Below are 56,786 nucleotides of genomic sequence, written 5' to 3'. Positions count from 1 at the left end.
GACAAGCCAAAGTTGTACGGCCACAGGGAGTTCTTGCGTCCCCAGTTGACCGCGCCACTCAGCACGTCTTCCAGCTTGCCCATGAAAATGTTTTTGTGAACTTGATCTTCTAACGGATCGGAAACGGTTTCCCGTTCGCCAATCGGATACTGCTCGTTAGGAGCATCGGGGTCGATCCTGGTGAGATTGTATTGCATTGCCAAAGCCTCATTGTTTCAGCTTCGCTTGCCTCTTGCGACGAGCTTCCGGAGCCCAGTCAAGGGCGCCCACTCGGAACAGGTAGACAAGACCTGCCAACAGAATTGCTATGAAAACGAGAGCTTCGACGAATCCGGTCCAGCCGCTTTCGCGGACGGACACAGACCATGCAAAGAGAAAGAGGGCTTCGATATCAAAGATCACGAACAGCATCGCGACCAGATAGAATTTGGCTGAGAGCCGCAAGCGGGCGCCACCGGTAGGTAGCATGCCGGACTCGAACGGTTCGTTTTTGCTGCGGCCCCAGGCTTTTGACCCCAGGAGGCTTGAGACACCGAGCATGAAGGCACACAGGCCGACTACACCCAGAAGGAAAATGGCAAAGCCCCAGTTGTGGGCCATGAGTCCTGTCGCTTCGGGCATGCTGGTAATCCTTAACAGAGAGCAAAGGTCTCTGAGCTTGATAAAGAAATAAAGCAGTGACGATATGTCGCAGCAATCAATCGCGCTGATTTTATGGCTAAACACCCTGCAAGTAAAATTCCTATAGCGAAATTATTTATTGGAATAAGGACATAGCGCACCTCGAATGCCCCGTAGCCCAAGCATAGCGGGCATTAGCCGGATTTCTGCGAATTATGTTTTGTGGGAAATGTAACGAACATAGTTGCTGCTAAATGATAATTGATATCGTTTGGAGTGGTTTTGAAACTGTTTAGCGGGCCAGTAATCAGGAAGTTGTCTTATATGCCCGTTACTGCAAGTAGCGGCATCGCCCGTTTTAAACGATTTTTCTGACGTCCATAGCGCTCCGGATCAATGTTTTTTCAGAAAGGTCCTACGCAAAACCTGTAGGAGCCTTTGAGATGTTTGCGGGCAAAAAAAACGCCCCGAACCAGTCGGGGCGTCAGATGTGCGGCGTTGCGGTTGGCTTTCTATTCGGCCCGCAACGGCCGTTTGCTCAGGTGAAGCAGATCAGTGGAACTGTTCTTCTTCAGTCGAACCGGTCAGCGCGGTTACCGAAGACGAGCCACCTTGAATCACGGTGGTCATGTCATCGAAGTAGCCGGTGCCCACTTCCTGCTGGTGAGCCACGAAGGTGTAACCCTTGGCAGCATCAGCGAATTCCTGCTCTTGCAGCTTCACGTAGGCAGTCATGTCGTTACGGGCGTAGTCGTGCGCCAGGTTGAACATGCTGTGCCACATGTTGTGAATGCCGGCCAGGGTGATGAACTGGTGCTTGTAGCCCATGGCGGACAGTTCGCGCTGGAACTTGGCGATGGTCGCGTCGTCCAGGTTTTTCTTCCAGTTGAAGGAAGGCGAGCAGTTGTACGACAGCAGTTGGTCCGGGTATTCCTTTTTGATCGCTTCAGCGAAGCGACGAGCCTCGTCCAGATCCGGCTTGGCGGTTTCGCACCAGATCAGGTCGGCGTACGGAGCGTAAGCCAGGCCGCGAGCGATGGCCTGGTCGAGACCGGCGCGCACTTTGTAGAAGCCTTCCTGGGTACGTTCGCCAGTCACGAATGGCTGGTCGTACGGGTCGCAGTCGGACGTCAGCAGGTCAGCTGCGTTAGCGTCGGTACGCGCCAGAATGATGGTCGGAGTACCGGCAACGTCAGCCGCCAGACGGGCAGCGGTCAGCTTCTGTACAGCTTCCTGGGTAGGAACCAGTACCTTGCCGCCCATGTGGCCGCATTTTTTCACGGAAGCCAGTTGGTCTTCGAAGTGAACGCCAGCAGCGCCTGCTTCGATCATGCTCTTCATCAGTTCGTAGGCGTTCAGTACGCCACCGAAACCGGCTTCAGCGTCAGCCACGATTGGCGCGAAGTAGTCGATGTAGCCATCGTCGCCAGGGTTCTTGCCGGCTTTCCACTGGATCTGGTCAGCACGACGGAACGAGTTGTTGATACGCTTGACCACGGTTGGCACCGAGTCCACCGGGTACAGCGACTGGTCCGGGTACATCGATTCGGCGGAGTTGTTGTCCGCAGCCACCTGCCAGCCCGACAGGTAGATCGCCTGGATACCGGCTTTAACCTGCTGAACAGCCTGGCCGCCGGTCAGGGCGCCCATGCAGTTGACGAAATCTTTCTCTGGGCGGAAGGACGGCTTGGCACCCTGGGTCACCAGGTTCCACAACTTCTCGGCGCCCATTTTCGCAAAAGTGTGCTCTGGTTGAACCGAGCCACGCAGACGGACGACGTCAGCAGCGGAGTAAGTGCGTGTCACGCCTTTCCAGCGCGGGTTTTCAGCCCAGTCTTTTTCAAGGGCTGCAATTTGCTGTTCGCGTGTCAGTGCCATGGAGATAAACCTCGTCGCGTCTTTATGAAAAGTTGTTCTGCGGTGGAAAATTCATGCGCTCGCTGACCAGAAGCTTAGGTGATCAAGTCGGATTCGGCGGGGTAGGCGACGGGATGAACGATGGGCTCGAGGGGAAGTGAGCAGGTAAAGGCGCAACTGGTGGGCGCATTCGGGCGTCGTGGGCCTTTATACGAACTGCAGTGTGATGCCGGGTTACCTAATTACGCTTCCGTCCCTCGGGACAACTTCGTTCCAGTCGGCAACCTCGTCAAACACACCTTGTGGGCGGTACAGACACGAAGCGGTTCGCGGGGTGGCTGCGAACATCGTTTCGAAGGCCCTTGCCAGGGCCTCTGATTAGCGGGAGCGAGGCCATCATGCCTTCGCTTTTTTGCCTCGTCAAACGTTTTGTAGTGCTTTTTTCAAGGCACTACATCTTTCGTCTAATACGACTAATCAGTCAGTTTTTGGTGCTTTAGTCCAAGCTGTCGACTTTCACCCGTAGCGTCATGTCATCTCGGCCTTGAGTCGAGTAGCTGCGGGTCAGGCCTTGTTTGTCGGCCTGAGTCTGGCGATTCACACCGGCCAGAGTGATCCACTCGCCCAGGCGCCCGCTGACCGTTGTGTCGGTACTTTGTACGTTCACTACATCGGGACGTTCCTGGCTCATGCGGTCACGATTGGTGCTGATTGACAGATGAACGATGTCTCCGGTGACGCTGGCGGTGACGTAAAAACCTTGGGTGACGTTACGGTATTGGGTTTGGCTGCTGTAGTCGCCGTAGGAATTGCTTTGGCTGCTGGTGATTGGCACGCTCTGGCCGACCTGAATCAACGCCGGTGCGCCTTCGCTGGCCTGCACTTGCTGAATGCCGCCGTCTCGGCTAGCGGTGCTGCGGCTGATGATGCGGGTCTGTGTGCCGTTCACTGAATAGCCCTCGTCGCCACGACCGTTGTTTTCATTGGTATCGACAGTGATCAGCAGGCGTTTGGGGGCGGTGTCGAGTTGGGTGATCAGTGCCTTGAGTTCCTGAATCTTGTCCGGCTCGGCCTTGACGATCAGTTGGTTGCCGTAGGCGCTGACCTGGCCATCTTTGCCCATGAAGTCTTGCGCCATCGGCAGCATGTCGGCGCTGGTGCGGTACTTGAGTGGCACGATTTCGGTGGCCGCCATGACCGATAGACTGCAGCCGAGCAGCAGGGTGGTGAGCAGGGTGCGTAGGGACATGTCCGTTATCTCCGCTTTCGGAAGGCTTGATATTGCCAGTTTGTCGGCCTGGGGTGGGGCAAGTTGAATCGTAGACAGCAAAACGCCCCGGCATCCGAGAATGGCAGGGCGTTTTGTGGTGTTCTTGCTGGCCTCTTCGCGAGCAGGCTCGCTCCCACAGTAGATCTCCAGCGGACACAAATTGTGCGTCAGGCACAGATCCAGTGTGGGGGCGAGCCTGCTAGCGAAAGCCGCGCCGCGGTCTTAAGCCGAATGGCGAACCATATCGACATGCGGAATCCCTGCTTCCAGGAATTCTTCACTGACCAGGCTGAAACCCAGGCGCTCATAGAACGCCGTGGCCTGCACTTGTGCGCTGAGCATCTGCTGCTTCAGGCCGCGCTCTTCAGCTTCAGCGATGACCGCTTGCATCAGGGCGTCACCGACCTTCATGCCACGCCAGTCTTTCAGCACCGAAACCCGGCCAATGTGCCCATCGGGCAGCAGGCGTGCAGTGCCGATCGGAAAGTCGCCTTCGAATGCCAGAAAATGCACGGCGGTCGCGTCATCGGCGTCCCATTCAAGCTCGGGTGGAACCGATTGTTCGGCGATAAACACCGTTTCACGAATGCGCCGGATCTCGGCGATGTCCTTCTGCCAGTCTGCGACACGTACGCGAATTTTATTCATCGGCAAACCCCAGGCTGCCTTGCTTGACCAGTTCGCACAGCAGGCCACGACCGTCTTCGTCGTTCAGCCACTCGCCGAGGTTGTCGGTGTGTAAGGCGTCGGCGGCGCAGATCAGTTTCAGCAGTTCGCGCAATTTGCCCGGCAGATAACGGCTCTGGCCGCTGGCGAACAGCAGCAAATCGTCATCGACTTCCGACCAGGCCAGGCGTGCGCTCGGGTTACGGATCAATACGGCACCATCCTGCAGGGCGCTGAGGAAGTCTTCTTCTTCGACGTCTTCCGGGCCGGCCACGAGTTCCGGGTAGCGTGGCTCGGTCATGTATTGGCCGAACCAGGTCAGCAGCAGGCGCTCGTCGCTCATGTGCTCGGCGAGCAGGCTCTTCAGGCGATCCAGTGCATCGTGTTGAATCTGGTGCGGATCGGTCGCCGGTTGCGCGTCGGCATCGGTGTAGCGCTCTTCATCGGTCAGGAACTGGCTGAGGAAGTCGGTGAAGTGGGTCAGTACTTCAGAGGCGCTTGGGGCGCGGAAGCCGACCGAATAGGTCATGCAGTTATCCACGGCCACGCCGCAGTGGGCCAGGCGCGGCGGCAGGTAGAGCATGTCGCCCGGTTCCAGAACCCACTCTTCGGTTTCGTGGAATTCGGCGAGGATGCGCAGATCCGCGTGTTGCAGCAGCGGGCTCTCGGAGTCGCACATCTGGCCGATTTTCCAGTTGCGCTTGCCGTGACCTTGCAGCAGGAACACGTCGTAGTTGTCGAAGTGCGGCCCCACGCTGCCACCGGGAGCGGCGAAGCTGATCATCACGTCGTCAACGCGCCAACTCGGCAGGAAGCGGAAGTTTTCCAGCAGTTCGCTGACTTCCGGCACGAATTGATCGACTGCCTGAACGAGCAGAGTCCACTCTTTTTCCGGCAGCTTGCTGAATTCGTCTTCAGCGAACGGGCCGCGGCGCAGTTCCCATGGGCGCTCGCCGTGCTCGATCACCAGGCGCGACTCGACTTCTTCTTCCAGGGCCAGGCCGGCCAGTTCGTCGGCGTCGATCGGGCTTTCGAAATCAGGAATCGCCTGACGGATCAGCAGTGGCTTTTTCTGCCAGTAGTCACGCAGGAATTCGCGCGCCGTGAGGCCGCCCAGAAGTTGAAGAGGAATATCGGAATTCATATGTAACCTATTGAAAAAAAGCACTTTTCAGACGGGAATAAAAACGCCCGGCGCGGCCGGGCGTCTCAAACGGGTCAAGCGGTCGATCAGATGCGTTTGGCTTGCGCTACAGCGTTACCGATGTAGTTGGCCGGGGTCAGTTGCTTCAGCTCGGCTTTCGCTTGGGCTGGCATGTCCAGGCCGTCGATGAAAGTCTGCAACGCTTCAGGGCTGATGCCCTTGCCGCGGGTCAGTTCTTTCAGCTTTTCGTACGGGTTTTCGATGTTGTAGCGGCGCATCACGGTTTGGATCGGCTCAGCCAGCACTTCCCAGCATGCATCGAGGTCAGCGGCAATCTTCTGCTCGTTGAGCTCAAGCTTGCTGATGCCTTTGAGGCTGGCTTCATACGCGATCACGCTGTGGGCGAAGCCGACACCGAGGTTACGCAGAACGGTGGAGTCGGTCAGGTCGCGCTGCCAGCGGGAGATTGGCAGTTTGCTCGCCAGGTGCTGGAACAGTGCGTTGGCGATGCCCAGGTTGCCTTCGGAGTTTTCGAAGTCGATCGGGTTGACCTTGTGCGGCATGGTCGACGAACCGATTTCGCCGGCGATGGTGCGCTGCTTGAAGTAACCCAGGGAGATGTAACCCCAAATGTCACGGTCGAAGTCGATCAGGATGGTATTGAAGCGCGCAATGGCGTCGAACAGTTCGGCGATGTAGTCGTGCGGTTCGATCTGCGTGGTGTACGGGTTGAAGCCCAGGCCCAGTTCGTCTTCGATGAAGGCGCGGGCGTTGGCTTCCCAGTCGATCTGCGGGTAGGCCGACAGGTGGGCGTTGTAGTTGCCGACAGCGCCGTTGATCTTGCCCAGCAGTGGCACGGCAGCGACTTGAGCGATCTGACGCTCGAGACGGTAAACCACGTTCGCCAGCTCTTTACCCAGCGTGGTCGGCGAAGCCGGTTGGCCGTGAGTGCGCGACAGCATCGGCACATCGGCGAAACGGATCGCCAGTTCACGGATAGCGTTGGCAGTCTGGCGCATCAGCGGCAGCATCACGTCGTCACGGCCTTCGCGCAGCATCAGGGCGTGGGACAGGTTGTTAATGTCTTCGCTGGTGCAGGCAAAGTGGATGAACTCGCTGACCTTGGCCAGCTCCGGCAGCTTGGCCGCCTGCTCTTTGAGCAGGTATTCGATCGCTTTGACGTCGTGGTTGGTGGTGCGCTCGATCTCTTTGACGCGCTCGGCGTGCTCCAGCGAGAAGTTCTCAGCCAGTTCATTGAGAACGGCGTTGGCCTCGGCAGAGAAGGCTGGCACTTCCGGGATACCAGCGTGGGCGGCGAGACGCTGGAGCCAGCGTACTTCAACCAGAGCGCGGGCACGGATCAGGCCGTACTCGCTGAAAATCGGGCGCAGGGCCTGGGTTTTGCCGGCGTAGCGGCCGTCAACAGGGGAAACCGCAGTGAGCGAAGAGAGCTGCATGGGGTGTTCTCGGACAGTCGGGCAACGAAATGGGGCGCGTATCATACATGAAAAAATCCGCCGGTCCGTTGCCAACTGACCGGCGTATTACGCGTTACAGACTACAAAGCTTTCTATTGCGCGGCGATTTACTCGCTGCGCATCAACGGATACAGCTCTTTGAGCAGCTTGCGCCGGCTGATCACCAACTGCCAGCGATGCCCACCGAGCTGACGCCACAGGCGAGCTGAACGGATGCCGGCCAAGAGCAGGGCACGGATTTTCGAGGCATTGCTCGGCTGTTGCAGGTTGCGCATGTCGCCATGCACCTGAATCCGCTGGCGCAGGGTGCTCAGGGTGTCTTGGTACAGCGCGCCGCACGCGGCAACCACATTTTCGTGGGCCGGACCGAAGTGCTCGACCTGCGACTGGATCTGCGGCAGGCGCTTGCCGATGGTGTCGAGCATGTCGTCACGCTTGGCCAGTTGCCGTTCAAGGCCGAGCATCGACAGGGCATAGCGCAGCGGCTCGCGCTGCAAGGTGCTCGGGTCGCGTTCAAGCGCGCCGATCAGTGCGCGGTAGCCTTCGCGCAGATTGATATCGTCGCCGCCGTACACGTCCAGCGTGTCTTTCGGGTCGCGCACCAGCAGGCTGCCGAGCATGCAGCTCAGGCCGGCCTCGTTGGTCTGGCCGGTCTTGGCGATCCGGTCGACCAGCACGGCAGCGAGAAACACGCCGCCCAGCGCCGTCAGTTGCTCCTGAGTCGGGTTCATGCCTGGCCGCTCCACGGCTCGGCGACTTCGATCACGCCGCCACCGAGGCAGATTTCACCGTCATAGAACACCACGGACTGGCCCGGCGTGACCGCGCGTTGCGGTTCGTCGAACACGGCGCGGTAACCGCTGGCGGTTTTCTCCAGGGTGCAGGCCTGGTCGCTTTGGCGGTAACGCACTTTGGCGGTCAGGCGCAGCGGCTGGCTCAGATCGATCGGGTTGACCCAATAGATTTCGGATGCGAGCAGGGCGCTGGAAAACAGCCATGGGTGGTTGTTGCCCTGGCCGACGATCAGTTCGTTGTTGTCCAGATCCTTGCGCAGCACGTACCACGGCTCATCGCCGGCATCTTTCAAGCCGCCAATGCCGAGGCCCTGGCGCTGGCCGATGGTGTGGTACATCAAGCCGTGGTGACGGCCGATGACTTCGCCTTCGGTGGTTTTGATCTCGCCCGGTTGTGCCGGCAGGTATTGCTTGAGGAAGTCGCTGAAACGACGCTCGCCGATAAAGCAGATCCCGGTGGAATCCTTCTTTTTGGCGGTCGCCAGCTCGTATTTTTCGGCAATTGCGCGCACTTCAGGCTTTTCCAGTTCACCGACCGGGAACAGGGTCTTGGCGATCTGTTCGCCGCCGACGGCGTGAAGGAAGTAGCTTTGATCCTTGTTCGGATCGAGGCCCTTGAGCAGTTCGGTGCGGCCATCGATGTCACGGCGGCGCACGTAGTGGCCGGTGGCGATCAGCTCGGCGCCGAGCATCATGGCGTAGTCGAGGAACGCCTTGAACTTGATCTCGCGGTTGCACAGGATGTCCGGGTTCGGCGTGCGCCCGGCCTTGTATTCGGCCAGGAAGTGCTCGAACACGTTGTCCCAGTACTCGGCGGCGAAGTTGGCAGTGTGCAGCTTGATGCCGATCTTGTCGCACACGGCCTGAGCGTCCGCCAGGTCGTCCATGGCGGTGCAATATTCCGTTCCGTCGTCTTCTTCCCAGTTCTTCATGAACAGGCCTTCCACTTCAAAGCCCTGCTCGATCAGCAGAAGAGCGGAAACGGAAGAGTCCACGCCGCCGGACATGCCGACAATGACGCGCTTCTTGGATGTGTCAGAAGGGGCTGGATCACGCATAGGGATTCAATGAGTGTCTTGAAAAAGGACGCGATTCTATCAGGCTCACGGCCTCAAGGCTAAAGAGAAGGGCGGATCAGTTCGAGGCCGAAGTGATGGCCGGCCAGATAGTCATCGATGCAGCGGATGATCAGCTCGCTGCGCCAGTTATCGCGCTGGGCGATTAATTCGTCGCGGGTCAGCCACTTGGCGCCGACGATGCCGTCGTCGAGCTGGTAATCCGGGTGGTGCTCCACGGCTTTGGCGCTGAAGCACACGCGTTGGTAGGTCACACCGTTGCTCGGTGCGGTGTACAGGTAAATGCCGATCACACCGGTCGGTTCGACGTCCCAGCCGGTTTCCTCAAGGGTTTCGCGGATGGCGGCTTCGATCAGGGTTTCGTTCGGGTCGAGATGGCCGGCGGGCTGATTCAGTACGTTGCGCCCGGCTTTGTGCTCTTCGACCATCAGGAAGCGGCCGTTGTCCTCGACGATGGTGGCGACGGTGATGTGGGGGAGCCAGTCCATAAACCTTCCTCAATTTATTGGTTGAAGCCCAATCCCTTGTGGGAGCGGGCTTGCTCGCGAAAGCGGTTTGTCATTCAAAATCTTTATTGGCTGAACCGACGCATTCGCGAGCAAGCCCGCTCCCACATTGGTTTGTATTTCAAAGATAAATGGGTGCAAACGCCACAAAAACAAACCCCGGCACTGGGCCGGGGTTTGTGATGTTCCCTTTACAACCTTAAACCAGCGCAGCAACCGCCGCGTTGAAGGTTGCGCTCGGGCGCATGGCCTTGCTGATCAGCTCGGCATTGGCGTGGTAGTAACCGCCGATGTCCACTGGCTTGCCCTGCACGGCGTTGAGCTCGGCAACGATGGTCGCCTCGTTCTCGGTCAGGGTTTTGGCCAGCGTCGCGAACTGCGCTTGCAGCGCAGCGTCTTCGGTCTGGGCGGCCAGAGCCTGAGCCCAGTACATCGCCAGGTAGAAGTGGCTGCCGCGGTTGTCGATGTTGCCGACTTTGCGCGACGGCGACTTGTTGTTGTCGAGGAACTGGCCAGTGGCCTGATCCAGAGTCTTGGACAGAACCAGCGCTTTCGGGTTGTTGTAGTTCACACCCAAATGCTCGAGGGACGCCGCCAGAGCCAGGAATTCGCCCAGCGAATCCCAGCGCAGGAAGTTCTCTTCAACCAGTTGCTGCACGTGCTTCGGTGCTGAACCGCCGGCACCGGTTTCGAACAGGCCACCGCCGTTCATCAGTGGCACGATCGACAGCATCTTGGCGCTGGTGCCCAGTTCCATGATCGGGAACAGGTCGGTCAGGTAGTCGCGCAGTACGTTGCCGGTCACCGAAATGGTGTCCTTGCCTTCGCGGGTGCGCTGCAGGGTGAACTTCATCGCGTCGACCGGCGCCATGATCTGGATGTCCAGGCCGGCAGTGTCGTGATCCTTCAGGTAAGCCTGAACTTTCTCGATCACTACGCCGTCGTGGGCGCGCATCGGGTCCAGCCAGAAAATCGCCGGAGTGCTGCTGGCGCGAGCGCGGTTGACGGCCAGTTTGACCCAGTCCTGGATTGGCGCGTCTTTGGTCTGGCACATGCGGAAGATGTCGCCAGCTTCAACAGCCTGTTCCATCAGCAGGGTGCCTTTGCTGTCGGTCACGCGAACCACGCCGTCAGCCTTGATCTGGAAGGTCTTGTCATGCGAGCCGTACTCTTCGGCTTTCTTCGCCATCAGGCCAACGTTTGGCACGCTGCCCATGGTGGTCGGGTCGAAGGCGCCATTGGCTTTGCAATCTTCGATCACGGCCTGGTAGATGGTCGCGTAGCAGCGATCTGGAATCACAGCCTTGGTGTCGTGCAACTGACCGTCGGTGCCCCACATTTTGCCGGAGTCACGGATCATCGCAGGCATCGAGGCATCGACGATAACGTCGCTCGGCACGTGCAGGTTGGTGATGCCTTTGTCGGAGTTGACCATCGCCAGCGATGGACGAGCGGCGTAGACCGCTGCCATGTCGGCTTCGATCTGCGCTTGCTGATCGCTAGGCAGGGCCTTGATACGAGCGTACAGATCGCCGATGCCATTGTTCAGGTTGAAGCCGATCTGGGCCAGCACGTCAGCGTGCTTGGTCAGCGCGTCTTTGTAGAACTCGGCAACGATCTGGCCGAACATGATCGGGTCGGAGACCTTCATCATGGTTGCTTTGAGGTGAACCGACAGCAGCACGCCTTGCGCCTTGGCACTTTCGATTTCTGCGGCGATGAACGCGCGCAGGGCGTTTTTGCTCAACACGGCGCAGTCGAGGATCTCGCCAGCCTGAACGGTGGTTTTTTCTTTCAGGACGGTCGTGGTGCCGTCTTTGGCGATCAGTTCGATTTTCACAGCGTCAGCGGCGTCGATCAGGGCGGCTTTTTCGCTGCCGTAGAAATCGCCGGTGCTCATGTGAGCAACGTGGGACTTGGAGTCTTTGGCCCATGCGCCCATTTTGTGCGGGTGCTTGCGAGCGTAGTTCTTGACCGACAGCGGAGCGCGGCGGTCGGAGTTGCCTTCACGCAGAACCGGGTTCACGGCGCTGCCTTTGACCTTGTCGTAACGCGCCTTGGCGTCTTTGTCGGCATCGCTGATTACGGTTTCCGGGTAGTCCGGCAGGTTGTAACCCTGAGCTTGCAGCTCTTTGATCGCGGCTTGCAACTGTGGAACCGAAGCGCTGATGTTCGGCAGCTTGATGATGTTGGCTTCAGGCGTAACGGCCAGGTCGCCCAGTTCGGCGAGGTGGTCGGCTACGGCTTTGTCGCCCAGTTGCTCGGGGAAGCTGGCCAGAATGCGCGCTGCAAGAGAGATATCGCGGGTTTCCACGGCGATATCGGCCGAGGCGGTGTAAGCCTCGATGATCGGCAGCAGGGAATAAGTGGCGAGGGCTGGAGCTTCGTCGGTGAAGGTATAGATGATCTTCGAGCGGGTGGGCATATTCGGATTAACTCTCTCTTCTTTGCTAAAGCGTGCGCAGAAACTCGAGGGGCGCCGGGTAAGCGCGTTCGTTCAAAGTCATCCATGAACCGAATGTCGAGATTCTTCGCGGTGATGTTGGGTGCATCGTTGAGCGTCAAGCAGTCGGACTGCGGTAACAGTTCAACCAATCAGGCGGAAAGTCTCGTTCTAGAGAGGCCAGCCGTCGTGACCCTTTGGTCAGCGGGCGGCATTATACATAGGTAGCTGGCAATCTGCCGATGGTTCATATGCATCGAATCTCGTCCATTGGTCTAAAGGTCGCAGGGCGGGGTGGGGCGTAGAGTCTTGCGCAATGCTTGAGTTTGGCGCTTTTCCCTTTGCTTTCAGGGTTGTACGAAACGAGATGTGCCTGCGCCTTGAACAGAGGGTTTGCGTGTTGATTTAACTGGGTTACGCTCGAACCAAGCCAGATGTTCAATCCAAACAATGGAGTTCAGCATGGGTTACAAGAAGATTCAGGTTCCAGCCGTCGGCGACAAAATCACCGTCAATGCAGACCATTCTCTCAATGTTCCAGATAACCCGATCATCCCCTTCATCGAAGGTGACGGCATTGGTGTTGACATCAGCCCGGTGATGATCAAGGTTGTCGATGCTGCAGTTCAAAAGGCATACGGCGGCAAACGCAAGATTTCCTGGATGGAAGTCTTCGCCGGGGAAAAAGCCACTCAGGTTTACGATCAGGACACTTGGCTGCCTCAGGAAACGCTCGACGCAGTCAAGGATTACGTGGTTTCCATCAAGGGCCCGCTGACCACCCCGGTCGGTGGCGGCATCCGCTCGCTGAACGTGGCTCTGCGTCAGCAACTCGATTTGTACGTCTGCCTGCGTCCGGTGCGCTGGTTCGAGGGCGTGCCAAGCCCGGTGAAAAAGCCTGGCGACGTCGACATGACCATCTTTCGCGAGAACTCCGAGGATATCTACGCTGGCATCGAATGGAAGGCCGGTTCGCCGGAAGCCACCAAGGTCATCAAATTCCTTAAAGAAGAAATGGGCGTCACCAAGATCCGTTTCGACGAAAACTGCGGTATCGGCGTCAAGCCGGTTTCCCTCGAGGGCACCAAGCGCCTGGCGCGCAAGGCTCTGCAGTATGTGGTCGATAACGACCGCGATTCGCTGACTATCGTGCACAAAGGCAACATCATGAAGTTCACCGAAGGTGCCTTCAAGGAATGGGCCTACGAAGTGGCCGCCGAAGAGTTCGGCGCGACCCTGCTCGACGGGGGTCCGTGGATGCAGTTCAAGAACCCGAAAACCGGCAAGAACGTGATCGTCAAGGATGCCATTGCCGACGCCATGCTCCAGCAAATCCTGCTGCGCCCGGCCGAATACGATGTGATCGCCACCCTAAACCTCAATGGCGACTACCTCTCCGACGCTCTGGCGGCGGAAGTGGGCGGTATCGGTATCGCGCCGGGCGCTAACCTGTCCGACACCGTAGCGATGTTCGAAGCCACCCACGGTACTGCGCCGAAGTACGCCGGCAAGGATCAGGTCAACCCGGGTTCGCTGATTCTCTCGGCAGAAATGATGCTGCGTCACATGGGCTGGACCGAAGCGGCGGATCTGATCATCAAGGGCACCAACGGCGCCATCAGTGCCAAGACCGTGACTTATGACTTCGAGCGTCTGATGGATGGGGCCAAACTGGTGTCGTCTTCGGGCTTCGGTGATGCGCTGATCTCGCATATGTAAGAACTGCAAGCATGCAAAAAACCGCCCCTCTCGGATAATAGAGGGGCGGTTTTTTATGGCTGAAGGTTTTGACGCGTCAGCTGGTAACTTTTTGTTCTCGAAAGGTGTCCGGGACCGTTTCTTTTTCTTCTGTGGCTACGACCGCTGTAATATTGACCGCGTGCAGGCCTTTGGGGCCCTGAGCGATCACGAAGCTTACGGCCTGCCCAGCCTTGAGGGTTTTATACCCGTCCATTTCAATGGCGGAGTAGTGCGCAAAGAAATCAATTTCTTTACCAGCCTCGTCTCGACCTTCACGGGTGTCGGTATTGATGAACCCGAACCCCTTGGCATTGTTGAACCATTTCACCTTGCCGACGACAGCCATGCTCAAATCCCTCTGCAACAGACTCCAACGCTGGAGTATCATCCAGGACATCCGCAATCTAATCCGTTAAAAGGATTGACTCCGCGGATCTTTTTTACCCACTGTGGGCTCTATTGGTTGTAACACCGTTTTCCCGATAGTCAAGGTGACCGGGCAGTCGGAGTTGAAAACGTGTGCAGCCGCCCCCACCACTGTATTTGCACAACTGACGAACCTTTCTTTCCATGCATGCAATCAGCCAGATTCGACTAACATTCAATCAGGATCGCCCGCTTCTCCAAAAGGATCTTCCAGAGGAGCACGACGACGATTCGGCAGGCGTTGCTGTTCAGGAAGCAAAGCCTGCGTTACAGGCGCCGCCGATGTACAAGGTGGTTTTGTTCAACGATGACTACACACCGATGGATTTCGTCGTCGAAGTGCTCGAGGTGTTTTTTAACCTGAATCGCGAGCTGGCGACCAAGGTCATGCTGGCCGTCCATACAGAAGGGCGGGCAGTATGTGGAGTGTTTACCCGCGACATCGCCGAGACAAAGGCCATGCAGGTCAACCAGTACGCCAGGGAAAGCCAGCATCCGCTACTCTGTGAAATCGAGAAGGACGGTTAATCGCCGACCACTTGGGTATGAGGTGAAGCTATGTTAAACCGCGAGCTCGAAGTCACCCTCAATCTTGCCTTCAAGGAGGCTCGTTCGAAGCGTCATGAGTTCATGACCGTCGAACACCTCCTGTTGGCCTTATTGGACAATGAGGCTGCCGCCACCGTTTTGCGTGCCTGCGGCGCAAACCTCGACAAACTCAAGCATGACCTGCAGGAGTTCATCGACTCCACCACGCCATTGATCCCCGTTCACGACGAAGATCGCGAAACCCAGCCAACCCTGGGCTTCCAACGTGTACTGCAGCGTGCTGTTTTTCACGTACAGAGCTCGGGCAAACGCGAAGTGACTGGCGCCAATGTGCTGGTTGCAATCTTCAGTGAGCAAGAGAGTCAGGCAGTGTTTCTGCTGAAACAGCAGAGCGTTGCGCGCATCGATGTCGTCAATTACATCGCTCACGGCATTTCCAAAGTGCCGGGGCATGGCGATCACTCTGAAGGTGAGCAAGACATGCAGGACGACGAGGGCGGTGAGTCTTCTTCTTCAGGCAATCCTCTGGATGCTTATGCCAGCAACCTCAACGAACTCGCGCGTCAGGGGCGGATTGATCCGCTGGTCGGCCGTGAGTCGGAAGTCGAGCGTGTGGCGCAGATCCTGGCGCGGCGGCGCAAAAACAATCCGCTGTTGGTCGGCGAGGCAGGCGTGGGTAAAACCGCAATTGCCGAAGGCTTGGCCAAGCGCATTGTCGACAACCAGGTCCCTGATCTGTTGGCCAGCAGCGTTGTTTACTCGCTCGATCTCGGTGCTCTGCTCGCGGGCACCAAATATCGCGGTGATTTCGAGAAGCGCTTCAAGGCGTTGCTCAATGAGCTGAAAAAACGTCCTCAGGCGATCCTGTTCATCGACGAGATTCACACCATCATTGGTGCTGGCGCTGCGTCCGGTGGCGTCATGGACGCTTCGAACCTGCTCAAGCCGCTGCTGTCGTCTGGCGACATTCGCTGCATTGGCTCGACCACGTTCCAGGAATTTCGCGGCATCTTCGAGAAGGATCGTGCCTTGGCGCGTCGCTTCCAGAAGGTCGATGTCGTCGAGCCGTCGGTGGAAGACACCATCGGTATCCTGCGCGGCCTGAAAGGTCGTTTCGAGGCGCACCATAACATCGAGTACAGCGATGAATCGTTGCGCGCAGCTGCTGAGCTGGCATCGCGTTACATCAATGACCGACACATGCCGGACAAGGCCATCGACGTGATCGACGAGGCGGGTGCCTACCAGCGTCTGCAGCCGATCGAGAAGCGTGTGAAGCGTATCGAAGTGCCGCAGGTTGAAGATATCGTGGCGAAGATCGCGCGGATTCCGCCGAAACATGTCACCAGTTCCGACAAAGAACTGCTGCGCAACCTGGAGCGTGACCTGAAGCTGACGGTGTTTGGTCAGGACGCGGCGATCGATTCGCTGTCAACTGCGATCAAGCTGTCCCGTGCAGGCCTCAAGTCGCCTGACAAACCGGTGGGTTCGTTCCTGTTCGCAGGGCCTACCGGTGTTGGTAAAACCGAAGCCGCGCGCCAACTGGCCAAGGCGTTGGGGATCGAACTGGTTCGCTTCGACATGTCCGAATATATGGAGCGTCACACCGTATCGCGTCTGATTGGTGCCCCTCCAGGTTATGTCGGCTTCGATCAGGGCGGTCTGTTGACCGAGGCGATCACCAAGCAGCCGCACTGCGTATTGCTGCTCGATGAAATCGAGAAGGCGCACCCGGAAGTCTTCAACCTGCTGCTGCAGGTGATGGACCACGGTACGCTCACCGACAACAACGGGCGCAAAGCGGATTTCCGCAACGTGATCGTGATCATGACCACTAACGCTGGTGCCGAAACGGCAGCTCGTGCTTCGATCGGTTTCACTCATCAGGACCACTCGTCTGATGCGATGGAAGTGATCAAGAAGAGTTTCACACCGGAATTCCGCAACCGTCTGGACACCATTATCCAGTTTGGTCGCCTCAGTCATGAGGTCATCAAAAGTGTGGTGGACAAGTTCCTTACTGAACTTCAGGCGCAGTTGGAAGACAAGCGCGTGTTGCTGGAGGTGACTGACGCGGCGCGTAGTTGGCTGGCGGCGGGTGGTTATGACGCGGCAATGGGTGCTCGCCCGATGGCGCGTCTGATCCAGGACAAGATCAAGCGTCCGTTGGCGGAGGAGATTCTGTTTGGCGAACTGGCCGAGCATGGCGGTGTGGTTCACATCGACATTAAGGACGGTGAGATGACCTTCGACTTCGAGACTACCGCTGAAATGGCCTGACGGCCGGTTGCAAGCGAAAGGCGCCTTCGGGCGCCTTTTTTGTTGTCTGGGGGTGGGTGTATATCCGTTGCTGCGGTAACGGCGTCTTGGGGTTCCGCCCTTACGGCGGGTCACCTTTTCCAAACGCTGAAAAGGTAACCCAAAAGGCTTTACCCTGACGTACGGCACTCGCTGTGGCTCGGGTTCCTTCGCTCCGGAATTGATCCGGGGGCATCGCCTCCGGTTTGCTTCGCTGCACCTCCTCTCGATGTGTTCGACTTCGTCGAACGGTCGCTGCGCTCCCACCCCCGGATCAATCCCTCCACTCAGCCTGCCGACGGGCCTTGTAGATCAAGAGCTTTACTCGAGCTAACGCTCATTGTGTTGAGTGGGGCGGCATGCGCCGCGTTTGGGGTGTGCTCATTTTTTGTGGGATCTCGCTTGCCGGCGACGGCGGCCTGGCAGCCGACCATGCTCTGGCTGGTGACCCTGGTTCAATTTGTGTGAGGGGACTTGCTCCCGAAGGCGGCCTGACAGTCGACCAAGCTCTAGCGGGTGTTCTCATTCCCTGGAGCTGCCGAAGGCTGCGATCTTTTGATCTGCTTTGGCTTTGGCTTTGGCTTTGGCTTTGGCTTTTGATGTTGCTTTTGCTCTTTTGCCCCCATCGGCAGGCCGAGCGAAGGTGTTCATCAGGGGTGTAGGCGCGCAGCGCCGTGCGGCGAAGCCGCATTTATCGAGAGGAGGTGCAGCGAAGCAAGCCGGAGGCGGACACCGTAGCGAGGGAACACTGAGCCTCAGCGAAGTGCCGTACGCCGGGGGCAAAGCCTTTTGCTTACTTTTCGGCGTTTGGAAAAGTGAGTCGCTGTAAGAGCGAAACCGCCAGCGGCAACGCCCGCAGCAACGGATATGCCCCCAAACCCAAAATCCCAAAACCGCAGACAAACAAAAACGCCCGGCAAAGCCGGGCGTCTTGTATTGACTTGATTAGCGAGCGCGGTAAGTAATACGCCCTTTGCTCAAGTCATAGGGCGTCAGCTCGACGCGCACTTTGTCACCGGTAAGAATACGAATGTAGTTCTTGCGCATCTTGCCGGAAATATGCGCGGTTACGACGTGCCCATTTTCCAACTCCACACGAAACATGGTGTTGGGCAGGGTGTCGACGACAGTGCCTTCCATTTCGAAGCTGTCTTCTTTCGACATGCAGTAAAGCCCTCGGTATCCAATGAATGGCCCGGTGCAACTGCGCCAGGCAAAAGCGGCGTGCATTGTGCCCGAAAAATGGCGTTTACGCCAAGGGGTTTAGGGCTTGGGTTTAGTTCAGGATCACCCAGCGCTGATTAATCAGCAGTTCGATGGGGCGATACTGGGTCTTGTAGTTCATCTTTTTGCAGTTCTTGATCCAGTAACCCAAGTAAACCGCCTCAAGCCCCACGCGTTGGCTTTCGGCAATTTGCCACAGGATGGCGAAGCGGCCCAGGCTGCGGCGCTCTTCGGCGGGCTCGTAGAAGGTGTACACCGCTGACAAGCCGTTCGGTAGCAAATCGGTCACTGCCACCGCCAGCAACCGTCCGTCGAGACGAAATTCGTAAAACCGCGAGAAGGGCAGGTCACGTACCAAAAATGTGGAGAATTGATCGCGGCTCGGCGGATACATGTCGCCGTCAGCGTGACGCTGTTCGATGTAGCGCTGGTACAGGTCGAAATATTCTTCGCTGAATTTGGGTTTGGCCGGATGAACCTGCAAATCGGCGTTGCGCTTGAAAATGCGCTTTTGCTGACGATTGGGGGTGAATAGCGCCACCGGAATGCGTGCAGGCACGCACGCATTGCAATTCTGGCAATGGGGGCGATACAGATGATCGCCGCTGCGACGAAAGCCCATTTCCGACAGATCTGCGTAAACATGCACATCCATGGGCTGGCTCGGGTCGAGAAACAGGGTCGTGGCCTGCTCCTCGGGCAGATAACTGCAAGAGTGAGGCTGAGTGGCATAGAACTTCAAACGCGCCAACTCGGTCATGATCAACCCTCGGGATAAGCTGGTGAATTAAGTGTAAGCCACGCGCGCAAAAGTCGCTCAGCAAACCCAGGTCGCATGATTGGGCTGATCCAGATGCCGAGCCAGATAATCCGCGAATTCGTGGCGGGGAATCGCCCGGGCGCCGAGGCTGTGCAGATGATCGGTCGGCATCTGGCAGTCGATCAGCACAAACCCCGAGTTCTTCAGGTGCTGTACCAAGGTGGCAAAGCCATATTTGGAGGCGTTATCAGCGCGGCTGAACATCGATTCACCAAAAAATAGCTGTCCCATCGCCAAGCCATACAGGCCACCGACCAGTTCGCCTTGATCCCGGACTTCCACTGAATGAGCGAAGCCGCGCCGGTGGAGTTCAATGTAGGCCTCCTGCATGGCTTCGGTGATCCAGGTGCCATCGGCGTAGTCCCGTGGCGCGGCGCAGGCGTGGATCACCGCCTCAAAGTCCTGGTCGAAGGTGACCTGGTAGCGTGCTTGGCGCAGTAATTTGCCGAGACTGCGCGAGACATGCAGTTCGTCGGGAAATAGCACGGTGCGAGGGTCCGGTGACCACCAGAGAATCGGCTGGCCCTCGGAAAACCATGGGAAGCAGCCATGACGATAAGCCTGAATCAGGCGATCGGCGGACAAATCGCCGCCCGCGGCGAGCAGTCCATTGGGGTCGCGCATGGCCTTTTCCAGCGGCGGAAAAGTCAGGGTATTACGTTGTAACCAAGTCAGCATGGCATCCAGGCTTGCAGAAGGGGAGGGCGGTGTGGGCTGTTAGCCCGCGGTAAAGTGTGCCGCTAAATGGCGCGAATGTCGTGCCGATCCTGCCTGACGTTTGCAGTGTTGCAACTTGGCAAGCTTGATGTGGTCGTAAGCGAGCGGCGTGGTCGGGCATGCTGTGGGTGGCGATGCTTCGCTATGTTCATCAAATACACCTCATAAGCCTTTGTCACAAAAGACAATGCGTGCTCAAATTGAATCGCAGGTTTTGTACGCTTGGCTATGCTCAAACCTGGGCTTTGAAGCATGGCATCAGACGCACAAACCCGTACAATGCCGGGCTGTTACAGAATATTCGCTGCGTGCGATGCTTATGGCTGTGTTTATCAAAGCATCAGCGCAATGTTAAAAGTAGTCTCAGTTGTGCCCGTCAACTTTTTTACCTGTCTGGATCCGGCAGTTTTTTATCGTCATTCAATAGATGGACGCGCCTTGGGCGCAGGAATAGAAGCGTTTTGAAGAAATCCACCGCAGCACCAAAAACAGTCGTTCCGCTCTGGCGTCAGCAATTGCACTACCGGCTCAAGGAAGGTGCGTTGATCGCCATCGGCGCTTTGTGCCTGTTCCTGATGATGGCCTTGCTGACCTACGGCAAGGACGATCCGGGCTGGAGCCATAACAGCAAGATCGACGATGTGCAGAATTTCGGCGGCCCAGCAGGCTCCTATAGCGCCGACATCCTGTTCATGGTGCTCGGTTATTTCGCCTATATCTTCCCGTTGCTGCTGGCGATCAAGGCCTATCAGATTTTCCGCCAGCGCCACGAGCAGTGGCAGTGGAGCGGGTGGTTGTTCTCCTGGCGGCTGATCGGTCTGGTGTTTTTGGTGTTGTCCGGCGCTGCGCTGGCACACATCCACTTTCACGCCGCGACCGGTCTGCCGGCCGGTGCCGGTGGTGCCTTGGGCGAGAGTCTCGGCGATCTGGCGAAGAATGCGCTGAATATCCAGGGCAGTACGCTGCTGTTCATCGCGCTGTTTCTGTTCGGCCTGACCGTCTTCACCGACCTGTCGTGGTTCAAGGTGATGGACATCACCGGCAAGATCACCCTCGACCTGTTCGAGCTGTTCCAGGGTGCGCTCAACCGCTGGTGGTCGGCGCGAACCGAACGCAAACAACTGGTTGCGCAACTGCGTGAAGTCGATGACCGCGTCCATGATGTCGTTGCCCCGAGCGTCACCGACAAACGTGAGCAGGCCAAGGTCAAAGAGCGCTTGATCGAACGCGAGCAGGCCCTGAGCAAGCACATGTCCGAGCGCGAGAAGCAGGTGCCGCCGGTCATCGCGCCAGCGCCGGTCAAGGCGCCGGAGCCAAGCAAGCGCGTGCAGAAAGAGAAACAGGCACCGTTGTTCGTCGACAGCGCCGTGGAAGGCACCTTGCCACCCATTTCGATCCTAGACCCTGCGGAAAAGAAACAACTCAATTATTCGCCGGAATCCCTGGCTGCGGTCGGCCACTTGCTGGAGATCAAACTCAAGGAGTTCGGCGTCGAGGTCACGGTAGATTCGATTCACCCGGGCCCGGTGATTACCCGTTACGAAATTCAGCCCGCCGCTGGCGTCAAAGTCAGTCGCATCGCCAACCTGGCGAAAGACCTCGCGCGTTCCCTGGCGGTGACCAGTGTGCGCGTGGTCGAAGTGATTCCGGGCAAGACCACGGTCGGTATCGAGATCCCGAACGAAGACCGGCAGATCGTGCGCTTCTCCGAAGTGCTGTCGACGCCTGAGTACGACAACTTCAAATCGCCGGTCACGTTGGCGTTGGGTCACGACATCGGCGGCAAACCGGTCATTACCGATCTGGCGAAGATGCCGCACTTACTGGTAGCCGGTACCACCGGTTCCGGTAAGTCGGTGGGTGTGAACGCGATGATTCTGTCGATCCTGTTCAAGTCCGGCCCGGAAGACGCCAAACTGATCATGATCGACCCGAAAATGCTTGAACTGTCGATCTACGAAGGCATTCCGCATTTGCTCTGCCCGGTGGTCACCGACATGAAGGACGCCGCCAATGCCCTGCGCTGGAGCGTTGCGGAGATGGAGCGTCGCTATAAGCTGATGGCGAAGATGGGCGTGCGTAACCTGTCCGGCTTCAACGCCAAGGTCAAGGAAGCGCAGGACGCCGGTGAACCGTTGAGCGATCCGCTGTACAAGCGTGAAAGCATTCATGACGAAGCGCCGCTGCTGAGCAAGCTGCCGACCATCGTCGTGGTCGTCGATGAATTCGCCGACATGATGATGATCGTCGGCAAGAAGGTTGAAGAGTTGATTGCCCGGATCGCGCAGAAAGCACGGGCGGCAGGTATTCACTTGATTCTCGCGACCCAGCGGCCGTCGGTGGACGTGATCACCGGTCTGATCAAGGCCAACATTCCGACGCGTATGGCGTTCCAGGTGTCGAGCAAGATTGACTCGCGGACCATCATCGACCAGGGCGGCGCCGAACAACTGCTCGGCCACGGTGACATGCTCTACATGCCGCCGGGCACCAGCCTGCCGATCCGGGTTCACGGGGCGTTCGTTTCCGACGAAGAAGTACACCGCGTGGTTGAAGCGTGGAAACTGCGCGGCGCACCGGAATACAACGACGACATCCTTAACGGTGTCGAAGAGGCGGGCAGCGGCTTCGAGGGCAGCAGCGGTGGTGGCGACGGCGATGATCCGGAAGCCGATGCGCTATATGACGAAGCGGTTCAGTTCGTCCTCGAAAGCCGTCGCGCATCGATTTCCGCGGTGCAGCGCAAGCTGAAAATCGGCTACAACCGCGCCGCACGAATGATCGAAGCCATGGAAATGGCCGGTGTCGTCACCTCAATGAACACCAATGGGTCGCGTGAAGTCCTGGCTCCGGGCCCGGTACGCGACTGATTCAGCGCCCCTGATGACTAACAAAAGGACGGCGCAATGATGCGCCGTCCCCTCCCAACGAGTATTCAAGAGGACTCCCATGCGTCTTATCCGCATGCTGCTGCCAGTACTGGCTTTGACCACACTCACGGCCCACGCCGATGACAAGGACGTGGCTCGTCTGACCCAATTGTTGGAAACCTCCAAGACCCTGACCGCTAACTTCTCGCAACTGACCCTCGACGGCAGCGGCACTCAGTTGCAGGAAACCACTGGCGACATGACCCTGCAGCGCCCGGGCCTGTTCTACTGGCACACCAATGCGCCGGCCGAGCAGACCATGGTCTCCGACGGCAAGAAAGTCACCCTGTGGGACCCGGATCTGGAACAGGCCACCATCAAGAAGCTCGACGAGCGTCTGACCCAGACTCCAGCGCTGCTGCTGTCGGGTGACGTGTCGAAAATCAGCCAGAGCTTCTACATCTCGGCGAAAGAGGCGGGCGGCGTGATCGACTTCACCCTCAAGCCGAAAACCAAGGACACCCTGTTCGATAATCTGCGCCTGTCGTTCCGCAACGGTCTGCTCAATGACATGCAACTGATCGACAGCGTTGGTCAGCGCACCAACATCCTGTTCACCGGGGTGAAGGCCAACGAAGCGGTGCCGGCGTCCAAGTTCAAGTTCGACATCCCGAAGGGTGCTGACGTCATCCAGGAATAAGCTCCAAAACCCCTTGTGGGAGCGAGCCTGCTCGCGAAAGCGGTATATCAGTCACCTTCAATGTTGAATGACAAATTGCCTTCGCGAGCAGGCTCGTTCCCACAGGGGCAATCATCGGTCTCAAGATCTACTAGAGGTTTCAACGGTACGTGATGGATCTGTTTCGCAGTGCACCGATTGCCCAGCCGCTGGCCGCGCGTTTACGTGCGACCAATCTGGATGAGTATGTCGGTCAGGAGCACGTGCTCGCTCGCGGCAAGCCTCTGCGTGAGGCGCTTGAGCAGGGTGCCCTGCATTCGATGATCTTCTGGGGGCCGCCGGGCGTGGGCAAGACCACGCTGGCGCGATTGCTCGCCGAAGTCTCCGACGCGCACTTCGAAACGGTCTCGGCGGTCCTCGCCGGGGTCAAAGAGATCCGTCAGGCCGTTGAAATCGCCAAGCAGCAGGCCGGCCAGTACGGCAAGCGCACGATTTTGTTCGTCGATGAAGTGCACCGCTTCAACAAGTCCCAGCAGGATGCATTTCTGCCCTACGTTGAAGACGGCACGCTGATCTTCATTGGCGCTACCACCGAAAACCCTTCGTTTGAACTGAACAACGCGCTGTTGTCGCGGGCCCGCGTCTATGTGCTGAAAAGCCTCGACGAGGCGGCGCTGCGCAAGCTTGTGCACCGTGCGCTCACCGAAGAGCGCGGCTTGGGCAAGCGCAACCTGACGTTGAGCGATGAAGGCTTCCAGATGCTGTTGTCCGCCGCCGATGGCGATGGGCGGCGGCTGCTCAATCTCCTGGAGAACGCTTCGGATCTGGCCGAAGACGACAGCGAGATCGGCATCGAACTCCTGCAAAGTCTGCTCGGTGACACCCGTCGTCGTTTCGACAAGGGCGGTGAGGCGTTCTATGACCAGATATCCGCGCTGCACAAATCAGTGCGCGGTTCCAATCCGGATGGCGCGTTGTACTGGTTTGCACGGATGATCGACGGCGGTTGCGACCCGCTGTACCTGGCCCGGCGCGTGGTGCGCATGGCCAGCGAAGACATCGGCAATGCCGACCCGCGTGCCCTCAGCCTTTGCCTGGCGGCGTGGGAAGTGCAGGAACGCCTTGGCAGTCCGGAAGGCGAGTTGGCGGTGGCCCAGGCCATTACGTATCTGGCCTGCGCACCGAAAAGCAACGCTGTGTACATGGGCTTCAAAACCGCTTTGCGCGCTGCTGCTGAAAACGGCTCGCTGGAGGTGCCGCTGCATCTGCGCAACGCACCGACCAAACTGATGAAACAATTGGGCTACGGCGACGAATACCGTTACGCCCATGACGAGCCGGACGCCTATGCGGCCGGCGAAGACTATTTCCCGGAAGAACTCGAGCCGATTCCGTTCTATCAGCCGGTGCCGCGTGGCCTGGAATTGAAGATCGGCGAGAAGCTCAATCACTTTGCCCAACTCGACCGTTTAAGCCCAAGACAGCGGAGAAAATAGTGATTCCATTGATTGTTGCGGTCTCCATCGGCGGGGCCGCCGGTACGTTGTTGCGCTTTGCTAGCGGCAATTGGATCAATGCCAATTGGCCGCGGCACTTCTATACCGCGACGCTGGCCGTTAATATCGTGGGCTGTCTGCTGATTGGCGTGTTGTACGGCCTGTTTTTGATCCGCCCGGACGTGCCGATTGAGTTGCGTGCCGGGTTGATCGTTGGCTTCCTGGGTGGGCTGACGACTTTTTCATCCTTTTCACTGGATACGGTGCGCCTGCTGGAAAGCGGGCAAGTGCCGCTGGCCCTGGGCTATGCGGCTCTCAGCGTATTCGGCGGGCTGCTCGCAACGTGGGCTGGCCTGTCTTTGACCAAACTTTGATAACGAGAAACCGACATGCTCGATTCCAAACTGTTACGTAGCAACCTTCAGGACGTAGCGGACCGCCTGGCTTCCCGTGGCTTTGCCCTGGATACCGCGCGCATCGAAGCGCTGGAAGAACAGCGCAAGACCGTCCAGACCCGCACCGAAGCACTGCAGGCTGAGCGTAACGCGCGTTCCAAATCCATCGGTCAAGCCAAACAGCGTGGCGAAGACATCGCACCGCTGATGGCGGACGTCGAGCGCATGGCGGGCGAATTGAGCGCCGGTAAAGTTGAGCTGGACGCGATTCAGACCGAACTGGACTCGATCCTGCTCGGCATCCCGAACCTGCCGCACGAATCCGTGCCGGTCGGCAAAGACGAAGATGACAACGTCGAAGTGCGCCGCTGGGGCACTCCGACCGCGTTCGATTTCCCGGTTCAAGACCACGTTGCCTTGGGCGAGAAGTTCGGCTGGCTGGACTTTGAAACCGCCGCCAAACTGTCCGGCGCACGTTTTGCCCTGCTGCGTGGCCCGATTGCCCGTCTGCACCGCGCATTGGCGCAGTTCATGATCAACCTGCACGTCAACGAGCATGGCTATGAAGAGGCTTACACGCCTTATCTGGTTCAGGCTCCGGCGCTGCAAGGTACTGGTCAATTGCCGAAGTTCGAAGAAGACCTGTTCAAGATTGCTCGCGAAGGCGAAGCCGATCTGTACCTGATCCCGACGGCGGAAGTGTCGCTGACCAACATCGTTGCCGGCGAAATCGTTGATTCGAAACTGTTGCCAATCAAGTTCGTCGCCCATACCCCGTGTTTCCGTAGCGAGGCGGGTGCGTCGGGCCGTGACACCCGCGGCATGATCCGTCAGCACCAGTTCGACAAGGTTGAAATGGTCCAGATCGTTGAGCCGTCGACCTCGATGCAAGCGCTGGAAGGCCTGACCGCCAACGCCGAGAAAGTCCTGCAACTGCTCGGCCTGCCTTACCGCACGCTGGCACTGTGCACCGGCGACATGGGCTTCAGCGCGGTCAAGACTTACGACCTGGAAGTGTGGATTCCGAGCCAGGACAAATACCGCGAAATCTCGTCGTGCTCCAACTGCGGCGATTTCCAGGCCCGTCGTATGCAAGCGCGGTTCCGCAATCCGGAAACCGGCAAGCCTGAACTGGTACACACCCTCAACGGTTCCGGTCTGGCTGTTGGCCGCACGCTGGTTGCCGTGCTGGAAAACTACCAGCAGGCCGACGGTTCGATCCGCGTGCCGGACGTGCTGAAGCCTTACATGGGTGGCCTTGAGGTCATCGGCTAAATGAAATATCTGCCGCTGTTTCACAACCTGCGCGGCAGTCCTGTGTTGGTCGTCGGTGGGGGGGAAATTGCCTTGCGCAAATCCCGTCTGCTGGCCGATGCCGGTGCGCTGCTGCGGGTGGTTGCACCTGAAATCGAAACACAACTGCGTGAGCTGGTCGTGGCCAGCGGTGGCGAATGCCTGGTGCGCGGTTACGCTGAAGCGGATCTGGACGGTTGCGTGCTGATCATCGCCGCCACTGACGACGAAGCGCTTAACGCTCAAGTCTCCACTGATGCCCATCGGCGTTGCGTGCCGGTCAACGTGGTCGACGCCCCGGCCTTGTGCAGCGTGATCTTCCCGGCGATCGTTGATCGCTCGCCGCTGATCGTTGCGATCTCCAGCGGCGGTGATGCGCCGGTGCTGGCCCGGTTGATCCGCGCCAAGATCGAAACCTGGATTCCATCGACCTACGGACAACTGGCCGGTCTCGCCGCGCGTTTCCGTAATCAGGTGAAAAGCCTGTTTCCGGATGTGCAGCAGCGTCGTGGGTTCTGGGAAGACGTGTTTCAGGGGCCGATTGCAGACCGACAACTGGCCGGGCAGGGCGCTGAGGCCGAGCGTCTGCTGCAAGCGAAAATCGATGGCGAAGCGCAGATCACCACGGGTGAGGTGTATCTGGTGGGAGCAGGGCCCGGTGATCCCGATCTGCTGACCTTCCGTGCGCTGCGTCTGATGCAACAGGCTGACGTCGTGCTGTATGACCGTTTGGTTGCACCGGCCATTCTTGATCTGTGCCGCCGCGATGCCGAGCGTGTTTACGTCGGCAAGCGTCGCGCCGACCACGCCGTGCCGCAGGATCAGATCAACCAGCAATTGGTCGATCTGGCCAAGGCCGGCAAGCGAGTCGTGCGATTGAAGGGCGGTGATCCATTCATCTTCGGCCGTGGCGGCGAAGAGATCGAGGAACTGGCCGCGCACGGCATTCCATTCCAGGTCGTACCAGGCATCACTGCAGCCAGCGGTTGCGCGGCGTACGCCGGGATTCCACTGACCCATCGTGATTACGCGCAGTCAGTGCGCTTTGTCACCGGGCACTTGAAGGACGGTTCCACCGATCTGCCATGGGTCGACCTTGTCGCCCCTGCGCAGACGTTGGTGTTCTACATGGGCCTGGTGGGGTTGCCGGTGATTTGCGAGCAGTTGATCAAGCACGGTCGCTCGGCGGACACCCCGGCAGCGCTGATTCAGCAGGGCACCACGGTCAACCAGCGCGTCTTTACCGGCACGCTGGCTGACTTGCCGCGAATGGTGGCGGAGCATGAAGTGCATGCGCCGACACTGGTGATCGTCGGTGAAGTGGTGCAACTGCGCGAGAAACTGGCGTGGTTTGAAGGGGCTCAGGCGCAGGTCTGAAGACCGCGTCATCTCATTCGCGAGCAAGCTCGCTCCCACATTGGATTTGTGAAAGACACAGATCTACTGTGGGAGCGAGCTTGCTCGCGAAGAGGCCCTCAAAAACACCGAATCAACTAACCCCTCTGCCACACCCCTTCCCCATTCAACCGCGCCCGATCATGGGCCACGGTAAAGTCCTGCTCTGGCCCCTTCGGCACAACCCCCGTCGGATTGATGGTCTTGTGACTGCCGTAGTAGTGATTTTTGATGTGCTGAAAATCCACCGTCTCGGCTATCCCTGGCCACTGATACAGCTCACGTAGCCAGTTCGACAGGTTCGGGTAGTCGGCAATCCGTCGCAGGTTGCACTTGAAGTGCCCGTGATAGACCGCATCAAAGCGAATCATCGTGGTGAACAAGCGGATGTCTGCTTCCGTCAGGTACTCGCCGGATAGATAGCGATTGGCACCGAGCACACGCTCCAGATGATCCAGTTCTGCAAACACCTCATCGAACGCTTCTTCATAAGCCTGTTGCGACGTGGCAAACCCGGCGCGATATACGCCGTTGTTCACGGCGGGATAGATTCGTTCATTGAGCGCATCGATCTCACCGCGCAGTGGCGCTGGGTAGAAGTCCAGATCGTTGGCGGTCAAACCATCGAAGGCGCTGTTGAACATGCGGATGATTTCCGCTGACTCGTTACTGACGATGCGCTTGAGTTTCTTGTCCCACAACACCGGCACCGTGACGCGACCGGTGTAGTCGGCGGTGTCAGCGGTGTAGCGCTGGTGCATGAAATCGAAGTGATCGAGCTTGTCACCGGTAGAGCCTAGCGACGTGTCGAAGGTCCAGCCGTTCTCCAGCATCAACCAACTGACTACCGAGACGTCGATCTGACTTTCCAGACCTTTGAGTTTGCGCAGAATCAGCGTGCGGTGCGCCCATGGACAGGCCAGGGAAACGTAGAGGTGATAGCGCCCGGTTTCGGCGGCAAAACCACCTTCACCGCTAGGGCCGGGCTTGCCGTCAGGGGTGACCCAGTGGCGGCGTTGCGCCTGTTCGCGCTGGAACGCGCCATCCTTGCTGCTTTCGTACCACTTGTCCTGCCAACGGCCATCCACTAATAAACCCATGTTCAAGACTCCTGAAACCAATAATCGTTGGCGTCGAGTCTATTCCCATGAGTTCGAACAAAAAGCGCAAAGATCAGGCGCAAATGATCGGTTAAATCGATTTATCCCGCGCAGTCCAGTATTGCTCGGCGGTTTCGAATGCCTGCTCACGGCTCTGGCCCAGACCGCGTAGGGCGAGTGCCATGGTCGAGATCAACGCCATCTGCGGATAGCTGTCGACGACATCGCCGCGCCACACGGCTTTCAAATGATCGACGTCCAGCGAGGCTGGTTTGACGTGGCGTTGCGCCGACATTTGTGGCCATTCCTCGTCCCAGCTCTCGCCGCCAGTCGTGCCGTACAGGTGGCTGGTGGCATCCGGGTTGATCTCGATTTCGCCGCCATCACCCTTGACCACAATCGCTGTGTCACCGAGCAAACCACTGGCGTCGCGATGCACGGCCTGGTAGCCCGGGTGGAAAATGCTTTGCAGCCCACAGCGTGCGCTCAGCGGATTGAGAATCCGCGCCAGCGAGTGGATCGGTGAACGCAGACCCAGCGTGTTGCGCAGGTCGATCATCTTTTGCAGTGGCGCTGCCCAGTCCGCCAGCGGCATGAACGCCAGCCCACCGTTGTCCAGTGCTGTGCCGACCTGTTGCCAGTTGCGGCACAGCGGGATATTCAGTTCGCCCAGCAATTGCTCGCTGTACAGACGTCCGGCGGTGTGCGCGCCGCCGCCGTGCATGAAGATGCGTATGCCGTTATGCGCCAGGCACTTGGCCGCCAGCAGATACCACGGCAGGTGGCGTTTCTTGCCGGCGTAGGTCGGCCAGTCCAGATCGACATTCAGCGCGGGTGCCTGCAATCGTTCGCGCAGGGCCTCGGTGAAACCGGCCATTTCTTCGGCGCTTTCTTCCTTGTGCCGCAGCAACATCAGAAACGCGCCGAGCTGGGTGTCTTCGACCTTGCCGTCGAGCACCATGCCCATGGCTTCTCGGGCTTCCTCACGGGTCAGATCGCGGGCGCCGCGTTTACCCTTGCCAAGAATTCGCACAAATTGAGCGAACGGATGTTCGGCGGGTGTTTCGAGGGTGAGCGCTGGAAAGTCGGTCATAAGCAATTCGTCGGTTTGGGCAGGCCCGCCAGTTTCGCGGCGAGTTTGGCGGGGGTGCCTTTGAACAATCGGTTCAGGTGCAGGCTGTTGCCTTTGTCCGGTCCGAGTTTTAACGCGGTGTATTTGATCAGCGGTCGAGTGGCCGGCGACAGCTGGAACTCGGCATAGAAGCTGCGCAGCAGTTCGAGGACTTCCCAGTGTTCTGGCGTCAACTCGATACCTTCGGCGGCGGCGAGGGCGGCGGCGACATCGTGGGACCAATCGCTCAGATCAACCAGAAAGCCGTCCTTGTCCAGGTCGATGGCGCGGTCGCCGAGGGTCATGGAATTCATAGCCAACTGTTGACCTTGTCGTGCTGGATCGACAGTTCGACGAACGCCGGATAATCGATCGCTTGAGCCCAGTCCGGAACCTGCACAGCGCGGGCCTGCGCGTCTTCGGCCAAGACGAAAAGCTTGATTTGACGGTTTTGCAGTGCGGCGAACGGCGCGGTGTTCGGTTGTAGTGCGTACACCGCGTCACCCGACAACAGCAATGCATCGGCGCTGCCGATCAAGCGCAGGCAACTGGTCAGGCGATCGTCGCCGAATGGGGAGTGAGACAACACATGCAAAGTCGACATCAGAGGGTGATCACCTGGTCGTAACGGTCAATAAGGGCGGTGATTTGCTCGGCAGCGAGCGGTTGTGCTTCGTCCAGCGATAGATCGGCGAGGCCACGCGTGCTGGCGCTGTCGGCGCAGTAGAACAACTCTTCTACGCCAAACATCGGCAGCGCTTGCAGATTGGCGCTCAGGTCTTTCTGTTGCAGCGCCTTGGCGTTTTGTCCAGCGGCCAATTGCAGCACGCCGTCATCGAGAAACAGCAGGCCTATTGGCAAATCGAAAGCACCGCCCGCCAGCACGATATCCAGCGTTTCGCGGGCGCCGGGGCCGGACCACGGTGATTGGCGGCTGATGATCAACAAGGATTTGGCCATCTCACGCGCCTCCGAAACAGATCAGGCGGTCAGCGTCTTGCACCGCGTCATGCAACTGGCCGAGGCCGGACAATTCCCACGGCGCACTGACGGAGACGGCGCCGCGTTGGTAGCGCTTGGCTTCTTCGGCGTTCAGCACCCCACGGCGCAGGGCCGCGGCGATGCACACCACGCCGTCCAGTTGTTGCTCGCTGATGAAAGCGCGCCACTGCTTGGGCACATCCAGTTCGTCCTGCGGGGTGACCACCGCGTCGCAGGCGTTGTGGACGCCGTCCTGATAGAAAAACAGCCGGACAATCTCATGCCCTCCGGCCAGAGCGGCCTGCGCAAACAGCAGGGCACGGCGCGAGGAGGGCGCATGGGCGGCGGAAAACAACGCGATGGCGAACTTCATGACGGACTCGATCAGCAAAACTGCGGCCATGATAAAGCTTTATCGGCGAGGCGGCTAAATCGATGTTGTCTGCTGGCGATTGTGTAGGGTCAGGCAAAAAAATGCTGAGTCGTCAGCGCGGCATGTAACCCAATTGCCAGCGCCTGGGAATTTTCAGAGAGAGCAGCCCGATCATCGCGGCCAGCACACCGCTGACGAACATCGCCTTGAGTCCTAGATGATGTTCCAGCACCGCGCCCAGAATTGCACCGACAAACATCCCGCTCCACGGCACGAGCTGCACGCGCCAGCCACTGCGCCGCTCTCCGAGCAACCATCGGCCCAGGCCACGTCCAAACCGCGATAATGCGCCAGTGACATAGGTGAGCCCTACCGGTAGCCCATTCACTTCTTCGACGGACGCGTTGAGCATGCCCATCGCAATGATCGCTGCGAGCAGCGCTGGCAGTTGCGTATCAAACGGCCAGGCCGCCGACGCGCAGAGCAGGGTGGCGATGCAGAGCAGCAGCGGCAGCGCCCGGCGTCCGCCGAGACGCGCGACGAGCACGCCCAAGGCATTACCGACAATGAACGTCACGACAAGAATCACCAGGCGCACGGTCAGCCCGATATCGCCATCACTGATCGCCACCGCCAGTCGGGTGGTGTTGCCGCTCATGAACGAAACGAAGTCGCCGCTGGCCATGAAGCCGATGGCGTCAGTCATTCCGGCCAGTACCGACAGGCTGGCAACCAGCGCCAGGCCCACACGCCCGCGCCATTTTTGCTTGTGCAGATGGCCGGGGCTGGCGCGGTGAGTCGAGGCGGATGGCAGCATCGGCGAAAGTGTCCTTGAGCGGCGGTTAGGGTTCTATGCCATACAGATCGCAGTATTCCAGCCATTCCATGCCGGCCATCTCCGCGACTTCACGATGCACTTCCAGACGCTGCGCCTGATACTCCTCAGGCGAATCGGCGGTCAGTTTCAAGGTCAGTTCCCAAGCGAACAAGCCAAGGCTTTCTGCTTCCTCTTCATAGGCTTCGTGCAGACGTTCTTCGCGAAACTGCGCTTGGGTTTCGCCTTTGGCCTGGGCCAGCAATGGATTGAGGTGGTCGAGGGTTTCGCGCAAATCAGGTCGCGCGTCGAGAAATAGTTTCAGGGCATGTTCATGTCGCTGGTCGGTAGGCGCCATGTGTTTTCCTTTGTGAGGCTGATGACCTTAGGTTGCCGTAGCTGACAGCGCATGTCGCGCTATAAATGCAGTAAAGCAGAACGATTTCTGCTGCTGCGATGATACAGTCCGCTTTTTTCTGAATGAGCGAACGCAATGCGAATTCTGATGGTAGCGCTGGCGGCGACGCTGCTGGCCGGTTGCGCGGGCCCCGCGATGAACGATGCTCGCACCAAAACCCCTTACAAGGTTTTGACTTCGGACAAGGCGGAGAAAGTAGTGGCTCAGTGTGTGCAATTCGGCTGGCAGGATGAAGCGGTTTTCGGCGTTGATGCCGCCGCGTATCTGGAATCGCGCCAGCAGGGTGGCACGACGGTTTATACCCGTTCGGCTGAGTCGTTTGTCGATGTGCTCACGGGGCCATCGGGCACGACGCTGAATTATTACGCGCAGAAGGATGATTTTGTCGCCAAGCGGCGGTTGGCGGCGTTGGCGACTTGTCTCTGATCGTGCGTTGAAGCGTCTGCCGTCTTCGCGAGCAAGCCCGCCCCCACATTTGAATGCAATCCAATGTGGGGGCGGCTTGCTTACAAAGGCGCTACTGAATTCAATCTACAAGTCGCTTCTGGAAAAAGTGTCGCTTGTGCCCCAGCGGATAATCCGCAATCTCGCCACACTCGCTATAGCCCACTTTCTTGTAAAAATCAGGCGCCTGAAACGAGAAGGTGTCGAGCCAGATTCCCACGCAGTCTTTCTTGCGCGCAAGCTCTTCGGCCATCTGCATCAATTTTGAGCCGATGCCCTGACCGCGCCCCTCTTCCGGCACCGCCAACAGTTCAATGAACATCCACCGATAGAACGTGTGGCCATACAGGCCGCCAAGGATCGCGTCGTGCTCGTCACGGACCAAAAGTGCAATGGGCTCCAGTGTCGAGGGACCTGCTTTGGCGACGTTGTGGGCACGCAGCGGCGCCAGAATGGCGTTGCGTTGTTCTTCGTTTGGGTTCTCTGACAACTCGATGCGCAAGTTCATGCATGACTTCCTTGTGGAGTAAGGCGCCAGACTATCCTGCCTGGTGGTCGTGTTCCAAGCGTCAGTTTAAAACCGCAGGAACCACCGCTCCCGCGCCGGGGTCTAGCCTTTTACAGCGTCATTCCAGCACGCGGTTGATGAGGACACCCCATGAACATTTTCGAAGCACTTCGCGAGAGCCACGACCGCCAGCGCAGCTACGCCAAAGCCTTGGTCAAGACCAGTGGCGACAGCCCCGAGCGGGTCGAGGCCTACAAACAGCTCAAAGCCGAACTGCAAGCTCATGAAACGGCTGAAGAGCGCCACTTCTACATCCCGCTGATGGAGTTCGACAACGGTGTCGATCTCAGCCGCCATGCCATTTCCGAGCACCATGAAATGGACGAAATGATGGAAGAGCTGGACGAGACCGAGATGTCCAGTCCGGCATGGCTGGCGACGGCGAGAAAGCTCTCGGACAAGGTCCACCATCACCTTGAGGAAGAGGAGCAGAAGTTCTTCCAGATGGCCGGAAAGTTGCTCGACGAGAAACAGAAAGAGCAGCTGGCCGGGCAGTACGAAAAGGAGTTCCAGGCTCAACTGCCTTGAGTCGCCGATGCACGATTTTGTAACCTCGACGCGTACGCCTTTGGCTATGTGTCGAGTACGAATCGCCACAATTAACTGTGTTTATATCCAGTATTCTGGCCGCTTTACCGATGATGCCCGGTCTGACTGCGACAAAACCGCCGATGGACAAAAAATCCGTCTCCGTTAGCTTGGAGGCCTCTCCTCGGAAAGGAGAGTTCTTAAATCAACGGAGTGAAAAACATGAATCAACCCCTAACACAAACCCAACTGCGACACGGTCGTGTCACCTCCCCGGCGAGCCGTGGTGCGGTCGCTATCGAGCAAGGATTGCTCGGTGCCTGGCAGGTCAATGAAATGGAAGGTGGCAAGAACTTCCCGGCACTGGCTGCCGGGCCGTTTCCGGCGCCCTACGAAACCGACTCTGACAGTGTCGCGCCACCCGCTGACGGCTACATTCTCAGTGGCGGCAAGACCGATCCCCGCGACTGCGTGAACTTCACCAACGACGAAATGAGCAAAAAGCTCGGTCGTCCGTTCGCTTGGCCACTGCTCAATGTCACGCCGGGTCAGACCCTGGAAGTCAATTGGACATACACCGCGCCGCACACCACGCGTGGTTATCGCTGGCTGATCACCAAGGATGGCTGGGACTCGAAACAACGCATCACCCGGGCACAACTGGAAGCACAACCGTTCTTCGAAGACTTCTACACTCAGGTGCCGTATTACAGCCATTCGGCCGAGATGAAGGCCAAGGTTAACCACGAGGTAAAGCTTCCGACGAACAAGAAGGGGCATCACGTCATCGTACTGATGTGGATCGTCGCCAACACCGGCAACGCTTTCTATCAGGCCTTCGACGTCGACTTCAAATAACGGCGCAACGTCGCCAAACCCACACGTTCTGAAGGATTAGAACATGTCAAAAATTGATTTTTCTCTGGTGCAAAACGCGGCGAGCGATGCTGCTGCGCTGATGCCGAGCATTGCCGGTAAAAAGATCCTCATGGGCTTCTGGCACAACTGGCCGGCGGGGCCGAGCGACGGTTATCGTCAGGGCCGATTCGCCAGCATCACGCTGGAGGATGTACCCAAGGAATACAACGTGGTCGCAGTGGCCTTCATGAGAGGAAACGGTATCCCGACCTTCAAGCCATTCAACGTTTCCGATGCCGAGTTCCGCCGTCAGGTCGGCGTGCTCAACAGTCAGGGGCGGGCCGTCCTGATTTCCCTGGGTGGCGCCGATGCGCACATCGAGTTGCGCAGCGGTCAGGAGCAACCGCTTGCCAATGAAATCATCCGTCTGGTGGAAACCTACGGTTTTGATGGGCTGGACATCGATCTTGAACAGAGCGCGATTGATTTCGATGCCAACAAGACGGTTCTGCCGGCTGCGCTGAAACTGGTCAAGGATCACTACGCCGGCCAAGGCAAGCACTTCATCATCAGCATGGCCCCGGAGTTCCCGTATCTCACCAGCACCGGCAAATACGTCGGCTACCTGCAAGCGCTGGAAGGCTACTACGACTTCATCGCCCCGCAATTCTACAACCAGGGTGGCGACGGGGTCTGGGTGCCTGAGGCCAACAACGGCGCCGGTGCGTGGATCGCGCAGAACAACGACGCGCTCAAAGAGGACTTCCTTTATTACCTGACCGAAAGTCTGGTGACGGGGACTCGGGGATTCACGAAGATCGCGGCGGACAAATTCGTCATCGGTCTGCCGGCCAACGTCGATGCGGCGGCCACCGGTTATGTGATCGACAAAACCGTGGTGGGCAATGTGCTCAAACGGCTGGCCATCAAGGGGCATCCGATCAAGGGCCTGATGACTTGGTCGGTTAACTGGGACAACGGTGTGAGCAAGGACCGCGTGCCTTACAACTGGGAGTTCAGCCGGCGTTATGGGCCGCTGATTCACGGTACCCTCGCGAGTTAGTTGCAACTGAGTGAGCCCGGTAGCGCTGCCGGGCTTTTTTTGTTGCAGAGATTATTCGACCATGGCTGCTTACCGATGAAAAAGGGATCAGGCGCCATGTCTACCACAGCCGAGCGGGTCAATATCATCGACACTCAGGTGTTGTCCCACGACTGGTATCTATTGAAGAAAATCACCTTCGACTATCACCGAAATAACGGGGAGTGGCAGCGCCAGACTCGCGAGGTCTATGACCGGGGTAATGGCGCAGCGATTCTGCTGTTCAATCGAGAGAAGCGTTCGGTGGTATTGACCCGTCAGTTCCGCTTGCCGGTGTTTGTCAACGGCCATGACGGTTTGCTGATCGAAGTGGCGGCGGGGTTACTTGAAGGTGAGGCCCCTGAACAACGGATTCGTGCCGAGGCCGAGGAAGAAACCGGCTATCGCGTCAGTGAAGTGAAGAAGGTCTTCGAGGCGTACATGAGCCCTGGCTCTGTGACAGAGAAACTGCACTTCTTTATTGCCGAATATGATGCGGCATCGAAGGTCAGCGAAGGTGGGGGCCTGGAAGAAGAGACTGAAGAACTGGACGTGCTGGAGTGGTCTTTTGATGATGCGCTGGCAGCGTTTTATCGCGGCGAGATCTGCGATGCCAAGACCATCATGCTGTTGCAGTATGCGGCGATGAAAAACCTGTTCGCTGCCTGAATCCAGAGCGAACCGGCTGTAGCATCGGAGCAAACCCATAGAGGCGAGGGAACTTGCTCCGCTGGGCTGCGAAGCGGCTCCGAGTTTTTCGCCAGCGCTGCGCCCTGGTGCGGGTATCAACAGCGCCCAGCCTACCGTTTGAACGGGCAGGCGCAATGCGCAAACCCGGCCATACTGCTTGTTGCGTTTGAAGCGTTCCCCTCTGTTTTGCACAGCCCCTAAAACAAAAAAGAGATCGACTCATGAAGTACGAACCTTTGACCAAATCGCTGATTGCGACCTCACTGACACTCAGTTGCCTGATGGCTCACGCCGCGTCGGTGGCGCCGGTTGCCGCCGAAAACGGCATGGTGGTGACCGCGCAACACCTGGCCACTCATGTGGGCGTCGATGTATTGAAAAGTGGCGGTAACGCGGTGGATGCGGCGGTGGCGGTGGGTTATGCGCTGGCGGTGGTTTATCCCGCTGCGGGCAATCTTGGTGGTGGCGGCTTCATGACCATTCAACTGGCGGACGGGCGCAAGACCTTTCTCGACTTCCGCGAAAAAGCCCCACTGGCCGCGACCGCCAACATGTACCTCGACAAGGAAGGTAACGTCATCCCCGACCTGAGTACCCGTGGGCACCTGGCGGTCGGCGTGCCCGGCACTGTGTCCGGTATGGAATTGGCGCTGAGCAAGTACGGGACAAAACCACGCACGGAGATGATCGCCCCGGCGATTAAATTGGCCGAGGACGGATTCGAACTGGAGCAGGGTGACGTCGAGCTGCTCGAATACGCCACCGACGTGTTCAAAAAGGACATGCGTGATTCCGGCTCGATTTTCCTCAGCAACGGCGAGACGATGCAGGTCGGGCAAAAACTGGTGCAGAAAGACCTCGGCAAAACCCTGCGCACCATTTCCGAAAAAGGCGCCGAGGGTTTCTATAAAGGCTGGGTAGCCGACGCCATCGTCACGTCCAGTCAGGCCAACAAAGGCATCATCACCCAAGCCGACCTCGATAAATACAAGACTCGCGAGCTGGCGCCCATTGAGTGCGACTACCGTGGCTATCACGTGGTTTCGGCGCCACCACCCAGCTCCGGCGGTGTGGTGATCTGCGAGATCATGAACATTCTCGAGGGCTATCCGATGAAGGAACTGGGCTTCCATTCGGCCCAGGGCATGCACTACCAGATCGAAGCGATGCGCCACGCTTACGTGGATCGCAACAGTTACCTCGGTGATCCGGATTTCGTCAAAAATCCGATCGAGCACCTATTGGACAAAAACTATGCGACCCAACTGCGCAGTGCGATCCAGCCGCAAAAGGCGGGCGTATCGGCTGAGTTGAAACCCGGCGTCGCGCCCCATGAAGGTAGCAACACCACGCACTATTCGATCGTCGACAAGTGGGGCAATGCGGTGTCGGTCACTTACACCCTCAATGACTGGTTTGGCGCGGGCGTGATGGCGAGCAAGACCGGGGTGATCCTCAATGACGAAATGGACGATTTCACTTCCAAGGTCGGCGTGCCGAATATGTACGGTCTGGTGCAGGGCGAAGCCAATTCCATTGCGCCGGGCAAGGCACCGCTGTCGTCGATGAGCCCGACCATCGTCACCAAGGACGGCAAAGTGGTCATGGTGGTCGGCACGCCGGGTGGCAGCCGCATCATCACGGCCACCTTGCTGACCATGCTCAACGTCATCGACTACGGCATGGGCTTGCAGGAAGCGGTTGATGCGCCGCGTTTCCATCAACAGTGGATGCCGGAAGAAACCAACCTCGAAGACTTCGCCGCCAGCCCGGACACGAAGAAAATCCTCGAGAGCTGGGGCCACAAGTTTGCCGGGCCGCAGGATGCCAACCACATTGCCGCGATTCTGGTGGGTGCGCCATCGCTGGGTGGCAAGCCAGTAGGGAAAAACCGTTTCTATGGCGCCAACGACCCACGTCGCAATACCGGGTTGTCGCTGGGTTACTGAAAGGCGTAAAAAAGGGGGCGGGCTCACGTCCGTCCCCGCCTCAAGGATTGATCAAGGAAGGCTCATCATGACAACCGCATTACTGATCATCGACGTCCAGCGTGCCATGTGCTCGGGCCAATACCAGTGCTACGACATCCTCCGCGTGATCGACACCATCAACGACCTCAGCGCCCGCGCGCGTCAGTCAGGGGTTCCGGTGGTGTTCATTCAACATGAGGAAAACGACAGCCCCCTGGCCCATGGCGCCGAAGGCTGGCAACTCGCCGAAGGACTTGAGACCTCAGCGAACGATCTGCGAGTACGCAAAACCACACCGGACTCTTTCTATCAGACCGATCTGAGCAAGCTGCTGCCGATCGAAGACTTTGAAAGCCTGGTGATCTGCGGCCTGCAGACCGACTACTGCGTCAATGCCACCGTGCGCCAGGCCCATCAGTTGGGCTACGACGTGGTGCTGGCCTCTGACGCTCATTCCACCCTTGATAACGGCAACATGAAGGCTGAAGACATCATTGCCGAACACAACAAAGACCTCGCGCACCTGACCGGTTCCGTGGCGCGGGTCGACGTCAAACCTGCGACCGAAGTCTGTTTCTAGCTACATTGACCAAGCCAGTCCTGAGTTGAACGCGTTCCGCTTTTGTGCAGCGGCGCTGCAATCAGTCTGATAAAACCTGAGACAAGGGTGGTTGTGATCAAATATTTAAAAAGTCACAAGTTGTCAGTCCTCGGCAGGGTGAGTAAGCTTCTCTCATGAATCAACCATCAAGATCTTCATCCTCGCCGAGCACTCGCGGCCCAGCCGATCACGACATTCGAGACCAGATTGTCGAGGCGGCCAACGAGCATTTTAGCCAGTATGGTTACGGTAAAACCACGGTTTCCGACCTGGCGAAGGCGATAGGTTTTTCCAAAGCCTACATCTATAAGTTTTTTGATTCCAAGCAGGCGATCGGTGAAGCCATTTGCTCCAATTGTCTGGGGCAAATCGTTGCAGCAGTCGAACAGGCTGTTAACGCAGAGGACATTTCCCCGACTGAACGTTTGCGCAGGCTGGTAAAAACCGTGATTGCTACGGGTGTGAACCTGTTTTTCAACGATCGAAAACTCTATGACATCGCGGCATTTGCCGCATCGGAGCGCTGGCCCAGTTCGCAAGTTTATGATGCACATATCAAGCGCTTTATCTTTGACATTGTGCGTGAAGGTCGGGAGGCCGGGGAGTTCGAGCGCAAGACCCCGCTGGACGAGACCGTCGAAGCGATCCATCTCGCGCTACGGCCCTTCGTCAATCCATTGTTACTGCAGCACAATCTGGATTTTATTGAAGTGGCGCCTACGCTGACTTCTAACCTCATCTTGCGTAGCCTCATGCCTTGACCATGCCTTGATCCAGATGTTCAGGCATTGGAATCAAGACGGTCTATTGCTCATCGATTTCTGTTTTTCGACACCCCTGCGTCAGGAGAAGCATGTGATTTTCATTGTTTGTGACTATTGACTGAAATGGTCACTTGGATAGTATGGGTTTCTGTAGTGCTCAACGTTCTATTTCAGTGATACCCATAGAGTCCAAACAATGAAAAAAATAATGCTCAAGATCCCCCTTGGCCTTGCTGTCGCTTTGGCTTGCGCTGATGTATCTGCCGGTGGCTTTGCGCTCAATGAGCAAAGCGTTAGTGGCATGGGGTCCGGTTTTGCTGGTCGCTCCTCCTCTGCGGAAGATGCCAGCACCGTTTTCGGCAATCCAGCGGGGATGTCGCGACTGAAAACTGAACAGGTCAGCGTGGGTGCGGCAACGCTGTTCGCGAAGTCCGACATTAAACAGACTCGTAGTACGTTTGGGGGGAAGGAAGACGGCGACATGGTGCCGACAACCACGGTACCGATGGGATATTACGTCAAGCCTATCGATGATCATTGGGCGTTCGGTGTCGGTTTTTATGTGCCTTTTGGCCTGATCACCGATTACGGCAGTGGTTTTGCCGGACGCTATTACGCGAACAAGAGCGAAGTTACGACACTGACTTTTCAGCCCACAGTCAGTTATGCCTTCAACGACAGAGTTTCGATCGGATTCGGTCCGACCATCAATCGTATCAGCGGTGAGATATCGGGCATGGTTCCTAATCCGCTAAGCCCTGGCCGCAATGACGGAAAACTCAAAAGTGCGGGCGACGATACTGCGCTAGGTTTCAATGCGGGTATTTTGGTACAGGCGACAGATCAAACCCGCTTGGGGCTGACCTACCATTCCAAGGTCAGTTACCACCTGGATGCCAAAACCAAAGTCAGCGATGGCATCTTCAGCTTGCTTGGCGTCAGCGGTCGTAGCTATGACGCATCACTGGACGTGGACACCCCGGAGTCGGTGGATTTTTCGGTGACCCATCAGTTCAATAACGACTGGACGCTCTATGTTGGAAGTACCTGGACGCGCTGGAGCCGATTTAAAGATCTGACGATTGAGAACAGCGGCTTGCCGCCATTACTGAGCGGCCAGTTGGGTACTATTTCCGAAGAGCAGAACTGGCATGATACGTGGGCTCACGCCATCGGTGCGGCGTATCAGTTGAATAACCAATGGGTACTCCGTGCAGGGTTTTCGGTGGATCAGTCCCCCACCAACAATACCAATCGGGGTCCCCGCATTCCTACCGGCGACCGAAAGGTCATCAGCTTCGGTGCTGGCTGGACTCCAGCGGAAAATGTCACGGTCGATGTTGCTTATTCCTATCTTTGGGAGGAGAGCGTACAGATCAGCGAGGCCTCGGCAACCAGAGGTTCATACAGTGCCAAATACAAGAACAGTGCCAGTGGGCTCGGTACTTCGATTAGTTACCGTTTCTAGCTGAGCGCTGGCGGCGCCACAGGTATCAGGGGCGGGAGCATGTGTTGTCTCCCGACTCTCAAGTACATGTTTTCGGCCTTTACTCTCCCAGCCAAAGTTTTTTTTGGGGCCTTCAAACACCCATGACTTGCGCCATGAGGCTCTGATGAAAGCGACGTGGCGTGGCCCACGTCAAGACAGAGATAGCCTTGTTGCCAAAGCCGGGTACCACGCTCATGCGTCCGGCTTGCAGCGCCCGGATTCCTGCCTGTACGACAGGTTCGGGCTGCATCATTACTCTTTTTAATATCGGCGTGATTTTCTGTCTGGCGCTTTCTGCAAATCCAGTATCTGACATTCCTGGGCAAAGAGCCGTTACCACCACGCCGTCGCGTTTGAGTTCACGATGCAGGGCATCAGAGAACCTGAGGACGTAAGCTTTGGCGGCTGAGTAAACGGCAAAATGTTTAACACCCTGGTAGGACAGCAGGCTGGCAACCATCAGGATATGGCCTTTACGCCTGGCTCGCATGTCTTCTGCAAACAGACGCGTCATCGCGGTCAGGCTGGCGACATCCAGGTCGATCATGGCCAAGGAGCTTTCCAGTGGTTCGTCCAGGAATGCACCCTGCAAGCCATAGCCCGCGTTGTTTATCAGTACGTCGACAACAATATTGCGATCATGCAGATACCGATGCAGATCAATAATCACATTAATGGATGAAAGGTCTGCTTGTTTTACGATCACCTCAATGGCGAAGTGGCTGCGCAATTCATCCGCGAGCGCTTCAAGTTCGTTGAGTCTGCGCGCCACCAGAATCAGCGATCTTCCTTTGGCGGCGTACTGTCTGGCAAATTCTTTGCCGAATCCGCTTGAGGCGCCAGTAATAAGCACCCAGGAATTTTCTCTTTCTGTCATGTCGTAAACACCTGCTGGAGTTTGAAAAAAACTATCTGGGGTTGTTGCTCATCGCGCCGCTACAGGCTGAGATTCAACGGGCTGCCAGCCGCCACCGAGAGACTTGAATACAGCCACCGCGGCACGTGCGGACTCCGTTCGCGCTTGCGCCCTGGCATCGGAGGTCTGCAGCAGTGTCTCGTCGGCACGCAGGACATCGATCAAGCTGGCCGTGCCCTTTTCATAGGCGGTGAATGACGATTCGCGAGCCTGAGTCAGAGCTGTCTCCCCTCTGGTAAGGGTATTTGCCTGGGTTTCCCGATTGACCAGTGAGGAGAGCGCGTTCTCTACATCTTCTGTTGCGCGTAGCACTGACTGGCGGTAGGCGGCCAACGCTTCAGCTTCCTGGCCTTTGGCTTGATTGATTTGGGCGTTGATACGTCCAAAATCGAAGAGTCTCCAGCGTAGGCCCAAAACACCTGCCGACTGACTGGCGCCGCTGGAAAAAAGATTGCCGCTGGATACCGCAGTAGCGCTACCGAGCAGTGCGCTGAGGGAGAATTTTGGATAGTACTCGGCAATGGCTTCTCCAATGCGTGCGTTGGAGGCCGCAAGTCGGCGCTCGGCCACGATCAGATCCGGCCTGCGTCGTAGCAGGTCGGCCGGTGTTCCCAGCGCTTTTAGCGGCGGCGCAGCAGGAATGCTTCCCTCTCTCGCCAGTTGGGTCCGGTGAGTCCCTGGAGGCGTTCCGAGCATTACATCCATTGCATTCATGGCCGCATCCAGACCGGTTTGCAATGCGGGAACTGTTGCCTGGATCCGCGACAGTTCGCCCTCAGTCTGACGAACCTGATAGGTGGCGGCCAAACCCTTGCTGTAGAGCAATTGGACCTTCTCCAGCAACTCGCGCTGTGTTTTGACTTGTTTGTTGGCAATATCCAGTCGTGTCTGTAATCCGCGAAGGGTGATGTAGATGTCGGCAGCCTGCGCGGCGATCACGAGTCGTGTAGCAGTTAAACCTGCTTTGGACGCCTGGTACTCAGCCAGTGCAGCCTCGCGCCCTCGGCGCAGCCCACCCAATACATCGACCTCCCAGCGCGCCTCAAGGTTGGCCTCGTAGGAACTTCCGTATCGGTCATAGCCAGGTGTTGAATTCAACACCTGGCCCAGTGGCGTCTCGACTGACTGATAAGAGCGCGCGGCCTGTCCGTTGATGTTTGCAGAGGGCAGAAGTGCCGCAGTGGCCGCCCCTAATCCGGCCCGTGTCTGTGTGACTCGTGCCGACGCTTGTGCCAGGTCCAGATTCTGCTCCAGTGCCTGGGAGATGAAGGCGGTCAGCAAAGGATCATTAAAGTTTTCCCACCAGGAGACTAGGTTGCTCGGCGTCGCTTCAGGCCGCAGCTCGGCAGAAGGCTGACCCATGTAATGATCCGAAAGCGGAGCGTCTGGACGATGGTAGTCCGGGCCAACCGTGCAGCCTGCCATTAAGCCGGCGCTAACCAAAAGAGCAAAAGGACGGAGGGGAGGCATTGAGATTCCTTGGCGGCGTGTTTGTGACCATATTACGTAATGGTCACATGCTGTCAATTGACTTGATTTGTGTTGTTTCAGAATTGGCTCGATTTTATGAGGTTTCCTAGTTATTGGTCGTCACGCGGGTTATTTGATAGTTCGTGACTGTTGACGATATCGGTCACTAGACTGAGAATATGACATTCGTCCTATTTTAAGTAAGGGAATCTATGCGCCGGCTCCGACCTTTCCCCATTGCCGCATGCTTGTTGCCTCTCGTCCTGACGGCGTGCGGTGACTCATCCACCGTTGAGGATCCTCGCACGCAGGCCCCTTTGGTAAGGCCCATTGCTGTTCAGGCGTCGTCCGACATCTCTCGTTCTTTCACGGGGGTGGTGGCTGCTCGCGTCCAGGGCGACTTGGGATTTCGCGTATCGGGCAAGGTGCTTGAGCGGCTGGTAGATACCGGCCAGAAAGTCAAGCGTGGGCAACCGCTTATGCGCCTCGATCCCGTTGACCTGGTGCTAGAGGCGCGAGCACAGCGGGAGTCGGTGGTAGCCGCCCGGGCCCGAGCCAGGCAGACAGCCGATGACGAGGCTCGATATCGCGACCTGGTCGCCGCAGGCGCCATCTCTGCATCGGCCTACGACCTGATCAAGGCCGCCGCAGATACCGCAAAGGCGCAGCTCAACGCCGCTGAGGCGCAGGCTGACGTTGCGCGTAATGCTTCTGGTTATGCGGTACTGGTTGCAGATGCCGACGGTGTTGTGGTGGAAACACTCGCCGAGCCAGGGCAGGTCGTCACCTCGGGACAAACCGTGGTTCGACTGGCTCGAGCCGGTCAGCGCGAGGCCATCGTGTACTTGCCCGAAACATTGCGTCCGGCTGCCGGATCAACCGCGCAGGCGAAGCTCTATGGGGACAACTCGGGAACCGTTACCGCGAAACTCAGACTGCTTTCGGACTCGGCTGACCGTGTGACACGCACCTTTGAGGCGCGGTATGTCCTCGCGGGGACGCTGGCCAATGCACCGATAGGTTCGACTGTTACCCTCGCAATTGAAGAAGGCTCAACACCAGAGCCGACGTTGCAAGTGCCCATCGCTGCTGTTTTTGACCCAGGTAAAGGTCCAGGCGTATGGGTCATTAGCGGCTCACCCGCAAAAGTGACCTGGCGACCGGTGCAAGTCCTGGGTTTGAGCGACGACTCGGCGCGAGTCACCGGTAACCTCAACGTCGGCGAGCAGATTGTCGCGCTAGGCGCACATCTGCTGCGCGATGGGGAGGCGGTGAGAGTGCCTCAGCAGGATCACGCCAATGTTGCCGGGAGTCGTCCATGAACGAGGGGCGATTCAATATTTCCGCGATCGCGGTTCGCGAGCGATCTGTCACCGTGTTTCTGATTTTTCTGATTGCCGTTGCAGGTGTCCTGGCGTTCTTCAAATTGGGGCGTGCTGAGGATCCGCCATTTACGGTCAAACAGTTGACAATCATCACGGCGTGGCCGGGGGCTACAGCACAGGAGATGCAGGATCAAGTGGCCGAGCCACTTGAGAAGCGTCTGCAAGAACTCAAGTGGTATGACCGCTCTGAAACCTATACGCGTCCGGGCCTCGCTTTCACGATGGTGTCGCTGCTCGACAGCACGCCACCCTCGCAAGTGCAGGAAGAGTTCTATCAGGCGCGAAAAAAAATGGACGATGAAGCCATCAGGCTGCCGGCGGGTGTCATCGGGCCCATGATCAATGACGAGTATTCCGACGTGACATTTGCGCTCTTCGCTCTGAAAGCCAAAGGCGAGCCGCAGCGCTTGCTGGTGCGTGATGCGGAGTCTCTGCGACAGCGCCTGTTGCATGTGTCAGGTGTGAAGAAGGTCAACATCATCGGTGAGCAAGCCGAACGGATATTTGTTTCGTTCTCCCATGATCGGTTAGCCACACTTGGCGTATCGCCTCAGGACATCTTCGCCGCGCTGAACGGTCAGAATGTGCTGACCCCCGCCGGATCAATAGAAACCAGCGGGCCACAGGTTTTTCTGCGTCTCGATGGTGCCTTCGATAAGTTGCAGAGCATTCGTGACACACCTGTTGCCTTGCAGGGACGGACACTCAAGCTTTCTGACGTAGCGACAGTCGAGCGCGGTTATGAAGATCCCGCCACCTTTATTGTGCGCAATAACGGCGAAGATGCCCTATTGCTGGGCATAGTGATGCGAGAGGGCTGGAACGGTCTGGATCTTGGCAAGGCACTGGACGCCGAGACGACTAAAATCAATGAGAGTATGCCGCTGGGCATGACGCTGACCAAGGTGACCGATCAAGCCGTAAACATTGACTCGGCCGTTGGCGAGTTCATGGTCAAATTTTTTGTCGCGCTGCTGGTGGTAATGCTTGTGTGCTTTCTCAGCATGGGCTGGCGAGTAGGCGTGGTTGTCGCCGCGGCCGTACCGTTGACACTGGCGATAGTGTTTGTAGTGATGGCGGCCACCGGAAAGAACTTTGACCGTATAACGCTTGGGTCACTGATCCTGGCGCTGGGGTTACTGGTAGATGACGCCATCATTGCCATCGAAATGATGGTTGTGAAAATGGAGGAGGGTTACGATCGCATCAAAGCCTCCGCGTATGCCTGGAGTCACACGGCGGCACCGATGCTGTCCGGTACCTTGGTGACGGCTATCGGTTTTTTGCCGAATGGCTTCGCGCAGTCAACGGCCGGTGAGTACACCAGCAACATGTTCTGGATTGTGGGCATTGCTCTGATTGCCTCCTGGGTCGTCGCGGTGGCTTTCACCCCTTATCTGGGGGTGAAGTTGTTGCCAGACATCAAGACCGTGGAGGGTGGACATGCGGCTATCTACAACACGCCCCACTACAACCGCTTTCGTCAGGTCCTGACACGCGTTATCGCCCGTAAATGGCTGGTGGCCGGCACGGTTATCACGTTGTTTTTCGTGGCCGTTGCAGGCATGGGGCTCGTCAAGAAGCAGTTCTTCCCCACCTCGGACCGTCCCGAGGTCATGGTCGAGGTGCAAATGCCCTACGGAACCTCCATCGAGCAGACCAGTATCGCTGCCGCCAAGGTTGAGGCCTGGCTGCGAAAGCAGAAGGAGGCAAAAATCGTCACTGCTTATATTGGGCAAGGTGCGCCACGCTTTTTCCTCGCGATGGCGCCAGAACTGCCCGATCCATCGTTCGCCAAGATTGTAGTGCTGACGGACAGTCAGGAGGCACGTGAAACCCTAAAAAACCGTTTTCGCGAAGCGGTTGCTGCCGGGCTTGCCCCCGAAGCCCGTGTCAGGGCGGCTCAAATTGTCTTTGGTCCTTATTCGCCATTTCCGGTGGCCTACCGGGTGATGGGACCCGATCCTGCCAAATTGCGCGACATTGCGGAGCAGGTCCGGGGCGTGATGCAGGATAGCCCTATGATGAGAACGGTGAATACCGACTGGGGCCCGCTGACGCCGACACTGCATTTCACCTTGAATCAGGACCGCTTGCAGGCGGTGGGGCTGACTTCAAACGCGGTTGCACAACAACTGCAGTTCCTGCTGACCGGCGTTCCCATCACAGCGGTTCGTGAGGATATCCGTTCAGTGCAGGTCGTCGGTCGTGCTGCGGGCAATATCCGGCTCGACCCGGCGCAAATCAAAGGCTTCACGTTAGTCGGTGCATCGGGACAGCGCATCCCGTTGTCCCAGGTAGGGGAGGTCGATGTACGCATGGAGGATCCGATCCTTCGGCGTCGTGATCGTACTCCGACCATCACCGTACGTGGCGACATTGCCGAAGACTTGCAGCCGCCGGATGTTTCAAGTGTGATCATGAAGGCGTTGCAACCGATCATTGAGAAACTGCCAGACGGGTATCGGATTGAGCAGGCGGGTGCCATTGAGGAGTCTGGCAAGGCTGGCAAGGCGATCCTGCCGTTGCTGCCAATCATGATAGCCATGACCTTGCTCATCATCATTGTGCAGGTTCGTTCGATCTCGGCGATGATCATGGTGTTCCTCACATCGCCGTTAGGATTGATTGGTGTAGTACCGACATTGCTTATCTTCCAGCAGCCATTTGGTATCAATGCACTGGTCGGTTTAATCGCCCTGTCGGGCATCCTGATGCGCAATACGCTGATTCTGATTGGGCAAATCCATCACAACGCGCAAGAAGGGCTGGAGCCGTTTCACGCGGTGGTCGAAGCCACGGTGCAACGTGCTCGGCCGGTACTGCTAACGGCACTCGCCGCCATCCTGGCATTCATTCCCCTGACGCATTCTGTGTTCTGGGGCACTCTGGCCTACACCCTTATAGGAGGCACCCTCGTCGGAACCGCCATGACACTCGTGTTCCTGCCAGCGATGTATTCCATCTGGTTCAAGATCAGTCCTGACAACAAAGTGCGGACTTAATCAGTAAAACTGGCATAGGCACCGATGAGAGGGGTTGCAAGCGTTAATCGCGTTCCGGATCGTGATGAAACCGAAGAAGCTGCTGCTCCCTTGGTGCCGGCCATCCCAGGATTGGGCAATGAGCTGAGCGTGGCTGATCGCAGGCAACTGCCACGGTTGGCGTGAACGTCTGTAGGGAAGGCGAATTGTTGGCGCGGTGCTATAACTGAACCGCCGCGTTCGCCGGCCCCATCAGCAAGGCTTCAACCCGCGCCAATTCCCAGGTACTGAGCAAACTCACCGGATCAGTGCCATAGCGCTGCCACGTCTCAAGCGTGCCTTCCTGGCCATCGGGGTCGCGGGCGTATTCACAGTGATGCAACTGTTCTCCTGCAAAATCCAGCAGCAGGTGCCAGCCTTCGATGTCGATCACTACCCGTCCGGATTCGTTGGGTGTTTCGCACACCTTGAGCGCAAGCACGCCCAGCGCAGCCTCACGCAATCGTTGGCAAACCTCGCGGGCGGTCAGAAATACAGCCATGTTCGAACTCGATCAGTGCACAAGAGCGCCAGCATAAAGCGCGGGTCCACAAGTGTCAGCGATCACTGGCCCCATCGCGGACAATTCCGTAACATTCGCAACCCTCTTTTGCGCAACACTCTTTTCACCCAATAAAAGCGGCCGTGCTTGGCGGCCGCTCAATCAGGTAAGCCATGAAACCGATACGTCTGCGCGCCGATGTCCTGGCCGGACTCACTACCTCGTTTGCCCTGTTGCCCGAATGCATTGCATTTGCGCTGGTGGCCCACCTCAATCCGCTGATGGGCCTGTACGGCGCCTTCATCATTTGTACGCTGACCGCGTTGTTCGGTGGCAGGCCGGGGATGGTCTCCGGTGCGGCAGGTTCGATGGCGGTGGTGATCGTTGCGCTGGTGGTGCAGCAAGGCGTGCAATATCTGCTGGCAACGGTGTTGCTGGGCGGTTTGATCATGATGGCGTTCGGGCTGTTGCGCCTGGGTAAACTGGTGCGCATGGTGCCGCACCCGGTGATGCTCGGCTTCGTCAATGGCCTGGCGATCATCATTGCGCTGGCGCAACTGGAGCATTTCAAGAGCGGTGAAGACTGGCTCAGCGGCACGCCGCTGTACCTGATGACCGGGCTCGTGTTGTTGACCATGGCCATCGTCTACATCTTGCCGCGCCTGACCCGAGCGGTGCCGCCGGCACTGGTGGCGATCCTCGGTGTTGGCCTGCTGGTGTATCTGTTCGGCCTGCCGACCCGCACCCTCGGTGACATGGCGCATATCGCTGGTGGCCTACCGACCTTCGCGTTGCCGGACATCCCGTGGAACTTTGAAACCCTGCGCATCATCGCCCCATACGCGATCCTGATGGCGCTGGTCGGCCTGCTGGAAACCCTGCTGACCCTCAACCTCACTGACGAAATCACCGAAACCCGTGGCTACCCGGATCGCGAATGTGTGGCGTTGGGTGCGGCGAACATGGTCTCCGGTGCATTTGGCGGGATGGGCGGTTGCGCGATGATCGGCCAGACCGTGATCAACTTGAGCTCTGGCGGGCGCGGGCGTTTGTCCGGCGTGGTGGCGGGCGTGCTGATCCTGTTGTTCATTCTGTTTCTGTCGCCGCTGATCGAGCGTATTCCGCTGGCGGCGCTGGTCGGCGTGATGTTCGTGGTGTCGCAGCAGACGTTCGCGTGGGCTTCGTTGCGGGTGGCGAACAAAGTGCCGCTCAACGATGTGCTGGTGATCATCGCCGTGACCATCATCACCGTGTTCACCGATCTGGCCACGGCGGTGCTGTGCGGGATCATCATCGCCGCGTTGAATTTTGCTTGGCAGCAGGCCCGTGAGTTGTACGCCGATGAACATATGGAAGCCGATGGCAGCAAGCTCTATCGCTTGCACGGCACGCTGTTCTTCGCCTCGGCGACGGCGTTCCTCAACCAGTTCGACCCGGCCAAAGATCCGCAAAAAGTGACGCTGGATTGCCGGCATTTGAGCTTTGTCGATTACTCGGCGATTGCCGCGCTGAAAACCCTGCGTGAGCGTTACGAAAAGGCCGGCAAGCATTTGCAGGTATTTCATCTGTCGGAACGCTGCAAGAAACTGCTCAAACGTGCGGGCGTTGCTCACGACTGAGCACTGCGCTGCTGATCGGCTGTGGGAGCGAACTTGCTCGCGAAGGTGGGGTGTCATTCAACGATAATGTTGATTGATCCGGCACTTTCGCGAGTAAGTTCGCTCCCACAGTGGTTTTTGCCCCCGCGAGGTTCAGTCGATCGCCGGGAAATCGATATCGGTCAACGCCGCATTGTTCAGGTAGTTGGTCAGTGTCTGTACCGCCACCAGCGCAATCACCTCAATTATTTTCGTGTCATCGATCCCGGCAGCGCGCGCGGCGGCAATCTGCTCGTCGCTCAACTGACCCCGGCTTTCGGTGAGTTGATGGGCGAGGGCGGCGTAGGCGTTGAGTTCGCCCTGACGCGCTGCGACGATGTCCTGCGCCGATAAGCCGGCCTTGCTGGCAAACAGGGTGTGCGCCGCCAGGCAATAATCGCAACCGTTGACTTGCGAAGTGGCGAGGTAAACCGCTTCTTTCTCCTTCGCGCTCAGCGAGGTTTTACCGAGTATCGCGGAGGCTTGCAGGTAGGTCTCAAGCGCCACCGGGGCCTTGGCCAGTGTGGTGAACACGTTGGGCAGGAAGCCGATTTTTTTCTTCACGCCTTCCAGTACTGGGCGGGTGGCGTCGGTGGCGGTGTCGAGGCTGATAGCGTGGATACGGCTCATGGTGATTCTCCGAAAGTCCGGTGCGAAGTGCGCCGGCGATGGAGAGGATGTTAATGAGGGCGGCTGGCGCATTGGGTGCAAATCGTCGAGGATATGCGACAGATCGTCCGGATATGCCCTTGAGGAGTCGCCCATGGATCGCCTTTCCACATTACTCAGCCATTTCGCTGTCCATGCCGGCACGTTTCACAGCGGCAACTTTTGCGGCGTCAGCGTTCATGACGGCGAGCCAAACGGGCATGTGCATCTGTTGCAGGCGGGGGAGTTGTTGCTCAAGCCGGGCAGTGAGCGCGAGATACGACTCGATGAGCCGTCGCTGATTTTCTTTCCCAGACCCTTTGCCCACCGAATGTTTGCCGACGAGTCCATGGACACGAGAGTGGTCTGCGCGACACTGACCTTTGACGGTGGCTCCGGAAATGCTCTGGCGGCCGCACTGCCGGATTATCTGGTGCTCAAACTCACCGAGATCCCCGAGCTGGGCAACACCCTGGAGTGGCTGTTCAAGGAAGCTTTCGAAGGGCACTGCGGGCGCGTCGCCGTGATGGATCGGCTGTTCGAATTGCTGGTGATTCTGCTGTTGCGCCACCTCATCAGCAGTCGTGACCAACAACCGGGAATGATGGCCGGGCTGGCCGATCCGCGTTTGTCTCGCGCCTTGAACCTGATACACGAACAACCGGCAAAACCGTGGAGCGTGGCCGACCTGGCGACTGCTGCCAATCTGTCCCGCGCAGGTTTTGCCGAGCAGTTTCACCGCGTCGTCGGGCAGACTCCGGCCGATTATCTGCTGAGTTGGCGGGTCAGCCTCGCGCAGAAACGCCTGCGCGAGGGCAAACCGATTGCACTGATCGCCGAAGAGGTCGGTTACGAAAGTCCTTCGGCGCTGGCCCGGGCGTTTCGACGCAAGACCGGATTAAGCCCTCGGGAGTGGAAAGCCGCAACCTGAGCATTACTGGGCGAATTTCTTCGCCCCGGCCACACACACAATCACGCCCAGCGTCACCGCGAGCATGCCGACGCTGACCTGTTCATGCAGCAACGTCGCGGCCAGCGCCAAACCGAAAAACGGTTGCAGCAACTGCAATTGCCCCACTGCCGCGATCCCGCCCTGCGCCAGTGCGCGATACCAGAACACAAACCCGATCAACATGCTGAACAGCGACACATAGGCCAGGCACAGCCACGCCGACAGGCTGATGTGACGGAACGAGACGGGCGCCAGCCACAGACTCAACAGCGCCATCACGGGTAACGACAGCACCAATGCCCAGCAGATCACCTGCCAGCCGCCGAGGGTTCGCGACAGTTTTGCGCCTTCGGCATAACCGAGGCCGCACGCCAGAATCGCCGCGAGCATCAGCAAGTCACCGGTGGGCGAGGCGCTGATACCCTGGGACAGCGCGAAGCCCACCACCAGGGCACTGCCAAGAATCGAGAAGCCCCAGAACACCGGTCGAGGCCCCTCACCGCCGCGCAGCACGGCGAAAATCGCTGTAGACAGTGGCAGTAATCCCACAAAAACAATCGAATGCGCCGACGTGACGTGTTGCAGCGCGAGTGCGGTCAACAGTGGAAACCCGAGCACCACACCCATGGCCACAATCAGCAACGACCGCCACTGAATTCGTGCCGATCGCCGCGCTCGAAATAACCACAGTAATGCCACCGCCAATACCCCGGCGATGGCGGCGCGCACCACGGTGAGAAACACCGGATCGAACTCCAGCACGGCCACCCGGGTGGCCGGCAGCGATCCACTGAAGATCACCACGCCGATAAAACCGTTGATCCAGCCGATGGTTTTTTCCACGGCCGGGTGAGGCAGGTTCGAAGTCCGTTCCATACGAAGGCATGCTCAAAGGTGGGGTTGCATTGCCGCCATGCTGGGGCTAAAAATCAGCACAATCAAAAAATTGTCATGGATACATCCCGGCATGCCGCGCTCCCGCTACAAGACCCTCGTTGACCTCTACGCCGCCGATATTCGCGCGGGACGTCTGGCGCCCGGTACGCGATTGCCCACTCATCGAGAACTGGCCGCCAAAGAGGGGTTGGCGTTGGTCACGGCCTCGCGGGTGTACGCCGAACTGGAGGCGATGGGCCTGGTCAGCGGCGAGACCGGACGAGGGACGTTTGTGCGTGAAACGTCGTTATCGGCGGGGCTGGGCATTGATCAGAAGGACGTAGCGGTCGGCATGATCGACCTCAATTTCAATTACCCGTCGCTGCCCGGTCAGGCTGACCTGTTGCGCACTGCGCTGCGGCAATTGGCATTGTCCGGTGATCTCGAAGCGCTGCTGCGCTACCAACCCCACGCGGGTCGTCAACACGAACGCGCCTCTGTCGCTCGACACTTGCAAACCCGTGGCGTACAGGTCGATACCGAGCAAGTGCTGATCGTGAACGGTGCCCAGCAAGGACTGGCGGTGACATTGATGGCGCTGCTCAAACCGGGCGATGTGATCGCGGCGGATGCGCTGACCTATTCCGGGTTCAAAGTGTTGGCCGAGGCCCTGCATCTGGAAGTGGTGGCGATCCCGCTCGGCAATCAGGGGCCGGATCTTCAGGCGCTGGAAAAGCTCTGTCACAGCCGTTCGGTGCGCGCCGTCTATAGCATGCCGACCCTGCACAATCCGTTGGGGTGGGTGACGCCCCTTGAACAGCGCGAGCAACTGGTCGCGATTGCCCGGCGGCATGATCTGACCATCATTGAAGACGCGGCCTACGCGTTTCTGGTGGAAAACCCACCGCGTGCGTTGGTCGACCTGGCGCCTGAGCGCACGGTGTACGTGTCGGGACTTTCCAAGAATATTGCCACGGGCCTGCGCGTTGGTTTTATCGCGGCGCCTGCGCCCAAGGTGCCGGCACTGGAGCGCATCATTCGTGCTACCACTTGGAACACGCCGGGCGTGATGACGGCGTTGGCCTGCGGCTGGCTCGACGACGGCACCGTCACACTGCTTGAAGAACAAAAACGCCAAGACGCCAAGGCGCGCCAAGCATTGGCCGCCGAGTGGCTGAAAGGGCTGACCTGCATCGGCCATCCGTCCTCGTACTTCCTGTGGCTACCGCTGCCGGAAGATGTGCGCGCCGATCAGATGGTCGTGGAATTGATGCACGAACAGATTTCGGTCACCACCGCCGAGCCGTTTTCCGTGTCGCCCCATGCGCCACATGCGATTCGACTGGCATTGGGCTCGGTGGACATGGCGGTGTTGCGCCAGGCCTTGATCACTGTCAGAACGGTCGTTGGCGCTTACCTGTGAAAACCAAAGTGCTACCCTTGCGCCGCCCGTTTTTTATGCCGACCCGGAAGCCTAAATGAAAAACCCCGCGTCACTGTCTTCAGTTCTGATCCTCACTGCTGGCCTGCTCAGCACCACTGCCCACGCCGCAGGCGACCCCGAGGCCGGCGCAAAAATCTTTCCGCGCCTGTGCGGCGGCTGCCATCAGGTCGGCGAATCCGCCCGCCCGGGATTTGGCCCGCAGCTCAACGGCATCATCGGTCGACCGGCCGGGACGTCGGCGAATTATGTGTATTCCGAAGCAATGAAGAACTCAGGGGTGACCTGGGATCACGAAACACTGAAGGCTTACCTGAAAGACCCAAAAGGCGTGGTGCCGGGCACGCGGATGATTTTCTGGGGGCTGAGTGATGAGGAGAAACTCGAAAATCTGCTGGCGTATCTGCAGATGTTTTCCCCAGTAGGCGCTGCCGAGTGAAACCAAGCAACGCCTACGGTTGTGTCGGCGTTGCACTGTAACCGTGGCTGGCCACTTGATTACGACCCGCCGCTTTCGCCTGATACAGCTGTTGGTCCGCACGTTTGATCAGATTCCCGGGGCTGTTGTCTGCTGGGTCTGCCAACCCTACACCGACGCTGACCGTCACCTGCCCGGCGGTTGCGAAATCAGCCTCGGCCACCGCCGCGCGAATCTTCTCGGCGACCCTCTCAGGTGTGTCGGGCATGCTGATTTCCGGCAGCAGCACGGCGAACTCCTCACCGCCGTAACGTGCCACGAAGTCGGTGGTGCGCAGGCTGGTCTGAATCAATTGCGCCAATTGTTGCAGCACTTCGTCGCCGACGGCATGACCGTGGGTGTCATTGACGCGTTTGAAGTGGTCGGCGTCGATCAGCAATAACGCGAACGGCCGCCCCGTGCGCCGTGACAGCAGGCTGTATTCGGTGAGTTTTTCGTCGAAACGGCGACGGTTGAAGACCCCGGTCAGGGCGTCGTGAGTCGCGAGATTCAGCAACTCGGCGTTGGCCTGCATGAGGTCGGCGGTGCGTTGTGCCACGGTGGCTTCGAGCGTGGCGTTGGCTTCCTGCAGTTCGCGCTCTTTGCCGAGCAGCGATTGCGTCATCGCCTCGATTGACTGGCCGAGCTGGGCAATTTCCCGAACCGGATGTTGAAGAGGGAAGTGCGCGCCGCGCTGGTTGTCCTGTACCTGTTTGGCCGAGCGAGCGAGTTGCTCGATTGGACGGCTCAGATACAGCGCCAGGTAATACGCCACAACACCAAATATCACGGCCGCGAAAACCCCAAGAATCAACAGCTTATAGAGCAGCAGGCGTGCCGGTTGCAGTGCGGTCTCCAGTGGCTGACGTAAGGCAATCGACCACGACAGCGCTGTACTGGGGGGCGTAGGCACGGTAACCATGCTGGTCAGGTAACCGTTACCGACGGACCATCCGCTCGACTTCGAATCGTTCGTTGCCAGTTGCTGGCCCATCAGGGCTTCGGGATACAAAACCTTCCCGTCGTAATCGATAATCAACGCCTCGATGTCCGGCGAAGCGTTCTTGTGCGAAAACGCCGCCGATTCGACGATACGCGTGACCCAACTCCAGTGAGCGTGGGCGCCGAGCACGCCAATCACTTGGCCTTCGGCATTTCGGATCGGTGCGGCAAAATCGATAAAACGCAGCGGTTCGCCGTTTGGCAGACCCGGCAGTAACTTGGCCAGCAGCACGGCTTCATGCGGATCACCGGTGTATTGGCCACGTAACCCGGCCTGAAACCACGGTCGTTGCTGCACCGATTGACCGACCAGCAACCCATTCACGGCTTGATGAACGCGACCCTCGGCGTCGGTTACACCCATCCACGCGTACTCGGTGCGCGCCTGAGTGCGCAACTGCATCGACTTCAGAATCGCCGGGTTGTCCAGATTGCCACGCTCCAGATGGGGCGCGCGGCTGAGCATATAAACCTCAAGCTGGCGCTCGCGCAATTGCTCGCCGAGCGACGTGGCTGCCGACCGCGCAGTATTCAACAGCGCATTACCGCTGGCCTGTTTCATCTGTTCGGTGGCGATGTGCCCGACATAAAAGCCCACACTCAACAACGTCAGCAGGGACAAACCGGCAAACCAAAGGGTGAGGTGGCTACGCAGACTGGCTTTGAGCATGAGCGGTGTCTGTCTTTATTTGAGTGGCGCCATGGTATGCGACATCGTTGATGGGCTGCCAGCGAAGTGGTTCATGAAACGTACCGAAACTGTGGACGCAAAAAAGCCCGGCTGATCAGGCCGGGCTCTTTAATGGGACTGCGTGGAGCTATTGATTCATGCAACGCGGCGTTCGATCAGACGATCCGAGCCACCTTCAGCAACACGGCGTTCGATCAGACGATCCGAGCCACCTTCAGCAACACGGCGTTCGATCAGAC

The 56,786-nt window shown here is 58.2% G+C and carries 53 protein-coding genes and 2 pseudogenes (1 of these 55 running past the window's edge); 24 read left to right on the top strand and 31 right to left on the bottom strand.

The window, feature by feature from the left end; all coding sequences use genetic code 11:
* The 11 genes from K5E40_RS08865 to K5E40_RS08815 all read right to left on the bottom strand — a co-directional run.
* A protein-coding gene (locus K5E40_RS08865; protein ID WP_221730388.1) for an NADH-quinone oxidoreductase subunit B family protein crosses the window boundary here: on the bottom strand, nt 1-197 show its 5' portion. The gene continues 478 nt to the left of window position 1, outside the view; 197 of the gene's 675 nt are visible here — the first part of the coding sequence; it begins with the start codon at nt 195-197; its stop codon lies off the left edge, out of view.
* Between the two features lie 10 nt (nt 198-207).
* Nucleotides 208-621: an NADH-quinone oxidoreductase subunit A gene (locus K5E40_RS08860; RefSeq protein WP_003223812.1), complete on the bottom strand. Its 414-nt coding sequence runs from the start codon at nt 619-621 to the stop codon at nt 208-210.
* A gap of 552 nt (nt 622-1,173) precedes the next feature.
* Nucleotides 1,174-2,499 carry an isocitrate lyase gene (gene aceA / locus K5E40_RS08855; RefSeq protein ID WP_093434273.1) on the bottom strand — a complete coding sequence of 442 codons (1,326 nt, stop codon included), beginning with the start codon at nt 2,497-2,499 and terminating at the stop codon, nt 1,174-1,176.
* A gap of 475 nt (nt 2,500-2,974) precedes the next feature.
* Nucleotides 2,975-3,727: a secretin N-terminal domain-containing protein gene (locus K5E40_RS08850; protein ID WP_221730387.1), complete on the bottom strand. Its 753-nt coding sequence runs from the start codon at nt 3,725-3,727 to the stop codon at nt 2,975-2,977.
* Nucleotides 3,728-3,970: 243 nt separating this feature from the next.
* The gene (locus K5E40_RS08845) at nt 3,971-4,396 is read right to left on the bottom strand and encodes a GNAT family N-acetyltransferase (protein ID WP_034155132.1); all 426 of its coding nucleotides are present in this window, start codon (nt 4,394-4,396) and stop codon (nt 3,971-3,973) included.
* Nucleotides 4,389-5,558, bottom strand: coding sequence for a cupin domain-containing protein (locus K5E40_RS08840; protein WP_221730386.1), 1,170 nt, complete (start codon nt 5,556-5,558; stop codon nt 4,389-4,391). Before K5E40_RS08840 ends, K5E40_RS08845 begins: the two co-directional genes overlap by 8 nt.
* Nucleotides 5,559-5,644: 86 nt before the next feature.
* Nucleotides 5,645-7,015, bottom strand: coding sequence for an adenylosuccinate lyase (gene purB / locus K5E40_RS08835; protein WP_221730385.1), 1,371 nt, complete (start codon nt 7,013-7,015; stop codon nt 5,645-5,647).
* Nucleotides 7,016-7,143: 128 nt separating this feature from the next.
* On the bottom strand, nt 7,144-7,767 hold the full coding sequence (gene hflD / locus K5E40_RS08830; protein WP_221730384.1) for a high frequency lysogenization protein HflD: 624 nt from the start codon (nt 7,765-7,767) through the stop codon (nt 7,144-7,146).
* Nucleotides 7,764-8,888 carry a tRNA 2-thiouridine(34) synthase MnmA gene (mnmA, locus tag K5E40_RS08825; protein WP_221730383.1) on the bottom strand — a complete coding sequence of 375 codons (1,125 nt, stop codon included), beginning with the start codon at nt 8,886-8,888 and terminating at the stop codon, nt 7,764-7,766. Before mnmA ends, hflD begins: the two co-directional genes overlap by 4 nt.
* A 59-nt stretch (nt 8,889-8,947) precedes the next feature.
* Nucleotides 8,948-9,394 carry an NUDIX hydrolase gene (locus tag K5E40_RS08820; protein WP_221730382.1) on the bottom strand — a complete coding sequence of 149 codons (447 nt, stop codon included), beginning with the start codon at nt 9,392-9,394 and terminating at the stop codon, nt 8,948-8,950.
* Nucleotides 9,395-9,611: 217 nt separating this feature from the next.
* Nucleotides 9,612-11,837, bottom strand: coding sequence for an NADP-dependent isocitrate dehydrogenase (locus K5E40_RS08815; protein ID WP_221730381.1), 2,226 nt, complete (start codon nt 11,835-11,837; stop codon nt 9,612-9,614).
* Nucleotides 11,838-12,317: 480 nt separating this feature from the next.
* On the opposite strand from K5E40_RS08815, the gene icd reads away from it, so the two are divergent.
* Nucleotides 12,318-13,574, top strand: coding sequence for an NADP-dependent isocitrate dehydrogenase (icd, locus tag K5E40_RS08810; RefSeq protein WP_221730380.1), 1,257 nt, complete (start codon nt 12,318-12,320; stop codon nt 13,572-13,574).
* Between the two features lie 76 nt (nt 13,575-13,650).
* Here icd and K5E40_RS08805 read toward each other — a convergent pair whose 3' ends face one another.
* Nucleotides 13,651-13,941, bottom strand: coding sequence for a cold shock domain-containing protein (locus tag K5E40_RS08805; RefSeq protein ID WP_221730379.1), 291 nt, complete (start codon nt 13,939-13,941; stop codon nt 13,651-13,653).
* 224 nt (nt 13,942-14,165) lie between these two features.
* Between K5E40_RS08805 and clpS the strand changes: the two genes are divergently transcribed.
* Nucleotides 14,166-14,549 carry an ATP-dependent Clp protease adapter ClpS gene (clpS, locus tag K5E40_RS08800; protein ID WP_016987405.1) on the top strand — a complete coding sequence of 128 codons (384 nt, stop codon included), beginning with the start codon at nt 14,166-14,168 and terminating at the stop codon, nt 14,547-14,549.
* Between the two features lie 30 nt (nt 14,550-14,579).
* A complete protein-coding gene (gene clpA, locus K5E40_RS08795) occupies nt 14,580-16,850 on the top strand; it encodes an ATP-dependent Clp protease ATP-binding subunit ClpA (RefSeq protein ID WP_221730378.1) in 2,271 nt (756 codons plus the stop codon).
* Nucleotides 16,851-17,813: 963 nt separating this feature from the next.
* Here clpA and infA read toward each other — a convergent pair.
* The 3 genes from infA to aat form a co-directional block, all read right to left on the bottom strand.
* Nucleotides 17,814-18,032 carry a translation initiation factor IF-1 gene (gene infA / locus K5E40_RS08790; protein WP_002553999.1) on the bottom strand — a complete coding sequence of 73 codons (219 nt, stop codon included), beginning with the start codon at nt 18,030-18,032 and terminating at the stop codon, nt 17,814-17,816.
* A 112-nt stretch (nt 18,033-18,144) separates the two neighbouring features.
* The gene (locus K5E40_RS08785; RefSeq protein ID WP_221730377.1) at nt 18,145-18,852 is read right to left on the bottom strand and encodes an arginyltransferase; all 708 of its coding nucleotides are present in this window, start codon (nt 18,850-18,852) and stop codon (nt 18,145-18,147) included.
* A 57-nt stretch (nt 18,853-18,909) separates the two neighbouring features.
* Nucleotides 18,910-19,590 (bottom strand): leucyl/phenylalanyl-tRNA--protein transferase, encoded by a 681-nt coding sequence (aat, locus tag K5E40_RS08780; protein WP_221730376.1) that lies wholly within the window; start codon nt 19,588-19,590, stop codon nt 18,910-18,912.
* Nucleotides 19,591-20,090: 500 nt separating this feature from the next.
* On the opposite strand from aat, the gene K5E40_RS08775 reads away from it, so the two are divergent.
* The 6 genes from K5E40_RS08775 to cysG all read left to right on the top strand — a co-directional run bounded on the left by K5E40_RS08775 (nt 20,091) and on the right by cysG (nt 27,739).
* On the top strand, nt 20,091-22,499 hold the full coding sequence (locus K5E40_RS08775; RefSeq protein WP_221730375.1) for a DNA translocase FtsK: 2,409 nt from the start codon (nt 20,091-20,093) through the stop codon (nt 22,497-22,499).
* 79 nt (nt 22,500-22,578) lie between these two features.
* Nucleotides 22,579-23,199, top strand: a complete 621-nt coding sequence (lolA, locus tag K5E40_RS08770) for an outer membrane lipoprotein chaperone LolA (RefSeq protein WP_221730374.1) — start codon at nt 22,579-22,581, stop codon at nt 23,197-23,199.
* A 152-nt stretch (nt 23,200-23,351) separates the two neighbouring features.
* Nucleotides 23,352-24,674 (top strand): replication-associated recombination protein A, encoded by a 1,323-nt coding sequence (locus tag K5E40_RS08765; RefSeq protein ID WP_221730373.1) that lies wholly within the window; start codon nt 23,352-23,354, stop codon nt 24,672-24,674.
* Nucleotides 24,674-25,048 (top strand): fluoride efflux transporter CrcB, encoded by a 375-nt coding sequence (gene crcB / locus K5E40_RS08760; RefSeq protein WP_221730372.1) that lies wholly within the window; start codon nt 24,674-24,676, stop codon nt 25,046-25,048. The genes K5E40_RS08765 and crcB overlap by 1 nt, the downstream gene beginning before the upstream one ends.
* A 15-nt stretch (nt 25,049-25,063) precedes the next feature.
* Nucleotides 25,064-26,344, top strand: coding sequence for a serine--tRNA ligase (serS, locus tag K5E40_RS08755; protein ID WP_221730371.1), 1,281 nt, complete (start codon nt 25,064-25,066; stop codon nt 26,342-26,344).
* Entirely contained in the window at nt 26,345-27,739 is a 1,395-nt protein-coding gene (gene cysG / locus K5E40_RS08750) for a siroheme synthase CysG (protein ID WP_221730370.1), read from the top strand.
* Nucleotides 27,740-27,855: 116 nt separating this feature from the next.
* Here the strand turns inward: cysG and K5E40_RS08745 are convergent, their stop codons facing one another.
* From K5E40_RS08745 to K5E40_RS08710, 8 genes are all read right to left on the bottom strand, one after another.
* Nucleotides 27,856-28,857 (bottom strand): glutathione S-transferase family protein, encoded by a 1,002-nt coding sequence (locus K5E40_RS08745; RefSeq protein ID WP_221730369.1) that lies wholly within the window; start codon nt 28,855-28,857, stop codon nt 27,856-27,858.
* A gap of 91 nt (nt 28,858-28,948) precedes the next feature.
* Entirely contained in the window at nt 28,949-29,950 is a 1,002-nt protein-coding gene (locus tag K5E40_RS08740; RefSeq protein ID WP_221730368.1) for a glycosyl transferase family protein, read from the bottom strand.
* The gene (locus K5E40_RS08735) at nt 29,947-30,282 is read right to left on the bottom strand and encodes a TusE/DsrC/DsvC family sulfur relay protein (protein WP_221730367.1); all 336 of its coding nucleotides are present in this window, start codon (nt 30,280-30,282) and stop codon (nt 29,947-29,949) included. Before K5E40_RS08735 ends, K5E40_RS08740 begins: the two co-directional genes overlap by 4 nt.
* A complete protein-coding gene (gene tusB / locus K5E40_RS08730) occupies nt 30,279-30,572 on the bottom strand; it encodes a sulfurtransferase complex subunit TusB (RefSeq protein WP_221730366.1) in 294 nt (97 codons plus the stop codon). The genes K5E40_RS08735 and tusB overlap by 4 nt, the downstream gene beginning before the upstream one ends.
* Nucleotides 30,572-30,928, bottom strand: coding sequence for a sulfurtransferase complex subunit TusC (gene tusC, locus K5E40_RS08725; protein WP_221730365.1), 357 nt, complete (start codon nt 30,926-30,928; stop codon nt 30,572-30,574). Before tusC ends, tusB begins: the two co-directional genes overlap by 1 nt.
* 1 nt (nt 30,929) lies before the next feature.
* Nucleotides 30,930-31,322, bottom strand: coding sequence for a sulfurtransferase complex subunit TusD (gene tusD / locus K5E40_RS08720; protein WP_221730364.1), 393 nt, complete (start codon nt 31,320-31,322; stop codon nt 30,930-30,932).
* A gap of 112 nt (nt 31,323-31,434) precedes the next feature.
* A complete protein-coding gene (locus K5E40_RS08715) occupies nt 31,435-32,139 on the bottom strand; it encodes a YoaK family protein (RefSeq protein WP_221730363.1) in 705 nt (234 codons plus the stop codon).
* A 25-nt stretch (nt 32,140-32,164) separates the two neighbouring features.
* Nucleotides 32,165-32,494 (bottom strand): DUF6388 family protein, encoded by a 330-nt coding sequence (locus tag K5E40_RS08710; protein ID WP_221730362.1) that lies wholly within the window; start codon nt 32,492-32,494, stop codon nt 32,165-32,167.
* A 135-nt stretch (nt 32,495-32,629) separates the two neighbouring features.
* Here K5E40_RS08710 and K5E40_RS08705 point away from each other — a divergent pair, with 135 nt between their 5' ends.
* Nucleotides 32,630-32,980, top strand: a complete 351-nt coding sequence (locus K5E40_RS08705; RefSeq protein WP_221730361.1) for a hypothetical protein — start codon at nt 32,630-32,632, stop codon at nt 32,978-32,980.
* A gap of 100 nt (nt 32,981-33,080) precedes the next feature.
* Here K5E40_RS08705 and K5E40_RS08700 read toward each other — a convergent pair whose 3' ends face one another.
* Nucleotides 33,081-33,506: an N-acetyltransferase gene (locus tag K5E40_RS08700; protein WP_221730360.1), complete on the bottom strand. Its 426-nt coding sequence runs from the start codon at nt 33,504-33,506 to the stop codon at nt 33,081-33,083.
* A 150-nt stretch (nt 33,507-33,656) separates the two neighbouring features.
* Between K5E40_RS08700 and K5E40_RS08695 the strand changes: the two genes are divergently transcribed.
* From K5E40_RS08695 to K5E40_RS08660, 8 genes and pseudogenes are all read left to right on the top strand, one after another.
* On the top strand, nt 33,657-34,094 hold the full coding sequence (locus K5E40_RS08695) for a hemerythrin domain-containing protein (protein WP_221730359.1): 438 nt from the start codon (nt 33,657-33,659) through the stop codon (nt 34,092-34,094).
* A 222-nt stretch (nt 34,095-34,316) separates the two neighbouring features.
* Nucleotides 34,317-34,952, top strand: coding sequence for a lytic polysaccharide monooxygenase auxiliary activity family 9 protein (locus tag K5E40_RS08690; protein WP_221730358.1), 636 nt, complete (start codon nt 34,317-34,319; stop codon nt 34,950-34,952).
* Between the two features lie 43 nt (nt 34,953-34,995).
* Nucleotides 34,996-35,997: pseudogene (locus K5E40_RS08685) on the top strand (chitinase); the annotation flags it as partial.
* A gap of 114 nt (nt 35,998-36,111) precedes the next feature.
* Complete coding sequence (locus K5E40_RS08680; RefSeq protein WP_221730356.1) at nt 36,112-36,702, top strand: NUDIX domain-containing protein; 591 nt, start codon at nt 36,112-36,114, stop codon at nt 36,700-36,702.
* Nucleotides 36,703-36,944: 242 nt separating this feature from the next.
* Complete coding sequence (gene ggt, locus K5E40_RS08675; protein ID WP_221730355.1) at nt 36,945-38,672, top strand: gamma-glutamyltransferase; 1,728 nt, start codon at nt 36,945-36,947, stop codon at nt 38,670-38,672.
* Nucleotides 38,673-38,739: 67 nt separating this feature from the next.
* Complete coding sequence (locus K5E40_RS08670) at nt 38,740-39,273, top strand: cysteine hydrolase family protein (RefSeq protein WP_221730354.1); 534 nt, start codon at nt 38,740-38,742, stop codon at nt 39,271-39,273.
* A 155-nt stretch (nt 39,274-39,428) separates the two neighbouring features.
* Nucleotides 39,429-40,055: a TetR/AcrR family transcriptional regulator gene (locus K5E40_RS08665; RefSeq protein ID WP_221730353.1), complete on the top strand. Its 627-nt coding sequence runs from the start codon at nt 39,429-39,431 to the stop codon at nt 40,053-40,055.
* A 199-nt stretch (nt 40,056-40,254) separates the two neighbouring features.
* Complete coding sequence (locus tag K5E40_RS08660) at nt 40,255-41,526, top strand: OmpP1/FadL family transporter (protein WP_221730352.1); 1,272 nt, start codon at nt 40,255-40,257, stop codon at nt 41,524-41,526.
* Between the two features lie 112 nt (nt 41,527-41,638).
* On the opposite strand, the gene K5E40_RS08655 is transcribed toward K5E40_RS08660, so the two are convergent.
* Both K5E40_RS08655 and K5E40_RS08650 read right to left on the bottom strand, forming a co-directional pair.
* A complete protein-coding gene (locus K5E40_RS08655; protein WP_221730351.1) occupies nt 41,639-42,424 on the bottom strand; it encodes an SDR family oxidoreductase in 786 nt (261 codons plus the stop codon).
* Between the two features lie 48 nt (nt 42,425-42,472).
* A complete protein-coding gene (locus tag K5E40_RS08650) occupies nt 42,473-43,933 on the bottom strand; it encodes an efflux transporter outer membrane subunit (protein WP_221730350.1) in 1,461 nt (486 codons plus the stop codon).
* A gap of 212 nt (nt 43,934-44,145) precedes the next feature.
* On the opposite strand from K5E40_RS08650, the gene K5E40_RS08645 reads away from it, so the two are divergent.
* Both K5E40_RS08645 and K5E40_RS08640 read left to right on the top strand, forming a co-directional pair.
* Nucleotides 44,146-45,255, top strand: coding sequence for an efflux RND transporter periplasmic adaptor subunit (locus K5E40_RS08645; protein ID WP_221730349.1), 1,110 nt, complete (start codon nt 44,146-44,148; stop codon nt 45,253-45,255).
* The gene (locus K5E40_RS08640) at nt 45,252-48,323 is read left to right on the top strand and encodes an efflux RND transporter permease subunit (RefSeq protein WP_221730348.1); all 3,072 of its coding nucleotides are present in this window, start codon (nt 45,252-45,254) and stop codon (nt 48,321-48,323) included. Before K5E40_RS08645 ends, K5E40_RS08640 begins: the two co-directional genes overlap by 4 nt.
* Nucleotides 48,324-48,522: 199 nt before the next feature.
* On the opposite strand, the gene K5E40_RS08635 is transcribed toward K5E40_RS08640, so the two are convergent.
* Nucleotides 48,523-48,843 (bottom strand): hypothetical protein, encoded by a 321-nt coding sequence (locus K5E40_RS08635; RefSeq protein ID WP_221730347.1) that lies wholly within the window; start codon nt 48,841-48,843, stop codon nt 48,523-48,525.
* Nucleotides 48,844-49,016: 173 nt separating this feature from the next.
* Between K5E40_RS08635 and K5E40_RS08630 the strand changes: the two genes are divergently transcribed.
* The gene (locus K5E40_RS08630; RefSeq protein WP_221730346.1) at nt 49,017-50,462 is read left to right on the top strand and encodes a SulP family inorganic anion transporter; all 1,446 of its coding nucleotides are present in this window, start codon (nt 49,017-49,019) and stop codon (nt 50,460-50,462) included.
* Nucleotides 50,463-50,594: 132 nt separating this feature from the next.
* On the opposite strand, the gene K5E40_RS08625 is transcribed toward K5E40_RS08630, so the two are convergent.
* Nucleotides 50,595-51,110: a carboxymuconolactone decarboxylase family protein gene (locus K5E40_RS08625; protein ID WP_221730345.1), complete on the bottom strand. Its 516-nt coding sequence runs from the start codon at nt 51,108-51,110 to the stop codon at nt 50,595-50,597.
* Between the two features lie 133 nt (nt 51,111-51,243).
* Between K5E40_RS08625 and K5E40_RS08620 the strand changes: the two genes are divergently transcribed.
* The gene (locus K5E40_RS08620) at nt 51,244-52,059 is read left to right on the top strand and encodes an AraC family transcriptional regulator (protein ID WP_221730344.1); all 816 of its coding nucleotides are present in this window, start codon (nt 51,244-51,246) and stop codon (nt 52,057-52,059) included.
* A gap of 3 nt (nt 52,060-52,062) precedes the next feature.
* Here the strand turns inward: K5E40_RS08620 and K5E40_RS08615 are convergent, their stop codons facing one another.
* Complete coding sequence (locus K5E40_RS08615) at nt 52,063-52,956, bottom strand: DMT family transporter (RefSeq protein WP_221730343.1); 894 nt, start codon at nt 52,954-52,956, stop codon at nt 52,063-52,065.
* 91 nt (nt 52,957-53,047) lie between these two features.
* On the opposite strand from K5E40_RS08615, the gene K5E40_RS08610 reads away from it, so the two are divergent.
* Nucleotides 53,048-54,379, top strand: coding sequence for a PLP-dependent aminotransferase family protein (locus tag K5E40_RS08610; protein ID WP_221730342.1), 1,332 nt, complete (start codon nt 53,048-53,050; stop codon nt 54,377-54,379).
* 55 nt (nt 54,380-54,434) lie between these two features.
* The gene (locus K5E40_RS08605) at nt 54,435-54,836 is read left to right on the top strand and encodes a cytochrome c family protein (RefSeq protein ID WP_221730341.1); all 402 of its coding nucleotides are present in this window, start codon (nt 54,435-54,437) and stop codon (nt 54,834-54,836) included.
* A gap of 13 nt (nt 54,837-54,849) precedes the next feature.
* Here K5E40_RS08605 and K5E40_RS08600 read toward each other — a convergent pair whose 3' ends face one another.
* Together K5E40_RS08600 and K5E40_RS35385 are read right to left on the bottom strand one after the other, a co-directional pair.
* Nucleotides 54,850-56,526, bottom strand: coding sequence for a diguanylate cyclase (locus tag K5E40_RS08600; protein WP_221730340.1), 1,677 nt, complete (start codon nt 56,524-56,526; stop codon nt 54,850-54,852).
* A gap of 156 nt (nt 56,527-56,682) precedes the next feature.
* Nucleotides 56,683-56,786: pseudogene (locus K5E40_RS35385) on the bottom strand (phage infection protein); the annotation flags it as partial.

The sequence above is a fragment of the Pseudomonas baetica genome (assembly GCF_019733355.1).
GTDB classification, from domain to species: domain Bacteria; phylum Pseudomonadota; class Gammaproteobacteria; order Pseudomonadales; family Pseudomonadaceae; genus Aquipseudomonas; species Aquipseudomonas baetica_A.
Note: the sequence above shows the minus strand (reverse complement) of the source record. Positions and strands in the feature narration are given on the sequence as shown.

Coding starts and splice junctions, on each gene's coding strand:
- serS (WP_221730371.1), top strand. CDS start 25,064: ATGCTCGATTCCAAACTGTTACGTAGCAACCTTCAGGACGTAGCGGAC.
- purB (WP_221730385.1), bottom strand. CDS start 7,015: ATGCAGCTCTCTTCGCTCACTGCGGTTTCCCCTGTTGACGGCCGCTAC.
- K5E40_RS08620 (WP_221730344.1), top strand. CDS start 51,244: ATGGATCGCCTTTCCACATTACTCAGCCATTTCGCTGTCCATGCCGGC.
- ggt (WP_221730355.1), top strand. CDS start 36,945: ATGAAGTACGAACCTTTGACCAAATCGCTGATTGCGACCTCACTGACA.
- K5E40_RS08705 (WP_221730361.1), top strand. CDS start 32,630: ATGCGAATTCTGATGGTAGCGCTGGCGGCGACGCTGCTGGCCGGTTGC.
- K5E40_RS08690 (WP_221730358.1), top strand. CDS start 34,317: ATGAATCAACCCCTAACACAAACCCAACTGCGACACGGTCGTGTCACC.
- K5E40_RS08610 (WP_221730342.1), top strand. CDS start 53,048: ATGCCGCGCTCCCGCTACAAGACCCTCGTTGACCTCTACGCCGCCGAT.
- K5E40_RS08745 (WP_221730369.1), bottom strand. CDS start 28,857: ATGGGTTTATTAGTGGATGGCCGTTGGCAGGACAAGTGGTACGAAAGC.
- cysG (WP_221730370.1), top strand. CDS start 26,345: ATGAAATATCTGCCGCTGTTTCACAACCTGCGCGGCAGTCCTGTGTTG.
- K5E40_RS08740 (WP_221730368.1), bottom strand. CDS start 29,950: ATGACCGACTTTCCAGCGCTCACCCTCGAAACACCCGCCGAACATCCG.
- K5E40_RS08600 (WP_221730340.1), bottom strand. CDS start 56,526: ATGCTCAAAGCCAGTCTGCGTAGCCACCTCACCCTTTGGTTTGCCGGT.
- K5E40_RS08735 (WP_221730367.1), bottom strand. CDS start 30,282: ATGAATTCCATGACCCTCGGCGACCGCGCCATCGACCTGGACAAGGAC.
- K5E40_RS08850 (WP_221730387.1), bottom strand. CDS start 3,727: ATGTCCCTACGCACCCTGCTCACCACCCTGCTGCTCGGCTGCAGTCTA.
- clpA (WP_221730378.1), top strand. CDS start 14,580: ATGTTAAACCGCGAGCTCGAAGTCACCCTCAATCTTGCCTTCAAGGAG.
- infA (WP_002553999.1), bottom strand. CDS start 18,032: ATGTCGAAAGAAGACAGCTTCGAAATGGAAGGCACTGTCGTCGACACC.
- K5E40_RS08630 (WP_221730346.1), top strand. CDS start 49,017: ATGAAACCGATACGTCTGCGCGCCGATGTCCTGGCCGGACTCACTACC.
- K5E40_RS08650 (WP_221730350.1), bottom strand. CDS start 43,933: ATGCCTCCCCTCCGTCCTTTTGCTCTTTTGGTTAGCGCCGGCTTAATG.
- K5E40_RS08860 (WP_003223812.1), bottom strand. CDS start 621: ATGCCCGAAGCGACAGGACTCATGGCCCACAACTGGGGCTTTGCCATT.
- K5E40_RS08640 (WP_221730348.1), top strand. CDS start 45,252: ATGAACGAGGGGCGATTCAATATTTCCGCGATCGCGGTTCGCGAGCGA.
- K5E40_RS08820 (WP_221730382.1), bottom strand. CDS start 9,394: ATGGACTGGCTCCCCCACATCACCGTCGCCACCATCGTCGAGGACAAC.
- K5E40_RS08645 (WP_221730349.1), top strand. CDS start 44,146: ATGCGCCGGCTCCGACCTTTCCCCATTGCCGCATGCTTGTTGCCTCTC.
- hflD (WP_221730384.1), bottom strand. CDS start 7,767: ATGAACCCGACTCAGGAGCAACTGACGGCGCTGGGCGGCGTGTTTCTC.
- K5E40_RS08605 (WP_221730341.1), top strand. CDS start 54,435: ATGAAAAACCCCGCGTCACTGTCTTCAGTTCTGATCCTCACTGCTGGC.
- tusB (WP_221730366.1), bottom strand. CDS start 30,572: ATGTCGACTTTGCATGTGTTGTCTCACTCCCCATTCGGCGACGATCGC.
- K5E40_RS08635 (WP_221730347.1), bottom strand. CDS start 48,843: ATGGCTGTATTTCTGACCGCCCGCGAGGTTTGCCAACGATTGCGTGAG.
- icd (WP_221730380.1), top strand. CDS start 12,318: ATGGGTTACAAGAAGATTCAGGTTCCAGCCGTCGGCGACAAAATCACC.
- K5E40_RS08815 (WP_221730381.1), bottom strand. CDS start 11,837: ATGCCCACCCGCTCGAAGATCATCTATACCTTCACCGACGAAGCTCCA.
- mnmA (WP_221730383.1), bottom strand. CDS start 8,888: ATGCGTGATCCAGCCCCTTCTGACACATCCAAGAAGCGCGTCATTGTC.
- K5E40_RS08840 (WP_221730386.1), bottom strand. CDS start 5,558: ATGAATTCCGATATTCCTCTTCAACTTCTGGGCGGCCTCACGGCGCGC.
- K5E40_RS08660 (WP_221730352.1), top strand. CDS start 40,255: ATGAAAAAAATAATGCTCAAGATCCCCCTTGGCCTTGCTGTCGCTTTG.
- tusD (WP_221730364.1), bottom strand. CDS start 31,322: ATGAAGTTCGCCATCGCGTTGTTTTCCGCCGCCCATGCGCCCTCCTCG.
- K5E40_RS08615 (WP_221730343.1), bottom strand. CDS start 52,956: ATGGAACGGACTTCGAACCTGCCTCACCCGGCCGTGGAAAAAACCATC.
- K5E40_RS08785 (WP_221730377.1), bottom strand. CDS start 18,852: ATGACCGAGTTGGCGCGTTTGAAGTTCTATGCCACTCAGCCTCACTCT.
- K5E40_RS08715 (WP_221730363.1), bottom strand. CDS start 32,139: ATGCTGCCATCCGCCTCGACTCACCGCGCCAGCCCCGGCCATCTGCAC.
- K5E40_RS08765 (WP_221730373.1), top strand. CDS start 23,352: ATGGATCTGTTTCGCAGTGCACCGATTGCCCAGCCGCTGGCCGCGCGT.
- lolA (WP_221730374.1), top strand. CDS start 22,579: ATGCGTCTTATCCGCATGCTGCTGCCAGTACTGGCTTTGACCACACTC.
- tusC (WP_221730365.1), bottom strand. CDS start 30,928: ATGGCCAAATCCTTGTTGATCATCAGCCGCCAATCACCGTGGTCCGGC.
- K5E40_RS08680 (WP_221730356.1), top strand. CDS start 36,112: ATGTCTACCACAGCCGAGCGGGTCAATATCATCGACACTCAGGTGTTG.
- aceA (WP_093434273.1), bottom strand. CDS start 2,499: ATGGCACTGACACGCGAACAGCAAATTGCAGCCCTTGAAAAAGACTGG.
- K5E40_RS08655 (WP_221730351.1), bottom strand. CDS start 42,424: ATGACAGAAAGAGAAAATTCCTGGGTGCTTATTACTGGCGCCTCAAGC.
- K5E40_RS08695 (WP_221730359.1), top strand. CDS start 33,657: ATGAACATTTTCGAAGCACTTCGCGAGAGCCACGACCGCCAGCGCAGC.
- aat (WP_221730376.1), bottom strand. CDS start 19,590: ATGCTGACTTGGTTACAACGTAATACCCTGACTTTTCCGCCGCTGGAA.
- K5E40_RS08665 (WP_221730353.1), top strand. CDS start 39,429: ATGAATCAACCATCAAGATCTTCATCCTCGCCGAGCACTCGCGGCCCA.
- clpS (WP_016987405.1), top strand. CDS start 14,166: ATGCATGCAATCAGCCAGATTCGACTAACATTCAATCAGGATCGCCCG.
- K5E40_RS08845 (WP_034155132.1), bottom strand. CDS start 4,396: ATGAATAAAATTCGCGTACGTGTCGCAGACTGGCAGAAGGACATCGCC.
- K5E40_RS08805 (WP_221730379.1), bottom strand. CDS start 13,941: ATGGCTGTCGTCGGCAAGGTGAAATGGTTCAACAATGCCAAGGGGTTC.
- K5E40_RS08625 (WP_221730345.1), bottom strand. CDS start 51,110: ATGAGCCGTATCCACGCTATCAGCCTCGACACCGCCACCGACGCCACC.
- K5E40_RS08710 (WP_221730362.1), bottom strand. CDS start 32,494: ATGGCGCCTACCGACCAGCGACATGAACATGCCCTGAAACTATTTCTC.
- K5E40_RS08700 (WP_221730360.1), bottom strand. CDS start 33,506: ATGAACTTGCGCATCGAGTTGTCAGAGAACCCAAACGAAGAACAACGC.
- K5E40_RS08670 (WP_221730354.1), top strand. CDS start 38,740: ATGACAACCGCATTACTGATCATCGACGTCCAGCGTGCCATGTGCTCG.